The organism is Streptococcus sp. CCUG 71758, assembly GCF_011714815.1.
GTDB lineage: Bacteria > Bacillota > Bacilli > Lactobacillales > Streptococcaceae > Streptococcus > Streptococcus halitosis.
This window is the reverse complement of record NZ_RXXO01000002.1, coordinates 346029-403699: the sequence shown is the minus strand read 5'-3', so window position 1 is coordinate 403699 and position 57671 is coordinate 346029. Positions and strand designations below refer to the sequence as shown.

General features: G+C 41.4%; 44 protein-coding genes, 1 other RNA gene and 1 pseudogene (2 of these 46 cut by a window edge). 3 read left to right on the top strand and 43 right to left on the bottom strand.

Annotated features, from left to right (window positions below; translation table 11 throughout):
* From EKB01_RS05415 to EKB01_RS05225, 39 genes are all read right to left on the bottom strand, one after another.
* Window positions 1–122, bottom strand: partial view of a ParA family protein gene (locus tag EKB01_RS05415; RefSeq protein ID WP_167265973.1) — the 5' portion only. Its footprint begins 676 nt before the window's first position; 122 of the gene's 798 nt are visible here — the first part of the coding sequence; it begins with the start codon at window positions 120–122; the stop codon falls past the left edge of the window.
* Window positions 123–242: 120 nt separating this feature from the next.
* Entirely contained in the window at window positions 243–827 is a 585-nt protein-coding gene (locus tag EKB01_RS05410) for a recombinase family protein (protein WP_120719218.1), read from the bottom strand.
* A 478-nt stretch (window positions 828–1305) separates the two neighbouring features.
* The gene (locus EKB01_RS05405; protein WP_167265970.1) at window positions 1306–2943 is read right to left on the bottom strand and encodes a relaxase/mobilization nuclease domain-containing protein; all 1638 of its coding nucleotides are present in this window, start codon (window positions 2941–2943) and stop codon (window positions 1306–1308) included.
* 6 nt (window positions 2944–2949) lie between these two features.
* A complete protein-coding gene (gene mobC, locus EKB01_RS05400) occupies window positions 2950–3321 on the bottom strand; it encodes a plasmid mobilization relaxosome protein MobC (RefSeq protein ID WP_167265967.1) in 372 nt (123 codons plus the stop codon).
* Window positions 3322–3527: 206 nt separating this feature from the next.
* Window positions 3528–3788, bottom strand: coding sequence for a transcriptional regulator (locus EKB01_RS05395; RefSeq protein ID WP_167265964.1), 261 nt, complete (start codon window positions 3786–3788; stop codon window positions 3528–3530).
* Window positions 3789–3853: 65 nt separating this feature from the next.
* A complete protein-coding gene (locus EKB01_RS05390; protein ID WP_167265962.1) occupies window positions 3854–7078 on the bottom strand; it encodes a PBECR4 domain-containing protein in 3225 nt (1074 codons plus the stop codon).
* A complete protein-coding gene (locus EKB01_RS05385; protein WP_020902572.1) occupies window positions 7065–7424 on the bottom strand; it encodes a hypothetical protein in 360 nt (119 codons plus the stop codon). The genes EKB01_RS05390 and EKB01_RS05385 overlap by 14 nt, the downstream gene beginning before the upstream one ends.
* 66 nt (window positions 7425–7490) lie before the next feature.
* The gene (locus EKB01_RS05380; RefSeq protein ID WP_167265959.1) at window positions 7491–9332 is read right to left on the bottom strand and encodes a VirD4-like conjugal transfer protein, CD1115 family; all 1842 of its coding nucleotides are present in this window, start codon (window positions 9330–9332) and stop codon (window positions 7491–7493) included.
* The gene (locus tag EKB01_RS05375; RefSeq protein WP_000371899.1) at window positions 9333–9872 is read right to left on the bottom strand and encodes a hypothetical protein; all 540 of its coding nucleotides are present in this window, start codon (window positions 9870–9872) and stop codon (window positions 9333–9335) included.
* 54 nt (window positions 9873–9926) lie between these two features.
* Entirely contained in the window at window positions 9927–10943 is a 1017-nt protein-coding gene (locus EKB01_RS05370) for an LPXTG cell wall anchor domain-containing protein (protein WP_167265956.1), read from the bottom strand.
* A 59-nt stretch (window positions 10944–11002) separates the two neighbouring features.
* On the bottom strand, window positions 11003–11881 hold the full coding sequence (locus EKB01_RS05365) for a hypothetical protein (RefSeq protein ID WP_167265954.1): 879 nt from the start codon (window positions 11879–11881) through the stop codon (window positions 11003–11005).
* Window positions 11865–12137, bottom strand: coding sequence for a hypothetical protein (locus EKB01_RS05360; protein WP_084886553.1), 273 nt, complete (start codon window positions 12135–12137; stop codon window positions 11865–11867). The genes EKB01_RS05365 and EKB01_RS05360 overlap by 17 nt, the downstream gene beginning before the upstream one ends.
* Window positions 12138–12148: 11 nt before the next feature.
* A complete protein-coding gene (locus tag EKB01_RS05355; RefSeq protein WP_167265951.1) occupies window positions 12149–12793 on the bottom strand; it encodes a hypothetical protein in 645 nt (214 codons plus the stop codon).
* A gap of 18 nt (window positions 12794–12811) precedes the next feature.
* Window positions 12812–15397 carry a phage tail tip lysozyme gene (locus EKB01_RS05350; protein ID WP_167265948.1) on the bottom strand — a complete coding sequence of 862 codons (2586 nt, stop codon included), beginning with the start codon at window positions 15395–15397 and terminating at the stop codon, window positions 12812–12814.
* Between the two features lie 11 nt (window positions 15398–15408).
* Window positions 15409–17775, bottom strand: coding sequence for a VirB4-like conjugal transfer ATPase, CD1110 family (locus EKB01_RS05345; protein ID WP_000602695.1), 2367 nt, complete (start codon window positions 17773–17775; stop codon window positions 15409–15411).
* Entirely contained in the window at window positions 17729–18085 is a 357-nt protein-coding gene (locus tag EKB01_RS09290) for a hypothetical protein (protein WP_020902562.1), read from the bottom strand. Before EKB01_RS09290 ends, EKB01_RS05345 begins: the two co-directional genes overlap by 47 nt.
* A 70-nt stretch (window positions 18086–18155) precedes the next feature.
* Complete coding sequence (locus EKB01_RS05335; RefSeq protein WP_167265945.1) at window positions 18156–18575, bottom strand: lactose transporter; 420 nt, start codon at window positions 18573–18575, stop codon at window positions 18156–18158.
* Between the two features lie 45 nt (window positions 18576–18620).
* Window positions 18621–19352 (bottom strand): type IV secretion system protein, encoded by a 732-nt coding sequence (locus tag EKB01_RS05330; RefSeq protein ID WP_049477740.1) that lies wholly within the window; start codon window positions 19350–19352, stop codon window positions 18621–18623.
* Window positions 19353–19373: 21 nt separating this feature from the next.
* Entirely contained in the window at window positions 19374–19598 is a 225-nt protein-coding gene (locus tag EKB01_RS05325; protein WP_000379145.1) for a hypothetical protein, read from the bottom strand.
* Between the two features lie 5 nt (window positions 19599–19603).
* Window positions 19604–19834 carry a PC4/YdbC family ssDNA-binding protein gene (locus EKB01_RS05320; protein ID WP_324031325.1) on the bottom strand — a complete coding sequence of 77 codons (231 nt, stop codon included), beginning with the start codon at window positions 19832–19834 and terminating at the stop codon, window positions 19604–19606.
* A 98-nt stretch (window positions 19835–19932) separates the two neighbouring features.
* On the bottom strand, window positions 19933–20271 hold the full coding sequence (locus EKB01_RS05315) for a hypothetical protein (RefSeq protein ID WP_049477739.1): 339 nt from the start codon (window positions 20269–20271) through the stop codon (window positions 19933–19935).
* A gap of 286 nt (window positions 20272–20557) precedes the next feature.
* Entirely contained in the window at window positions 20558–21385 is an 828-nt protein-coding gene (locus EKB01_RS05310) for a replication initiator protein A (protein ID WP_167265942.1), read from the bottom strand.
* Window positions 21386–21387: 2 nt separating this feature from the next.
* Window positions 21388–21549, bottom strand: a complete 162-nt coding sequence (locus tag EKB01_RS05305; protein ID WP_020902600.1) for a hypothetical protein — start codon at window positions 21547–21549, stop codon at window positions 21388–21390.
* Between the two features lie 116 nt (window positions 21550–21665).
* Complete coding sequence (locus EKB01_RS05300; RefSeq protein WP_109289664.1) at window positions 21666–22322, bottom strand: DNA alkylation repair protein; 657 nt, start codon at window positions 22320–22322, stop codon at window positions 21666–21668.
* Complete coding sequence (locus EKB01_RS05295; protein ID WP_070800113.1) at window positions 22323–22955, bottom strand: response regulator transcription factor; 633 nt, start codon at window positions 22953–22955, stop codon at window positions 22323–22325.
* Window positions 22956–22968: 13 nt separating this feature from the next.
* Window positions 22969–23964 (bottom strand): sensor histidine kinase, encoded by a 996-nt coding sequence (locus EKB01_RS05290; protein ID WP_109289663.1) that lies wholly within the window; start codon window positions 23962–23964, stop codon window positions 22969–22971.
* Window positions 23961–24659 (bottom strand): cell wall-active antibiotics response protein LiaF, encoded by a 699-nt coding sequence (gene liaF / locus EKB01_RS05285; protein WP_167265939.1) that lies wholly within the window; start codon window positions 24657–24659, stop codon window positions 23961–23963. Before liaF ends, EKB01_RS05290 begins: the two co-directional genes overlap by 4 nt.
* Before the next feature lie 117 nt (window positions 24660–24776).
* Entirely contained in the window at window positions 24777–25778 is a 1002-nt protein-coding gene (fni, locus tag EKB01_RS05280; protein ID WP_167265936.1) for a type 2 isopentenyl-diphosphate Delta-isomerase, read from the bottom strand.
* A complete protein-coding gene (locus EKB01_RS05275) occupies window positions 25762–26769 on the bottom strand; it encodes a phosphomevalonate kinase (RefSeq protein ID WP_096421694.1) in 1008 nt (335 codons plus the stop codon). The genes fni and EKB01_RS05275 overlap by 17 nt, the downstream gene beginning before the upstream one ends.
* Window positions 26756–27709, bottom strand: coding sequence for a diphosphomevalonate decarboxylase (gene mvaD / locus EKB01_RS05270; RefSeq protein WP_096421692.1), 954 nt, complete (start codon window positions 27707–27709; stop codon window positions 26756–26758). The genes EKB01_RS05275 and mvaD overlap by 14 nt, the downstream gene beginning before the upstream one ends.
* Window positions 27691–28569 carry a mevalonate kinase gene (gene mvk, locus EKB01_RS05265; protein ID WP_000163309.1) on the bottom strand — a complete coding sequence of 293 codons (879 nt, stop codon included), beginning with the start codon at window positions 28567–28569 and terminating at the stop codon, window positions 27691–27693. The genes mvaD and mvk overlap by 19 nt, the downstream gene beginning before the upstream one ends.
* 116 nt (window positions 28570–28685) lie before the next feature.
* A complete protein-coding gene (gene cbpF / locus EKB01_RS05260; RefSeq protein WP_061588437.1) occupies window positions 28686–29681 on the bottom strand; it encodes a choline-binding protein CbpF in 996 nt (331 codons plus the stop codon).
* A 99-nt stretch (window positions 29682–29780) separates the two neighbouring features.
* On the bottom strand, window positions 29781–30470 hold the full coding sequence (locus EKB01_RS05255) for a response regulator transcription factor (protein ID WP_000518035.1): 690 nt from the start codon (window positions 30468–30470) through the stop codon (window positions 29781–29783).
* Window positions 30471–30481: 11 nt separating this feature from the next.
* The gene (gene gndA, locus EKB01_RS05250) at window positions 30482–31906 is read right to left on the bottom strand and encodes an NADP-dependent phosphogluconate dehydrogenase (RefSeq protein WP_007518502.1); all 1425 of its coding nucleotides are present in this window, start codon (window positions 31904–31906) and stop codon (window positions 30482–30484) included.
* A 75-nt stretch (window positions 31907–31981) separates the two neighbouring features.
* On the bottom strand, window positions 31982–33424 hold the full coding sequence (locus EKB01_RS05245; protein WP_167265933.1) for a cell division site-positioning protein MapZ family protein: 1443 nt from the start codon (window positions 33422–33424) through the stop codon (window positions 31982–31984).
* Window positions 33421–34593, bottom strand: a complete 1173-nt coding sequence (locus tag EKB01_RS05240; RefSeq protein ID WP_167265930.1) for a class I SAM-dependent RNA methyltransferase — start codon at window positions 34591–34593, stop codon at window positions 33421–33423. Before EKB01_RS05240 ends, EKB01_RS05245 begins: the two co-directional genes overlap by 4 nt.
* Window positions 34594–34677: 84 nt before the next feature.
* An RNA gene (rnpB, locus tag EKB01_RS05235) (RNase P RNA component class B) lies at window positions 34678–35059 on the bottom strand.
* A 22-nt stretch (window positions 35060–35081) separates the two neighbouring features.
* Window positions 35082–35408, bottom strand: coding sequence for a cell division regulator GpsB (gpsB, locus tag EKB01_RS05230; RefSeq protein ID WP_007520632.1), 327 nt, complete (start codon window positions 35406–35408; stop codon window positions 35082–35084).
* A 69-nt stretch (window positions 35409–35477) separates the two neighbouring features.
* Complete coding sequence (locus tag EKB01_RS05225) at window positions 35478–36005, bottom strand: SLOG family protein (RefSeq protein ID WP_007520633.1); 528 nt, start codon at window positions 36003–36005, stop codon at window positions 35478–35480.
* A gap of 66 nt (window positions 36006–36071) precedes the next feature.
* Here EKB01_RS05225 and recU point away from each other — a divergent pair, with 66 nt between their 5' ends.
* Both recU and pbp1a read left to right on the top strand, forming a co-directional pair.
* On the top strand, window positions 36072–36668 hold the full coding sequence (gene recU / locus EKB01_RS05220) for a Holliday junction resolvase RecU (RefSeq protein ID WP_000248761.1): 597 nt from the start codon (window positions 36072–36074) through the stop codon (window positions 36666–36668).
* Window positions 36665–38839, top strand: coding sequence for a penicillin-binding protein PBP1A (pbp1a, locus tag EKB01_RS05215; RefSeq protein WP_167265927.1), 2175 nt, complete (start codon window positions 36665–36667; stop codon window positions 38837–38839). Before recU ends, pbp1a begins: the two co-directional genes overlap by 4 nt.
* Before the next feature lie 167 nt (window positions 38840–39006).
* Here pbp1a and EKB01_RS05210 read toward each other — a convergent pair whose 3' ends face one another.
* The 3 genes and pseudogenes from EKB01_RS05210 to EKB01_RS05200 form a co-directional block, all read right to left on the bottom strand.
* A complete protein-coding gene (locus EKB01_RS05210) occupies window positions 39007–47256 on the bottom strand; it encodes an SIALI-17 repeat-containing surface protein (RefSeq protein WP_167265924.1) in 8250 nt (2749 codons plus the stop codon).
* A 141-nt stretch (window positions 47257–47397) separates the two neighbouring features.
* A pseudogene (locus tag EKB01_RS05205) lies at window positions 47398–53755 on the bottom strand (SpGH101 family endo-alpha-N-acetylgalactosaminidase).
* Window positions 53756–54032: 277 nt separating this feature from the next.
* Window positions 54033–56015, bottom strand: a complete 1983-nt coding sequence (locus EKB01_RS05200) for a peptide ABC transporter substrate-binding protein (protein ID WP_057488720.1) — start codon at window positions 56013–56015, stop codon at window positions 54033–54035.
* A 249-nt stretch (window positions 56016–56264) separates the two neighbouring features.
* Between EKB01_RS05200 and rfbD the strand changes: the two genes are divergently transcribed.
* The gene (gene rfbD, locus EKB01_RS05195) at window positions 56265–57119 is read left to right on the top strand and encodes a dTDP-4-dehydrorhamnose reductase (protein WP_084852694.1); all 855 of its coding nucleotides are present in this window, start codon (window positions 56265–56267) and stop codon (window positions 57117–57119) included.
* Between the two features lie 60 nt (window positions 57120–57179).
* Here the strand turns inward: rfbD and rfbB are convergent, their stop codons facing one another.
* A protein-coding gene (gene rfbB / locus EKB01_RS05190) for a dTDP-glucose 4,6-dehydratase (RefSeq protein WP_084852695.1) crosses the window boundary here: on the bottom strand, window positions 57180–57671 show its final stretch. It continues 555 nt past the right edge of the window; only the last 492 of its 1047 coding nucleotides appear in the window; its start codon lies beyond the right edge, outside the window; its stop codon occupies window positions 57180–57182.

Here is a 57671-nt window from a genome sequence, read left to right as displayed (position 1 = left end):
TGATGGTCTAGGTCAATAAATAAAACTCTATGATCTTTACTAGCTAAATACTGACCAGTTAGAAGAGCTAAAGTGGTTTTACCAACTCCACCCTTGATGGCAACAAAACTAAGTAATTTCATTTGTTTTTTCTCCCTCCATTTTCTATACTTCTATTATAATATAAATCATGATAAAAATCAATATAAAAATCATGATTTTAATCAATATTTTTATCACTATTAAAATCATGATATAAATCACTATCTTTTTATCTGATATTTTTCACGGTAGCGCCTAAATGTTCGCTCGTTTATGCCTGTTAAGCCTGCCACGTCTTTATCAGACTTTCCTGAAAGGTAAAGCTCGAAGGCGTGTTTTAGTCTGCTATCGTCTTCAGTAAAGAGTGCCTTTCTGCCCTGGTATTTGCCCTGAGTTTTTGCAATAGCTATCCCTTGGGCTTGACGTTCCTTGATACGTTCCCTTTCAGCTTGTGCCTGGTACTTGTAAAGCTCTAAAATTAAGTTGTTTAGAAGCCGTCTCAAGTTATCATCTTCAATCCCTCGAAGGGTTGGAAGGTTTAACACTTCCAAGGTAGCCCCTTTAGTTTGTATCTGATTCATGATTTCAGTTAGCTCCTGGTTATTTCTTCCAAGTCGTTCTAGCTCTGTCACAACGACTATATCCCCTTCACGGATATAGTCAAGCATGGCTTTTAACTGTGGGCGGTCTTTGCTGACACCGCTGATAGACTCTTGAAAGAGTTTGTCAATATGCTTCAGTTGATCCAGTTGTCTATCCATATTTTGGTCAGTCGTGCTGACCCTTGCATATCCAATTTTTACCATTTTTCTCCTTTCTATTTTGCCTAACCCTATTGTCCGCCCCCTCATCCCTTTAAAATCAAGAAAACGGTAAGCGGTCAATAGGCTATAGCCTATTGTCCACTAAAAAAAAACGCAAGCCGAAGCCTGCGATAGATACCACTTTAAAAAAGTGGTTTTTATGGAGTGTGAGGGATTCGAACCCTCTAGGCGCTATTTGGTACTTTCTGTAATTAGGATAAACAATTCAACGGTCACTCCAACAGCACCATTAACCACCAAGTTTGAAATAGACAACTTCATAGATATACCTCTTTTCAAGCTAGAAATAGCAATATAGGTTTGAATTAAATCACAAAGAAGCGATATGTCCAAGTTTATCCCTAAAACACTACATACTAATACACACTTTAGCACAAGATCAATCATCCGCTAAGGTCTATATTAGCAGAATCATTATACTATTTTTCGTTTCAAATTTCAATAAAAATTAGTCGCAAAATTAAATTTCATCCTTACTTGTTTCATAGTGACTCTTAACATCTTGACGCCTTGCTTGAGCATTTTTCTCAAGTTTTTCATACTGAGTAAAGTCCTTAACGATGCTGTCAAATTTTTCCTTAAGTGCTTTCCGCTCTATGGAAACCTCGACCACCTGCTTTTCAATTTCTTTAGGATTGACTGAAGGTGAAATGTTCAATTCTTCTAAAATTTGATAAGCTACTTTGGCATCAATCGGATTGTCTGCGTGAATATCTTCAAGCGCTGAAGCAATTTTATTGAGTCGCTCGACCTTCTCATCCAATCGATCAAGTGACTCTTGTGTTTCTTCAATCTGTCCCAGGAAGCGGTCATGTAACTCATGGAATTGATCTGAATCGGATACCCCGTGACTAACCAAATAATTATATTCTTTGACCAACAAATCCAACTTAGAAATGTTAGGGTTCTTGGTTAAGATATATTCTCCGCTTTCGTAGGCAAGTTGATTGATAAGCGTTGACCCTTTCATGAATTTATTGCTTGCTGAATTGTCAGGATTGATGAAATAGAAAAAATCTGACTTCTTGATAAAAATATCAAAACTTCCATCCTCTTGTCTATCAACAAGGCGACTAGGAATTTTGACTGTACCTTTGTTGGCAATACCGTATTGCATTTGAAGATAGATACCTGTGTCCGTCTCATGCTCGACCTGCCACGGTTCAATCTTGACCCGTATTTCAAAATCTTCTTCCTTTTCAGCTTGTAACTTGTCATACTCACTCTTGATACTTTCCAACGGATAGACGATTTCATTTTTAGCCAGGCGTTCCTCAATCTGTTCTAAAGAGTACCGTCCCTTTTTAGATAAAGTGCTGTCACGAGTATTTCGTTTTTGGTCTTTATCCAATAATCTATATTTGGCATATTTCCCCGTAAAATCAACTGCAAGATTTAACGCCTTTGCCTTTTCTTGAAAATCTGAAAGGTTGGTTGAATGCTTCAGGAGAAACTCAAGCCGTGATTTAATTTCTAACTTGAAAACATTCTCTTTTTGATAAGCTGAATATTCTTTGTGTCCGAATTGATTTTGACGGTCAATAATTTTTGCACCTGCCAGGTCTGCATACTTGTCAGAAATTTGTTCAAGGGCTTTCTTTGTTCCTTTTTGCCATCTGAATTTATTGAGTGTGACCGAGTTAGTGGAATTGATATAAATGTGATTGTGAAGATGCCCCTTATCCATGTGAGTTGCAATGACAAATTGATGACTGCCACCTGTCAACTCAAGAGCTGTCTTCCGTCCTATCTCATGTACTTGCTCAGGTGTCAAATTGTCTTCAGGGGAAAAGGACTGAATAAGATGGTGTGCCAAAACATCGTTTTCGACCAACTCTTCATTATTGATTGGTCTTCCTTTTTCTAAATTGGCAAGTTGCTTCAACATCATAAATTCTGAATAAGCAGACTCAACATCGATCACCAAATTTCCTGAAACTAGCTGAGAGACTATCTGACCATCTACAACCTTTACAGGAAAGTTCAAATCAGAATCAATCAATTCTGTTCCAATAGTCTTAGCACCATCTTCAATATACTTGATACCATCAGCTAACTTGTTGACCGATTTTATCTGCTTAACTTTTGTAACAACCAAGTCAATTTACTCCCTTCTGTCTCTCATCATTTTTTCAATCATAGCCACTTCTTTATCAAAACTATCCTCCATCAACCGCTTAACTTCTGCAAGTGAAGCCTGCAAATTTTGAAAGTTTTCAAGTGTAATTTCTTCATTTGTATTGATGTACTTTGCAAGCTGATTGATATTTGTACCAATACGATTTATCTCTGTTCTTAATTTTATCAGCTCCGAATAATCAACGGTTACGACCTCGCCTGTCAAAAGCATATAACGGGCATAGGTGTTAAAATTTTTAAATCCGTGAAGTTCCATCCGTTCTTTAATCAATTCATTTTCTCTTGGCGTAACTCTCATTTTTCGCTGAATTTCACGATACCGTATTTCTTCTGTCATTGATTTTTACCTCATTCATTTTTCTTGACAACCATACTATATCCATCTATACTTTTCAAACTGGCAAGCATAGCATTTGGGTACCCAATTGCGAAATTTAAAAGATTTTCCCAACCCCAAATACTGGCAATTCTGCCAATTTGGGGTCGGTTAATCTTTCAAAGTTTTGGGGAAAATCCCCAAGCCCCTTAGTCGCCTTTCAGATATTAGTTGACTTCAACTTTTTGAAGCAACTCCTCTTTTAAGGACTGGTAGTCCTCATCTGAAAGAGAGTCAAGATAGGAAATTGTTTCTTGATATTCTTCAGCTAAGTCAGAGTCAATGCTTTTGAGTTCGTCCGCATCTTCATCTAAAAGGGCGATGGCTTTTCTGCGCTTGGCTTCAATAAAGCTTTCATTTCTTGTGTACGCTCCATTCTCTAAATAGAACAAGTTGAGAAGTAATGTTGTTTCAATAGTGTCATTCATGTTTTAGTCCTCCGTTTGTTTTCTGCGACTCATAAAGCCTGCGGATAATTGAGCGACAAGGTCTTTTATAGGCTCATCTCGTTGTCGCTCTTCTGCTCTTTTTTTGGAGCATCTTTCGCCTGCTCTTTCTCTTTAGGATCAACCGCTTTTTCTTTAGATTGGTTTTTCAAGCGGTCAAGTTTTTCTTGGAAGGCATCCTTGGTCAGTTCTTTAGTTTGATACTTTTCAAGGGTTTTATCAATTCTTGAAATCAAGCTATCTGCTTCTTTTTGTACAATTTTAATTTGACCTTCTAGGTCAGATAGTCCATTAGGGTCATCTGTCCATGTTGCCAAATAGCCAAAACTGTACTCACTTGTATCTAGCCCATAATGACTAGCTACCACAAAAGCAACTGACTCAGCTTGTAATTCTGCGGTACTTCTTTTAAGAGGAGTTTCTTGTAATTTCTCCATATTGTGTAGATCAGAATGTGCCATTTCATGAAAGATTGTTTTTAGTGTTTGTTGCTCAGACATCCCTTGCTTAATCACAATTTCATTGTTGTTTACGGAATAAAAACCGTTAGAGCCTTTGGTGTCTTTGCTAAATGAAAGGGGAACACCATTAGCTTCAGATACCTCTTTAGCTGACTTGTAAAGATTGCCATAATCTTCATAAGTCCCCTCAAGTTCATAGACTGGTTTGGGTAATTCTTTTCCATTTGTCTGTGAGACATCAAAGACTGGGACAAGTTTGAAAGACATGAATGTTTGTTCATTCCCATTCTCATCTAAGAGTGGTTCATTAGTTTTAGGGTCTCGTCTTTTTAGAGTTATAGGGGCAAAAATCCGTAATGACTTTTCTCCCTTATTGACACTTCTCTCAAATTCATCCTTCCACTTTTTGAAGGATGCCACGTGAGAAGCTTCAGGGTTTTGCATTAAAATCAACTGAATATTTCTCGGTGAGTAATTGTGAAATTTACTCATTGTGGTCAAGTATTGTTTGTAAGTGTCAGACTGAAAATAGTCTTTAACGCCATCCTTCAAAAGTTGAGAAAGCCCCTTACTGTCTTTTGCCTGAATCAGTTCAGCAACGCTTTTTTGTGGTTCAAGTGAAGGTTGATTTTGATTATTTGGATGATTGCTGTCAATCGGATTTGACCCATAACTGACCTCTTCCTGGTCTGACTTTCCGTCACCGTCTGTGTCAGCATTAAAAGGACTTGTCCCTTGAGCTTTTTCAACTTCATCAGGAATTCCATCACCATCTGAATCACGTTCAAGCTCTTCTTTTCGTGCTTCAGCTTGTTTTTTCTCTTCATCTTCTCTGAGAATTTGCTCAAAGCGATTTCTCAAATTTGGTTCATTATTGTCTGCCATAGCTAGACCTCCATTTTGTAAATTTGGTTCATCTTTAAAGGGTTCAAAATCTCTATTTTGTCGCAATATATCAAGCATTGCTTGTCCATTATCTTTAACAAATTCAGGATTGATTGACATTGTTTTGATGCTGTCGTCGTTCTCAACAAAGACCCCTAATATCGTTTTTTCTTGATTTAAAGTATCCAGTTCAATGTTGAGCGTTCGGCTAGGCTTCAGCAATGTTGCAGGGAAGGTTGAGTTATCATCCGTCCGAAAAGCTAAAAGAATATCTTTATCGTCTGAACGAATAGCACTTGAAACATCTAACCGCCCCATCTTCTCAACGGAAGATAAATCATCAAAGACAAAAGAATCTGACTCAAAGATTTCAGGGAGCATAGGGAGTAATTTTGCCTTATCTCTAAAGCCAACCCCAACTGTTAAATTTGCAAAATTGCCTTTTCCTGAAGCTACGTCTTCAATGAATTGCTCTGATAAATTTTCAGCCCACTCATGATAAACAGGAGCAATCCCTGTCAAGTGCATCCAATGCCTTTTTTCAAAATCCACCTGAAGCATCTGAACGTCTTCTTTATCCTGGTAAAAATACGTGACCTTACTATCAGCCAACTCATTAAGATACCAGTCAGCCGATTTTTGAAATTCTTCAGCGTAACGATTGAGATACCTCAAATCTTTATCAGTCGCATAATGATAGCCATTTCTAAGCCCAACACTTGACTCTTTTGACCTATCAATGTTAAAATATAATTGAACATTGGCAGGAAAATCAGGTTGAGTCTTTGACTCTTCAGGCTGTGGTGCTGTCCTTGAAGGTTCGCCTTCTAAATAACCGGAATTGCGATTGATTAGTTCGCCCCCAATGTTATTAAGTGGCTCTTGACTTCGGTCAAGGGCTTTTTCTTTGCTCTCCTTCAGATAATCATTCCAGTCCATCTTGTCCTGACTTTCCAATCTCGGGGGGAGATCTGGAGTCAATCCAATTTCTTTATTGGCCAACCGCTCAATAAAGGTGTGACCTGCTTCATCATTATCAACTGCAAGGGTAATTAAGTCCTGGTGCTTTCCATCCTTAAAAAAAGTGCTAAATCTAGCTGTTTCAGAAAGGAAGGAAGATTTTTTATCCTGGTCAACCTCGCCATTAAGTTCACCAACTTCGGATAAGAGTTCTGCCACGTGACGACTCACCGTTGATTCTTTTAAGCCATCCATCGCAACCAGGCGGACATCTTCAAGACTATCCTTGTGAAGCTCATAATAGCTCATCAAATCAATAGGAGCTTCCGCAAAGACTAATCGTTTAGGTGTTCCAATATCAACGTGCATTCCCGTCATACCATCAGAAGCCCTCATAATCTGTTTTAAGCGCCCTCTCTCGTAAAGGTCATGATTTTCCTTAATACCTTGAAGAGAAGCGCCTATAACCTCTCCTTGGTTGTCTAAACTCTTGAAAACAATGACAGGTTCATAGTAGTCCCCTGTCTTTTTAGTTGCTTGTGATAAGACGTTTTTTTCTACGAAAAAATCGATCGTCTCATCAGACAAGCCCCTGACATCCTTCAGGTATTCCCTGGCTTCTATGAACTTAGTTTCATAAGGCTCAAGGTAATAGCTGAAGGGTTCTTTTTCAGGAACGTTGGTCACATCGACCACGTCAAAACTACCTTCTTCCAAGAAGTGTTTTGCTTGCTTAAAAGAAAGCTTCTCCCCTGTCAATTCTTCCTGAACGACTTGAACCATTTTAATCACATCACCGCCATTGCTACGGGCAAACCAATTGAAATAGTTTTCCCTAACATTGATAGTGAAAGAGTCATGTTCTTCCCAAGTGTAAGTATAGCTTCCTGTTCGCTGTAAACTCATGCCCAGGCTTTCTGCCACTTTTAGAATTGACAGGGCTTTGAGTTCTTCAATACTCGCCATCTATCCTGCTCCTTACCTCTATTTCTTCCTGAAGCAAGCTATCAATATTAGCTTTTAAGTAAATCAGCTTTTCCTTAGAAGGTTCAATCTCCTCAACTTCAAGCACTCCTCTATACCGTTTAGGGTAGCTAAAAAGCTGTGTAGAGACTGCTTGAAAATCTTCAACGTCTAACGTCTTAATCAAGATGCTGACAAAGTCATTTAAGACCTCCCCCTGGTTGCTCTTTCCAGTCACTTGATGCTCAAGTGCAAACTGTTTGAGTGCTTCCGCCATCGTTGGCATCTCAACGACTGAAAAGAGGGTATCAAAGTAACCTATCCCCCTCATATTAGTTGTTTGTGTCATGTTTTCCTCCTTTTCCTCAAAATACAAAAGAAACCTGGTAGGCAATCCTAGCAGGTTTTCTTTTGGTTAAGCCACTTCCTCAAATGGTAATTTTACTTCTAGCACCTTTGCGCTAGTTGTTTCTATCACCCTATCATGGTTGACGTTGGCATCCCAGTCATCCATATCAGACATGGAACGGGTATAACGATACCAGTTCGTATCACTTGGACTATTCGCCAGTTCTTTAGCACGTGGATGCTGAAGAACGTTAGTTTTCTTATCTCTGAAGACATTTTGTTTAGAGATAAAGATTAAGGCTTCATCAACCCCAATACGAGCCACCTCATCAGGTGTGAGAAGGTCACGCTGAATGGTTTGAATAGACTGACTGCTTGACCCTTGCGTTCCTCTTGTTTGCGACTGATTCTTAACATTGATAGTCTGCTTACCGCTTCGCATTGAGAAATAGTTCATTGTTTCCTTATCATTCGTCCCCAAGTAAATTAGGGTAGCACAGTTATTGAATATGGTCTCCCATTGGTCTTTATAGAGTGCCTTCAATTGACTGATGGCTTGAATGATAATATCAATTGAAATCTCACGGGAGCGAACTGAAGAAAGTGTTTCCGTGAAGTTTGGGAAACGTCCAAAGTTGGCAAACTCATCTAAGATAAGTCTGATATGGAACAAGTCTTCAGGTTTGCACGTTGGATGGTCTCCCTGAAGGATTTCATCCGCTGTCTTTGGTAGCTGCCTAAACATCATGGTAAACATAGTCGTTGCAATAAAGTTGAAAGACTTATCTGTTTCAGGAATAGCGATAAAGACGGCTGTTTTTTCAGTCTGCCATTTTTCCATTTCCATTGAGTCACGGGCGGTCAGGTTTCTAACCGCATCATGGTCAAAGACGGCAAAACGTGAAGAAACAATAGATAATAAAGACGTCATTGTTTTGCCTTCAAAGTTGCTATTAAACAATTCCCACTGCCTATTAGCATAGTTCCCAGGCATTTCTTCTTCTAATTCTTCAAACAGTCTTTCAACCACGCTTGGAGTATCTTCATCCTCACGCTTGATATTTCTTAAAAGGTCTGCAACCTGAGCGATATTTGGCTCATACTTCTTCAGGACTTTTCCGTCAAAGTAGAGATACCCAATCAACGCCCTCATCAAAAGCATTTCAGCCTGATTCCAAAAATCCTCACCTGTGTTATCTGACCGTCTTGTCCCTGCGATAATCGCTTCAGCAACTCTATCAATATCTAGCTCATCGTGCATATAGTGAAAGACGTTGAACTGATTAGAGTTGGTCAGATTGACCAGGTCAAAGACTTTGATTTTGTAGCCGTGGTCTTCAAACATTTTTCCTGTCTCACGTACAAGAAGACCTTTCGGGTCAGTGATAACAAATGAACTATTCATTTGCATCAGGTTAGGTTTCACAAAGGTGAAAGTTTTCCCGTCCCCTGGTAAACCGACTGTCAGCGTGTTCTTGTTTAATTGACGGTTGAAAGGAAGGCGTTTATTGAAAAGTCCCATTCGTCCATTTTGACTGAAAATCATATCATTTTCAGGCTCTTTATCCCGAAAAGAAGCTATTTCCTTGTTCGTGGCGTACCGTGCCGACCCGTATTCCTCCCCGTAGCGGTAGCGCCCTTTGTCGCCAACTCGAAAGTAAAACATCAAGACAACAAAGAGAGCTAAACCGCCACCATATAGACTAGCTTGAGTGAAGTTAAAGTCAATAAAAGACTTACTTGTCCAATTCTCCATCATCCAATCCAAACGGGCATTATCTATAAAGGTAACTCCTTCAGTTGCAGGTGCTATGTCATAAAGCTTTACCAACCAATGCACCGCATAGCAAAGGATAAGACCCACAATCAAATAAGGGAGAAAGCGACGTTTTTTCTGTTCTGTAACCATCTATAACCCCTTTTCATCTTTCGCAATAGCCTTCTTAGGCGTTGGTGTTTTAACCTTATCTTTAGTTTTGATTTCTGCGGTAACCTTTTTCTTGTAGTAAGTCAATTTTTCCTTTAAAGTCATGGTCTTTGGTGTTTTGATAAGATTTTTAGTAAGTTTTTCTGCCTTTTCAGGTTCGGTTAAATCATTGATGACCCCTTTGAAACTTGCTTCTAAGGCTTGCACGTTCTTTGCATCAATTGCTATTGTACTTGTACCGTTACCATTATCTTTTATAGAGAAGCCAACTTCATACCCCTTTAAATATTCTTCAAGACGTTCAGAGTTCAGTTCAGAGTTCAGAAACGTTTCAAAATGTTTTGTTTCCTTTGTTGCCATAAACTGATTCCAGTTGGTTTTATCCGTATATGTCTTGTTTTCAAGATAGTGATTAAATTTGTGATACGATTCTTCAAGTGCATAATACATTGATTTTAGAAGCATTTCGCCTGTTAATTTATATATATCGGCTACTTTCATTCCTATTCTCTCCTGATCCATTTTTATCCTCCTTTCTAAAAAAAAGCACTCAAAAGAGTGCTTTTATCTTATTCCTTAATTTGAACGTTTCTTTAGGAAAAAACTAATGACGATAGCCAATAATCCAAAACCTGCTAATGTTAGTAATATACTTTCTTTAAGACCAGTATTTGGAAGGGTTTTGAGCTTCCCATCTTTGTCAGTAACAGAGATAGTCTTATCTTCATTAACTGTTCCCCCAACTACCTCAGGCGCTACTACAGAGCCATCTGAGAGGACAACGTTGCCGTTCTGAGTGCTTACAATTGAAGCACCTGTTTCTGTCTGTACTGGTGCGCTAGGAGACACTTCTTGAACAACTTGACCTGTTACTTGCGAAGTTGTTCCTACCTGAGAAGCACCTGCTTCTACAGCTGTTTGAGCAGATACACCAGGGTTATTTGTTGGAACTTTAACATCAGGAATTAAGGTAGTTGTTCCCCCATCAATAGTTGAAACACTAACCTTATTATCTGACGTAGCATTGTCTTTTTTGTTCTTATCTTCAGAAGTCGGTGTAGTTGCTGAAGAGCTGCTACTTGATGAAGAGCTGCTACTTGATGAAGTTTCTGAGCTTGAACCAGTTGCTACAGTTGTTCCAGGATCAGTTGGAGCTACAACAGAAGGTTGTTCTGAAGGTGAAGTTGGTACAGAAGGTACAGTTGTATCACTTGATGGAGCTGTTGTAGTTCCAGTATTTGGTGATACAGCAGGAACAGTTGTATCACTTGATGGAATTGTTGTAGTTCCAGTGTTTGGCGCTACAGCAGGAACAGTTGTATCACTTGATGGAATTGTTGTAGTTCCAGCGTTTGGCGCTACAGCAGGAACAGTTGTATCACTTGATGGAATTGTTGTAGTTCCAGCATTTGGCGCTACAGCAGGAACAGTTGTATCACTTGATGGAATTGTTGTAGCTCCCGTATTTGGCACTACAACAGGAATAGCTGTTTCATTTTTTGAAGTGTTTGTATCTGCATAAGCTATTTGAGCGCTTGCTGAAGCAAGTACGACAATAGATGATAGTGTGATGATTTTAGCCCATTTTTTCATGTTTTCTTCCTCTTTTGTATTTATTTTAATGTTGATTTTAATATTGATTTTAATGTTTGTTATTCTGCAAAACCTGTAATAATAGGTTTACCTACGATTACATAGCCATACATTGATTTTTCCTCTTCACGTACAGGAAGAGTCATTCTAATCGTTTTAATATTATTCGAGTCTTCTGTTGTAGTGATCACAAATGTAACTTGAATAATATCTTGTGATTCGGTTAGTGATTCGTAAATTGTTGATTGTGCTTGAACTCCTTTTTTGAGTTCAAGACCTTCAGTCTTCATTTCACTGCTTAAAAAATCTACAATATTTTCACTTTTTCCAGTATAGAAATTTGCGATAAAAAATCTACCAAAAACTTCAATTTTCCCTTGTTTCTCTTCAAGCTGTATCCGATTTTCAAGCTCATTAATTTTCTTAGATTGAACTTGAACAAGAGATAGTGAAGCAATAGATGCTATTGTAATTAAACAGATAACTATTGTAAGAACAAGCGAACCAAACCTTAATTTTCTAGTTTTTACTGGCTTATCTGAGACTGATTTATTAATCAATTTTTCTGTCTCTTTTTTATCTTCAACCAGGTTATTTTGAGATTGTTCTACGCTCTTAAGAGATTCTAACTTTTTATCTTTTTTAACAGAGGTACGCTTTTCTTTTTTCTGCTTATTTGATTTTAAAAATCCAAATGATTTTTTTTCTCTTTTAAAACCAAATCCTGAGAGCGCTTCTTCCACAATTGATTCAAGAGGGAGAGATAAAGATAGACTGTCTAAAATGATCCCCTCTTCTCCCAATTGATCTATTTGAATAGTTATAGTTTCTCCTCTATCTTCTGCCCAAACCGACCTATCATTAATAAGAGATAGTAATTCATCCCTATTTTGACAGGTTTCTTGCTGATTTGTTTGTAGATTAATAATTCTGAACATGACCCTCACCGACCTCTTCAGAAGAATTTACCTGGTTAGAATTATTAAATGCAAAATTTTCAAATTCATCAAAAGACTTACCTGACTCAGCCATTAACGCAATGATATATTCTGCTTGAAGTGCATTAATTTTCGCTTCATACTCTTTTTCCTTTTGATTCAAGGCTCTTTTCTGTTCTTGAATTTTTTCTAACTCAGCATTAAATTTTTCAAGTTTTCCCTTTAATGATTGTGTTTGTGACTTTTTCGGTGCCATATTTTTCTCCTTTAATTTGAATTTGAGGTGCTAGGTGTTGTCGTTGGTTTTGTTGATGAATCTGTTGTAGAACCTTCAGATGGTTTTGTACTATCCAAAATTCCATAGTCACCTGTTTGGTCTGTTAAAATAATGGATTCCATCTTATTTACTTTCATTTTGCCATTTTCATTAGTATAACTTATTCTCAGCGTCTTTTTGTTCAAAACATTTTTTTGAGCAGTGTTATAGTTTTTCTTTTCATCTAGTAAAGTATTTACATAATTTACTTGCGCTATAACTTGTAACTTCTCTTGATTGATATAAATTTCTGCTGATTTAAACTGAAAATCTACAACAAATCCTTTATAGGTTTGGCTCACAGGTTCTTCTTCTTTAGCTACTGTTTGTTTATATAGACCATCAGTCATATACTCTTTATAGCGATTCCTATTCTCTCCAAGATCTTTTTTGGTATAATAGTTCACTAAAAATTCTTTTACCTCTTCCTGATTAAGCCCCTCCTTTGTCGCTGTCTGTTTACTTTCAGCACTCTCCTTTTTTTGATTGTGATCTGCTACTGTTTGTCCTATACCTACTCCAATAAATACGGCAAGGATAATCAATAATACATAACCAATAAATTTTATTACTTTTAATTTAGATGAATCTATCATAATTCTCCATTCTTTCTTCTATTTTGGCGGAATTGCAAATGAAAGGTAACTTTGATTTGTCCAAAGAGTCCAATGTATTCTATCTTGAACACCTTGAATGTTACATTCAGAAACTAGGAAGCTACCATCTTCATTTACATGTTCAACATAAGATACATGCCCATACTCTTCTGGAGTATTCCAAAAACCTCCTTGGATTGACATAACCGCTCCTGCAACAGGAGTTGAACTATATTTCCATCCTCTAGCAGTCAATCCTCTAACCCAGTTCTGTCCATCTCCTAACCAATTATAATGAGGAGCTCCTGCTTCTACTAACCGATTATACACGTACCAGGTGCATTGACCAATAGGGTAAGTATTACCATCAAGACTAGCTGATACAGTCGCTGATGAAGGATAGCTAGATATTTTAGATGAATACTCTGAAGGAAAACCCCATGAACTTTCTAAAACGGAACTTCCTCCTCTAGTGTGACCTCTAGGATTTTTGAGATACGATAAAACTTGTTGAGCATTATGTTGCCGTTCTTTTACTTTATCTCCTTCGTTCCCTTCCCAATTAACCAGGAATTTATTAGTTAAATAATCTACATCATCGTTTGAATGAAGGATATTCTTTAAATGTTCAATGTAGTAAGGAGAATCACCATTTAGCATGAAGTCAAGTTGAAGTTCAAGATCATACCATTTTTTTCCTTTTTCCTTAGCATAGTTCAATAACATTGTATGTCTAATCGAACCATCACGGGTATCAGTCCATTGTCCAAGTCCAATCCCTCTATGGATAATATTTGGATATTTCCCTTGATACACTTCAGCATTACCCATGTTTAACCAGTTAGGATCATCCCAAGAGCTAGCTGAAGCTCCAACGGGAGGATTCAGATAATCTCCTTCAGCACGTTTTGCTGTTATTGATGATTCTGTCCAAAAGTTTCCTAAAATTGCTGAGATACCATTTAAAGTTACGCTACTATCTTGTTTTTTGAAGAAGTTGTATATATCATTTATTTTTTTACCAATATCACCGTCTAGGTTCATATCTGAAATTACTGAAGTAGTCTGATTGTATTCAACTTTTGGAAGATAGAAACCAACATTTACCCAAACCCATTCTTTCTTTTTCTTGTTTTTGAGTTTTCTATAGTAAACTTCTTGCCCTCCTACATCACTTACCTCACCAATTTCATTCCCGACTTTAATCTTATCACCATCATTAACACGAACACGAGTCACATTCTTATAAGTAAACTCTGCCGTTTCTGATGATATAATCACATCTTGCTCTTTTATAGAAATTGTACCATCCATTACAGCATAAAGTTTTGACCCTTGATTCGCTTGCAAAACAGAACCATTATATATCTCTGTTTTTGAAACATAGCCAAACCTTTTATCAATCCGTATTGGATCTAATTTTTCATCATTTGCTTCAGCATTAAAGGGGTTTGACAAATCGTTGTAGGTTACATAATAGCCTACTTGTTTTGCCTGTTCTAAGACTTCGTTATACTCTTTCAACTCGGATTCACTCAATCTTAGATATTTATTTTCAGACGAAGTATAGATATCAGACATTGTTTTTAAATTGTCTTTATCTTTATTTAATTCTTCCCAAGTATCGGAAAGAAGCTCCCTGTAAGAATGATTTAATTCCCACCACTTCTTATCCGTATTATAGGGTGAATCTAGCTTGTAATCTTCATATTTGTAACCCATGAACATCATTATTTCATCAATATTTGTCCAATAATCAACTTTATCTGTTGATTTTTCTCTATCAATTTTTGAAATATGAGTCCAAGCTTCTGTAAGATCAAACTCGTTTTGTGCTACAGTTGAAGTTCCTCCACCTGTCACGACTCCTAACAGGGCAATAATCAGAACTCCTAAAAACATAATCAAGTAGGCTTTAGCTGATAAGGGATTTTTAAGAACTGTCAAGATAGGCTTCCCAACTTTTACAGCTACTTTTTTAGTAGCACTAGCGGTCTTACCTGCCTTTGAAGTTCTTAATTTCGCCCGTAAACGTTGGTATTTATTAGTAACTTTCGTTTCCCATCGATTGGCAACAGGAGTCCTGGTAAAACTACGACCACGGACAAGGTTATAGGTGCGATTTCCTGCACCATATACGACCCTAGTTGCCCCTTTACCAATCTTGACGGTATAATTGCCTAGCTTCTTAGCTTGTCTTACTTCAGCGTGTGTTCTACGGATAGTCTGACGTGCTGAAGCAATATCTTCAAGCACATCATTATCCTGAAAAGCTGAATCCACAAAATGAGAAGCCTGGTGATGAGTAACTCGCCCCAGCTTTTGAGCCTTTGTCCCACCGTTACGCTGAATGGCTTGGCGTTTCTTTGCTTTAGCGGTCTTCTTACGCCCTTTGAGCGTTTCAATCTCTTTACTAGCGACCGTCCGTCTTGCCTTTTGTTTCTGCCCCAGGTAACGCTTTTCAGCATCTGTCTTGGGGTTTAAGAGCCGAGCTTCTCTCTTTTCAGCTTGTTTATAGCTGTTTTTCGTTGTCTTGAGGTCAGACTTGGCTTCCTTGTACTCACGTTTGGCATCACGGAGATCACGTCTTGTTTTTCTCGACAACGTAACACCTCCTAAGCATCTGTAGTGACAAGCTCATAGAGTCTTGTGTGTCTTGGGATAGGATTTTCAAAAGGTACAACCACTTGACCTGCGACAATCAAGCCCGTTCCTTTTGCTTTTGGTTTTTCAATGTATCTTACTAAAGTTGGAGTTAAAGAAATGGCTTTAGAAAGAGCCAATAAGTCTGATTTCTTGTGTTTCAAGAGAATCATGAACTCACTATTAGATACCAACTTGCGCCCTTCTTCTTTGTTCATCAGAGTTTCAATATTTTGTGTGATGGCTGTGGCAATCGCCCCATATTTACGAACCCGTGAATACAACTCTGTAAAGAAGATAGCCTGGGCTTCTTCTTTGAAGAAGAGCTGTACCTCGTCAAAATAAATGCGAGTAGTGAGTTTCCCTTGAGAAGCGACAACTTGATTCCAAATGTAGTCCTGAATAACCATCATCGCAAACGGCTTGAGTTTTCCTGACAAGCGTTTCAAGTTGAAGACCACAAAGCGGTTTGTAATATCAACGTTGGTCTCGTGTGCAAAGATACTTTGTGACCCTTTGGCATAGATTTCAGACTTGAGCGCCAATTCCTGGGCTTCAGGTTCTTCTTGTTCAAGCAAAACATCGTGCCAATCTGCAAGCGTTGGCGTTCTATCTACATTAGCGAATCTTGCATATGTTTCACGTGTCACACGGTCAATAATGGTATATTGCACGTCACCGACTTCATCAAGAATAGACTCAAAGAGCCCCATGAGAAGGTTTGACTTATCCCCGATAGGGTCATCATCTTCATCCTTCAGTTGACTCGAATCAGGCAAGTCCATCAAGTTTAGGTGTGACTTAGAACCGATATAAATATCAACCAACTGCGCCCCGAACTCACGTCCAATATCGGAATATTCATCTTCAGGGTCAACAATGATGATACGGTCTTCAGGGTTCTTCAGATAAGTTGGTATGATTTCCATGGTTTTTACAGTAACAGACTTTCCTGAACCTGAAGAGCCAAGAACTACGCCCGAACCAGTGTTCAGGTCTGCTTTACGGTCAACCGTAATCACATTGTTAGATAGTTGATTTTGACCGTAATAGAGCGCCCTCTCACTATCTGACTTCAGGTCAACGTTCATAAAAGGAACTTGTGTAGCCAAGTTAGCTGTTGTCATATCACGGATAAAGCGACGTTTCACATTTAAGAAGGTGTGACCAATAGGAAGGATGGTATTGAGTCCTTCTTCCTGGTAATAGTAACACTCTTGAAAATCAACGCCAACCTTACGTGAAGCGGTCAAGACTTTATCTGTGATACTTGCCAGCTCCTCCTCATCCTCAGCCTTGAAGTAAAGAGCAATCAAACCTGAAAAGGCTTTTTGGTCATTGTCATCAATCTCTTCTTTCCATCGTTTCGTTGACTCAGAAATTTCACGTGCTCGACCTGAGACAGCCAGATCCTGGTCAACCCCTTCTTGAGCGCCTGACCGTTGAGCCTTGACCATTTCAGCTTTGATAGTTGTATCCGCATTGTTAATCTTACGCATAAAGCTAGATGGCTCATAAGGCTCAGCATGAATCGTGATAGCCAACTCAACGCCTATATCCGTTAAACTCTTAATCAGTCGGTCTGTTAAGAAAGTTGGAAAGTTTCTAGCATACATGACTTTTGCGACCCCTTCATTGATACGGAAACGATTTTCCAAGAAATGAAGCCTGTTAGGGGCGATAAAATCTTTTGTATGTAATTCTGATAGGGCAATATCCCTGAAGTTATAAGGGAGTTTGTGTTTGCCCAGGAGCAACTCCGCAAACACGTCAAGACGTTCTTTCCCGTCCATTTCTTCAAAGGTAATATCCATTTGAGAGTATTGATTTTCAAGTGAGTTGCCTAGCTCGCTTAAGTTGGCATCCGCTTGCCCTCGATTATAGGCTTCTGTCTTCAAGGTCACATATTTTTCAACCTTGAAATTCTTTGAGTCACTTGAAAAACGACTTTCAATCATTTCATTGTATTCCTTACGGAAATTATCAAAGCCGTCACCAATCTCATCATACTTAATTTGCTCAACAGCGTTGTCTTCGACTCTCCGATTGATAACCAGGAGCTGATAAGTAGAGCCTGCATCAAGTGAATTGAGCGCTTCAGCGTGTGTATCAATCACGTCAATCTTTTCTTCCTGATTAGCGGATAGATAGGCGACATCACCCAAGCGATAGGTTCTTGACCATTCGTTTTTGGCAATGTGCATCAGCCCATTTTCAAATAGGCTATTGTATTTAATGGTATTTTGTGTTGAAGCCTTCAAGGAGCGTTTTAAGCGTGCCTTACGTTCCTTTTCAGCCTTCGTCAACTTCTTTGACTTTCTTCCAAGATTTAAAATCATCTTTTGTGAACTCCTCTCCTTCCTCAAATTCTGTAATAAAAGCTCGCTTCTGAACTTTTAGATTAAACATGACCTTGTCTTTGACTGCTTCATCAAAGCCTAGCCCGTAAATGATAAAGGGAGGGGCAATGAGGAGCGCCACAAGGTACATAAAAATATCTGATAGTCCCATTATGGAAATGGTGATAGTGAGTGACACCACTATCCCAATCCCAAGCATCATGACTAAAAGACGTTTGGTCATCCCAAAGGCGACGGGTCTTTCATAGTTGTCAAACTGCTTGAGGAACTCACTTCCTAATTTGTTCATACAACCTCTTTCTAGCTACAATAAAAACACCTTGCTCTGGCAAAGTGTTTGTTCAACAGTTTCAATTTTGTTAGTCTCTCATGCGTCCAATCGTTGACATGATAGCACCAATTAAAGCCACAATCAAAAGAATTGGTATCGAAGTATTATTAAATATAAGGTTGGTATTAACTTCGTAATCTAAAATCGTCCCATAGTAAATAACTCCTGCAATACTCCAAAAAATAGATAGACCAATAAACATGATTATCCAATTCCAAAGGACACTTAAAAGGAAAAATGGAGTTGCAATCAGAAATCCAATAATTATAATCAGACCTGATAAAATCAGACTAAAGAAGTTGCCAATCATTGACCAAATGGAGCGTTTCACTCGTTTAGGGGCGTTTGATTGAACTGGTGTAGGGGTTTCTACTAGTTCTTCTTGCGATTGAGGAGACAATTTGAAATGGTTTCCTTCTCGCTTGATATAGTATCGTTTTTCTGACATGAACTCACCTCCTTATAGAACTATTTTACCAAATTTATTGCTTTTTTACATGGCATTTAAAAGTGTTTTTGCCAAGCGCTGACTACCGAACAAGGCGACAATATAGACAATACTTTTTGCGATAGATGCAAAAGCAGTCGCCCAATCTCCTGATGATGCTTTAAATAAGTCATCCGTTACCAAAGCTGGGTAAAGTCTGACAATAATGACAAGCAATAACCCTTGTAAGGCGTAAGCTGAAAAGTGTTTTAAGAAGTTGATGGCTACTGGCTTTGTCTGTTCAGACATGAAGAAAGCCACAATTAGCGGAGCGACTGCCTTCAAGAGATACATTTGGAAAAATCTCATAAAGACAAGTAATTTCGCACATACATCAGCTATTAGCTCAGTAAAGTTGCCTACGATATTGACAATCTGTTTGGCTATCCATCCACTTATACCTGAAGTATCCATATCAGACTTAAATGTTTTATTCGGTAACACGCCATCGACAAGAGCAATCCCCCTGTTAAAGACAAATACGATAAAATCAAAGATTTCTGAAATGTTATAAACCAATAGAAATGCAATAGCATATCCAAGGGCTACTTCCATCCAAAGCTGAACCGTTAAGCCACCGCCCTCTTGTCCTAACCGTCTATTCCATGAAAAAACATCAAAGAGAAAGAAGGTTAGAATCAAGATTGAAGCGACTGGCAATAAAGCCCCGTTAATCTTATCAGCGTATTGATTGACTGTTGAACTATACTCAGCTAGAGAATTTGTGATATTATCCATTCACTCTAGCTCCTTTCAGGTTTAGCTGATGGCTTGAAGCGCTGCAATAATGGCTTGGCAGACTGCCGCCCCGATAACACCGATAGCGCCACCATTTATCATGGCATTTGCCCCTTTTTCCTGGCGCATAGAGTCATTGTTGTTACGACCCCCAAAGAAGTCAATAATTCCTGCAAGAACCCATACAAGTCCTGTAATACCAACGACTGCTTGAACAATTTGAAAAACTTTAACTGCTGTATCCATAAGATTTAATCCTCTTTCTTTTTTGTAATTTGTAAATGTTTAATTGCATCTGCAAGGACGACCATTTCGTCCTCAAAAAGTGTGACACCCTTGCCAACTCGTGAATGGTCATCTTTCCATGACCGTATATCATATTTTGGCTCGGCATCATTCCATGAAATAATGTTTAGTTCCTTTTGCCACCCTCTGTCATTCTTTGATAGGACGGCAATCGTCTCAATGATTTTAAAGCGTATAGGCTCATTATTATCTTTTGTTGGTTGACGGTTGGACTGGATTTTCTTTTGTTGGTCTTCAAAACTTTCTTTCCAACCTTTGTCATTTTCCCAATCCGTCATAAATTTCCTCCTGTGCTTCGTTTTCTAGTGCGGTGATAGCCCGTCCCTGTAAGTCTAAGCACGTTGGTCATTCCAAATCGACATCTTCTCGCAACCAAAATTCCATTTCGTTCTATTGTGCGAATTGCGGAAAAAACGTCTTTGTATTCAATCTTTAGATCAACGTACATATGCTTTCCTGCAACATAGGCTTTTCTTGATACTGTGCCATACTTTGGTTTTAACTTCAGTATTTCACCACTATCAAGATAAGCAGAAGCACCACCTTCACGTCCTAATTGTTTTAAGTCTCTGATGCAAACGTCATTGTTTGCAAGGTCTTCAAATTTATTCATTCTTTCTCTCCATTTCGAATAAATTTAGGTTGATTTACACCCATGCTGTATAACTTCCTTTTGGTTATATCTGTATTTCTTGCGCACCGTTTATGGTCAAAACGACAAACCCGCGAAAATGCGAATTGTGACTGAGGCTAGAGTCTAGCTTTACACTCCGCCCCCAATTTTGTATCTCATAGTCACGCTGTATCAGGGCAGAGGGGGTATTCAGTTGTCAAAGAACTTTAAGTAGTTTCATGACTTGCTTAGGTCAAGATTTTCTATTGCTTAAGAAAAGATACTTTTAAATTACTCCTTTTTGGTTCTGTTTTCTTATGTTCTGATTCCATTCTGCGACAATACCATTAAAGACATATTCAGCAACCATTTCAGATGAACGTGCATAGAGCATATTCTCTAAAGCGTATTGGTAGCGGTCATCAAAATGTACCATCGCATAATCAGCGGCTGACTGTGAAAAGTTTTCTTTCAGCAACTGGGCATGAACCAAATTCCAAATATAGTCTCGGTCGTACTTAGTCGCCTTATCAACTTTTCGGGAAAGATTGACTCTATTTTTTCCTTCAGAATTTTGAGGGGCTTTCTCTTCTTCCTCCTCTAAACTAAAATCAGTATCACTAAACTCAGGCTCACTAGAATCAGTATCATTAGGTTCTGAAATTCCGAAGTCTTGAATTCTGTTTTCCAGAGTTCCAGAATTCGGAATTTCAGAATTCTGGAAGTCGGAATTTCCGAATTCCGCTGGTATCAAGGGTTTAGCCACATTTTCAACCTTTAAAGAACCAAGATAAATCAAATTTGGTTTGTTTAAACCTTGGCGAACTTCTTCGAGTAGGTCATATTTTTTCAGCTCTTTTTTCAGCTTAATAACCTTATCTTTTCCGTAACCTAACATCTCTCCAATTTCTTCAACGGTAAAGATGAAATAGATATTTCCATCAGCATCAATCCAGTTGTTTTTTACTGATAGCTCAAATCTATCCTTTAGAATGGCATAAAGCAATTTAGACTCAGCAGACATCTTTTTATAGAGTTCAGACTCAAAAAGCAACTTTGGTACACGGAAGAATCTTTCTCCGTTATTAACCTGTGCAAGTGAGATTCTTTCCATACCTAAACCTCCCTAAATCTAAGGTCACCTTTTGAGTTAAAAGCAATCAATCCAAAAGATTCTAGTTCTTTAATGTTGTCTATTAATTCTTGACGGGTTATCCCTGTCTGTTTCATCAAGAATGAAACAATCAATTCACGTGTTTCTTTTTCTTTTGATGTCATTTGTGACCTCCTGAGAATAAATTGAGAAAAACAAAAGAGAACGCTATTCACGTTCTCTCAATATTATTTATTCAATTCTCCCAATTCAGGACACATACATGCGCTTTTCAATAGTGCTAGAGGTACTTGCTCGCTTCCCTGATACTAAGTTCAGCCATTCTCTTCTTATTTTTTTCAATAAAACGTGCTACCCATTCGGGATTGGTTTTAGAGTAGTCTCTTAGAGCCCAGCCGATGGCTTTGTTGATAAAAAATTCTGTCTGGTCCAGATTGTTGACCAGGATCTTTTCCATCAGTTGAACGTTTGTTTTTTCTTTTCTTAACAACTGGTGGTCAATAGCGACTCGCCTCAACCAGATATTATCTGATAGGCTCCATTTTAAAAGCACTTCTTCAAGCTCCTGATGGTCGGCTACCAAACTTCCTACTACTCGATCTAGGATATCTACCGTGTCCCACCAAGACTTGGTCACGACCAGACGCTCAAGCTTAGGCAAATCATCCTTCGTTAGATAAGACTGCATGGCTTTCAAATAGTTGGCAGCTACATATTGGTATTCTCTAGGCTCCTTTTCCCAGCAGATATCTACAAAATCCCAGTCAATAACTCTTGTTTTTTTCGCTTCTGGAAAATACTTTTTATAGAGGGCATTTCTTTCAGGACCTGCAATACCTAGAAAGGGAAATTGATGGCGCATATAGGCTTCCATAGGCCCTGCTTTTTCAGGGTCTTTTGCTGCTTCTAGCTCCTCAAGTAAATCTGCAAGACTCATCTAAAAGTCCTCCTGCCCGACCAAGTGGTGCTGAAAGGCATAGACCGCCGCCTGAGTGCGATCGCTGACCTCAAGCTTGGCAAGGATGTTGGACACATGGGTCTTGACCGTCTTGAGAGAGATAAAGAGTTCATCTGCAATGCGTTGATTTTCGTAGCCCTTGGCGATGAGTTGAAGTACGTCTCGCTCACGCGCAGTCAGCTCCTCATGAAGCTCCATATGATTACGGTGGTATTCAACCTTCTTGCTGACCTCTTGTTCAATGGCCAGCTCGCCAGCAGCCACCTTACGGACAGCATGGAGCAATTCATCTGCACTTGAAGTCTTAAGCATATAGCCTTTGGCACCAGCATTCAAGACCGGCATGATTTTTTCATTGTCCAAGTAAGAGGTCACAATCAATATCTTGGCTTCAGGCCATTCTTTGAGGATGGCCAAGGTAGCATCAATCCCGTTCATCTCAGGCATGACAATATCCATGACAATGACATCTGGGCGCAGTTCCAAGGCCAAGTCAATACCTTGAGACCCATTGGCAGCCTCGCCCACAACCTCCACATCGTCTTGGAGATCAAAATAGCTCTTCAAGCCCAATCGGACCATTTCATGGTCATCTACCAGTAAAATTTTCATCTCTACTCCTTTATCATTCCTTGTCTAGCAGGGGAATACGGATATCAACCGCCAGTCCTTGCTTAGGTGCTGTCAAAAGTTGAACCGTTCCTGCCATATCTTCAACCCGCTCCTTGATGTTTCGCAGTCCATAACTCAAGTCATCTAAACTTCCTAACTGGAAGCCAATCCCATTGTCCACCACTTTCAGCTGCAATTCAACATCTGTCTGATAGAGATAGACATCCAAACAAGATGCCTGGGCATGGCGGAGGGTATTGCTGATCAATTCCTGTAAAATACGGAAGATATGTTCTTCAATCTTCTTAGGCAATTTAGACACATTTTGCTTGAGGCTTACCTTGAGATCACTCTTGTCCTCAAGCTCTTTTAAGAGGATTTGAATCCCCTCAACCAAACTCTTTTCTTCCAACTCAACAGGTCGCAAATGTAGGAGCAAGACCCGCAAATCTTTCTGGGCTGTTTCAAGGATAGCTGCGACACTTTGCAACTGGGTCTGCATCTTTTCTCTATCCAGCTTCAAAGCCTGTTGACTGACACCTGATAAAATCATATGGGCCGCAAACAACTCCTGACTAACTGTATCGTGCAGGTCACGTGCTATCCGCTTCCGTTCTTTCTCGATGATTGCTTCTTCCTTGACCAGGCTTTGATTTTCAGCCTTTTGAACAGCTTCTGTCAAGAGGTTGAGCTTGCCAGACAAGGACTTAAAACTGGCATCCAAGTCTGGATCTGCAAAGGCAACCACCTCTTTTCCTGCTAGCAGTCGCTTGAGATTAACCTGCATTTTTCTGCGAGAAATTTCTTCCATCACGCGCCAAAAAAGGACAAAAAAGAAGGTCATGGAAAGGCTAAAGACCAAGATCAAGAAGATGAGTTTCTCTGTTTTCTCGATATCCTGTAGCAAATAGGACCAATCCAGTTCAAAAATATCAAGTAGACTATTAGTCAAAAAGAGGATAAAGAGGAAAGAAGTCAGACCGATTAACAGATACGATTGCTTTTTCATCCTCTGACCACCTCCACATCGCCAACCATAGTAGTTAGGAAAATCTTGACGCTCTTGTTACTCTTGAGATAGTCTCTGGTTTCCTGATGATAGTGTTCATTGCGAAGGGCTCGCTTGGGTTGATTGAGGAAAGTTAGATCTCCATAGAGGCAGTTGACACTGAGGCTGATTTCCACATCTACAGGTACGATAATCCTAGTCGTTCCGACCATCTTTCTAAGGATAATGACATTGTCATGATTGGTTAGGATAACTCTTTCTAAATGAATGGTATCCTTGCCCATGAGGCGAAAGAGATTGATATCGCCAAATTGGCAGGTCTGGTGGCTAGAGAAATGATGGAGATTGCCAAACCAAGGATTGCGTTCATTTTTAACCGTTACCACCTCTTCAAAGACCAAGTCGGTCTCCTCTCTTTCTTGATTCATCATCGGATAGAGAAGAAAGAGACTGTATATGACCGCTACAAAGATAGCTAATATCACGAAGGGGTTGAGCATGACGATGAAAAAGAAAAGAATAGTCGCCACAAGGAGGAAAATATTATTGCCTTCTTTCCCTGTATAATAGCGGAGCAAGAGCAAGAAGAGGAATAGAATCAGCAGAAAACGCGAAAAATGCTCTGATACCATCAAAATCAGAGCTCCCGTCAATAGACAGGATTCGATAAATAAAAAGATTTGAAATTTTTTCATAGATGCATCCTCTCCCTACTATTTTATCACAATTCAAAAAAGTCACCTCGGTCTGAGGATGGAAAAAGCGGTTGACAAAGAGATACAAAAAAGGGCGGGATTCTTGTCCCGACCTCTTTAGATCTGATCATTTGCTTCTTTAAGTTTGCCATAAAGAATGTAGTCTACTTTTTGCAGATCCGCTATAGTGGCACAGTTAAGGGCACACATAATCAAGCGTAAATCTGCTTTCCAGCCTTGGACAATGCCAATCACTTCTTCGACTGTGTAGGTTTCAATCAACTCTAGAACGGTACGTGACAGTCCTACAGCCTTGGCACCAAATACCAAGCACTTAATCATATCAAGAGGATTTCGAACCCCTCCGCTAACCAAAAGTTCGACCTTGTCTTTCCATTCTTGAGCATTGAGGAGGGCTTGCATAGTAGACTGGCCCCATTGATTAAGGTAATCACGCTGGCCACTACGACGGTTTTCAATGTAAGCAAAGCTGGTACCACCACGACCTGACAGGTCAACCGTTCGAACACCCAGTTCATAAGCTCTCTCGATGGTCTTCACATCCATTCCAAAGCCCACTTCCTTTAGGACAATAGGAACGGGGATTTGCTTGCTGTAGTCTGCCAGATGCGCTTGCCAGCTTCTGAACTTCCTTTCTCCCTCAGGCATGAGTAATTCCTGCATAACATTGACATGCACTTGCAAAAGAAGAGGATTCATCGCTTGCACAGTCTGAAGTCCTAACTCGACAGGCTTGTCCAATCCAATATTGGTTCCAAGGAGGAGATTTGGATGGCTAGTCTTGACAGAAAAAGAGTCATCTGTAGGATTTTTTAGGGCTGCGCTATAAGATCCCGTCACAAACAAAATCCCACAGGCTTCTGCCACCTGAGCCAGTTTTTGATTGATTTCTTTACCTTTGTCGCTCCCACCTGTCATGGCATTGATATAAAAAGGAAAGTCCCACTTTCGACCTGCAAACTCTGTAGACAAATCAATCTCATCCAGGTCATAAAGAGGCAGGGAAGAATGAATCAACTCCACCTCATCAAAGCTATTATAGGAACTTTTCTGCTCAAGGGCATAGCGGATATGCTCGTCCTTACGATTTGTCGTCATGTCCTATCCTTTCTTGGTATAAGAGCTCAATCCCCAGATTGGCCCAACGGTTTTTTAAGGTTTCAGTTGATTGATCATCAAAACTCAAGGCAATCCCACAGTCACCACCACCAGCGCCACTACTCTTGGCAACAGCCTGCAAATCTTGACTGGCTTCTTTCAACTGTCTCAACGAAGGTGTGTAAATATCTGGGCTCAAACCTTCTAAAAGCTGACTGGCTGTTTCCAGCTGCTCAATAATTTTTTCTGCATTCCCATGCTCCAGGGCTTCTACCAAAGCAGATACCGTTGCTTTTGAGGAACTTAAAAAATTCTGGTCTATGTTTTGCTTGATTTGCTGAACCATTTGGCTCGATACGGCTACTTCCTTGGTCCATCCCACTAGGAAATCACATTCTAGGGCTGGTTTCACTTGTGAGATGGAAAAGCCCCAGTCACGCTCCAAAACTGTCTCCAAACTTTCTTCTTCCAACCAAGCAGCTATCTTCTTTCGATCAAAAGACTGGTAGAGAACTAAATCCTCTGCCACAATACAGGCAAGGTCTCCCATAGAACCATTGTCACCTCGCTTGAGCAAGACCGCGCTAGCCAGCTTGAACAAGAAATCCTGATCAACCGTAATATCATACAGAGCCAGCAGGGCCTTGATCACCAAGACAACGACGCTACCACTAGAACCCAGACCAAACTTTTTGCCTTCGCGTTCCATTTTTCCACGGATTTCCAAGAAAAAAGGTCGCAAGGCTTGCCCACGATAAACGAGGAAATCTTCCACTAGAGCAATCGTTTCTTGAATCAAGCTGTAGTCAGGATTTGGCGTCAAGTCCACTGCAAAATCAAACAGATCTGAATAGATACGGTAGCTATCAGAAAAGGCAATCTCTCCCCTCATATAGATAGGTATCGCCTTTATCAAGGCCAACTGTCCTGGCTCTAAAATAGCATATTCACCTGCCCAGTATAGTTTTCCGCAAGTTTTAACAGCAATCATCTTGGCTCAAATCCTTTGTTTTTGACACAATCAAGCGGTAACGTTGACCGAAAATTTCTGATAAATGCTCCAAGTCTTTCTCCTGACAGAGGACTTTGACATTGGGACCGGCGTCCATGGTAAAGTAGCAGGCTTCCCCTTGCTCACGAAGTTGGCGGACAAAGTCCATGGCTTCATAGGACGCATCCGTCAGATATGAAAAGGTTGGCGATGCTGTTTTCGTCGTAGCGTGCATAGCAAGGGCATTCCTCTCCGTTAATTCCCCAACCTTGGCAAAATCATTCTCTTTGAGATAGACCAGCATATCCTGATAATCCTTCTCAGACTGACGAACCCAATCATCAAAGGTCGTCGAGGTTTCCACACAAAGTTTCATTCCATCACGGCTAGAAATTGGTTTTTTCTTATCCTCTAACACCAACATAATCATAGCTAGTTTCAGGTCTGTATCAACAGAGTAAATTTCCCCACTATCCTTATCCCAGGCACCTAGTGGTCCATAAAAGCTCCGAGAGGAAGAACCTGAGGCAAACTTAGCTTCCTGCGCCAACTGACTCTGATTCAAACCAAGCTGGAAATAAGCATTACAGGCCTTGACCAAGGCGGACAAACCACTGGAACTTGAGGACAAGCCCGCTGCGGTAGGCATGTTGTTTTGGGTATCAATACGGACAAAGCCCTCACCTTCTGGGCGGTAACGGTCAATGATTTTGCTCATTTTGGCATGCTCATCCTCACTCTGAAGTTGACCATTGATATAAAAGGCATCAGCAGTCGCATCCGTCGGTAAAGGCGACAAAGTCGTCTCTGTGTACATATTTTCCAAAGTCAAAGAGATACTGCTAGTAGCAGGAACCATCTCTTTTTCTTTTTTCTTTCCCCAATATTTGACAATGGCAATATTTGCGTAGGAACGTACTGTTACAGGCTTTCGATCCATGTCTGAACAGCTCCTTTCTCTTCTAATCTTTCTGCTAGTTCTTGAGCTTGAGTCAAATTGGTTGCCAAGGCTATGATACAGCCTCCTAGCCCACCACCACTCATCTTGGCACCTAGAGCACCCTGGCTCAGAGCCGTTTCAACGAGGGAGTCTGCCTCAGGGCTACTAACACCAATTTCTTTTAAATGTAAATGCGCTTGACTGAAGATTTGTCCCAGTCCCTCAGCATCTTTTCGTCTAATTGCCTCTTCTGCCTGCTGGGTCAATTCTCCCAGGGCATGCAAAAACGGCAGAGCATCCTTCCCCTTGCTTTGAACCACTTGGATGGCTTCACGAGTGTGACCATACACACCTGTATCTGCAATCACCAAATAGGCAGATAGGTTCATCTCAAGTTCTGTAAAACCAACATTCTTGATAAAGCGAATGGGCTGGTCACTGAGACAGGTCTTAGCATCCAAACCGCTTGGATTCATATGGGCAATCATCTCAGCCCGATTGACCAAGATTTCTAGTACATCATGAGGCAGGTCGGCTTGATAGTAGTCAAAAACAGCTCGAATGGCTGCTATGCTGATAGCCGCTGACGAACCCATTCCCCGTTTTTCAGGGATAGCCGAGTCAATCACACATCGAATGCAGGCTTCTTTGATATCCAAATACTCCAGCGAAGCATAAACCGCCATGGACAAGGTATCCTCCTCATAGAGACGCCACGGACTTTCAGCAGGGACCACCTTACATGTCACCTCCACCTCTAAGAGAGGCAGGGAAATGGCAGGATAGCCGTATACGACCGCATGCTCCCCTATTAAAATAATCTTACTATGTGCCTGACCGACACCAACTTTTTTTGTCATGTTTTCCTTTAACCAGACGAAAAGACCGTCTCATTTCATACAGTAGTATTTCTCCTATCTATTTTATTATATTTTCACAAAAAAAGCGATTGTTTCCTTCACAATCGCCTCTTTCATTATTGAACCCACTCGCCATTATAGTTGACCGAATAGCCTTCTACGGTCGTATTCACTGCTAAAGCACCTGAGCTGTAAGCGTAGTACCATTTGCCATTGACCTGGAACCAGCCTGTCTTCATATCTCCATTACTTGCATGTAAGTAGTACCAAATCGAGCCTTCCTGATACCAGCCAGTTGCCATAGATCCTGATGAACGGAGATAGTACCACTTGTTCCCAAGGTATTGCCAGCCCGTTTTCATATCGCCATTTGGCTCGTCTAAATAATACCAAGTGGAGCCTTCCTGGTACCAACCAGTTGCCATAGATCCTGATGAACGGAGATAGTACCACTTATTGCCAAGTTGTTGCCACCCAGTTTGCATTGCAGCAGTTGTTGGATCGAGATAGTACCAAGTTGAGTTATCATTGATCCAACCACGTACTGGCTCCCCAACCATTAAACTGTCGATACGAGCATCGAAGCTACCATCCTCCTGTAAATAATACCAATGCCCTCCGTCAGAAATCCAACCAGTTTTTAAAGTGTGATAGCTACGCTGATCTTCAAAATAATAGACTCGTTTCTCTGCTGGACTATCATATTGTTCCCCATGATGTTTGTTGGTATTTGTAGCAGTTTTTGCTTCTAAAACTTGCTTACCAACAAATTCTTGTAATACCCCATCTTGACCAAAGTAAAACCAATCTGGTCTAAAAGCAATATCTTGCCTTAGAGAAGAACCAATCGTAACCCCTTTGTGTGGAGCAGGTATATATTGCCAGCCGACAACCATTTCTCCAGATAAAGGATCAAAATAATAGTACTTCCCATCAATCACTCGCCAGTAGGTTTCTTTGAGTTCTCCCTTCTTGTAGTAGGTTCTACCATTTTCTTGGACAAATTGCCAGCCTTCTGAATCAGTATCATCCGCAAAGACGGTGCTTGTCGCTAACAAAGCAAATAAAGAAACTGTCAGTCCAACTTGCATCATTATTTTAAATTTTTTCATTCGATCTTTCCTCCATAACTGATTGTAGCAAAGACCCGACTGTATGTCAATATATAGAAATTCCTCAAAAAAAGCAGTTACACAACTGCAACTGCTTTTCTATTCTTGCATGGTGTACCCAACACCACGCACGGTTTTAATGTAGCTTTTTTGTCCTTTTACATCAAGCTTGCTACGTAGATAACGGATATAAACATCCACAATATTGGTTTCTGTCGCACTTTCGTACTTCCAAACACTTTCCAATAACTGCTCACGAGTCAAGACCTTCTTGCTTCCCATGAGAGTGGCCAAAAGGTCATACTCACGGCGCGTCAGAGCAATCATCTCCTCGCCACGATAAACGGTATGATGTTCTACATCCATACGCAAATTGCGGTAAGACGTTGGGACCTTCATCTGGCTACAGTGTTGGTCGATAAAGTCCCGACCTCGGAAAATCGCTGAAATACGAGCCACCAGCTGATCAATAATCACTGGCTTGTAGATGTAAGAAACGGCGAAGCGCTGGATTGTCTCAATCTGGTCTTGCAATTCTTCGCGATGGTCCAAGACCATGATCACTGAGGCTGGTTTTGTTCGACTCAGCCTCTCTGCAAAATCCTGGGCCGTCATATCCCCCAGACGAGCATTCAGTAAAATCAAGTCATAATCTGTCTGGAGAGCCATGGAGAGGGCTTTTTGCCCCTCCTCGACCCGATCAACACGGTATTGCTCTTTTTGGAGTTCCAGACTGAGAAAATGAGCGAGATTTCGTTCTTTCTCAAGTAATAAAATCCGTTTCCCCATGGCAGACCTACTTATTTTTCGTCATACCAAGAGTAGTGGAAGATTCCTTCTTTGTCTTTACGTTGGTAAGTGTGGGCACCAAAGTAGTCACGTTGTGCTTGGATTAAGTTAGCAGGAAGGTCTGCTGAACGATAGCTATCAAAGTAAGTAATAGCTGCTGAGAAGGTTGGCACTGGTACACCAGCTTGAACAGCAAGAGCTACGATATCACGCACTGCTTGTTGGTACTTAGCAGTAACATCCAAGAAGTACTCATCCAAAAGAAGGTTTGCAAGGTCTGCATCACGGTTATAGGCATCTGTAATCTTTTGCAAGAAACGAGAACGGATGATACAGCCATCACGCCAGATAGATGCAATGTCCGCAAATGGCAAGTTCCAGTTATTTTCTTTAGAAGCCACACGTAATTGGGCAAAACCTTGTGCGTATGAGATGATTTTTGAGAAGTAAAGGGCTTGACGGATCTTTTCGATCAACTCAGCCTTGTCACCTTCAAATTTGAAGGCAGCTGGTTTTGGAAGGACCTTGCTAGCATGCACACGCTCTTCTTTGTATGTAGAGATGTAGCGAGCAAATACTGACTCAGTGATGAGTGACAATGGCACACCAAGGTCAAGAGCTGATTGGCTAGTCCATTTACCAGTTCCCTTGTTTCCTGCAGCATCCAGGATGTAGTCTACGATTGGTCCATCTTGACCTTCATCGTCTTTACGGCTCAAGATATCAGCTGTGATTTCGATCAAGTAGCTGTCCAATTCACCCTTGTTCCACTCAGTAAAGATTTCAGCCATGTCTTCTGCAGAAAGGCCAAGCAAGTGTTGCATGAGGTCATAGCTTTCTGCGATCAATTGCATGTCACCATACTCGATACCGTTGTGGACCATTTTCACATAGTGACCAGCTCCATCAGGACCGATGTAAGTCACACATGGTTTGCCATCTTCTGGTGCTTTAGCTGAAATTTCTTCGAGAACATCAGCAACCAATTCGTAGGCTTCTTTTTGTCCACCAGGCATGATAGAAGGACCTTCAAGGGCACCTTTTTCACCACCAGAGACACCTGTACCGATGAAGTTGATACCTGAGTTTGCCAACTCTTCATTACGACGGATGGTATCTTTGTAGAAAGTGTTTCCTCCGTCAATCAAGATATCACCCTTGTCAAGGTGGGGAAGAAGGGCTTGGATAGTTGCGTCTGTACCAGGTCCTGCTTGAACCATGAGCATGATACGACGAGGTTTTTCGATTGAGTTTACAAAGCTTTCCACGTCATAGCTTGGCACAAAGTTCTTTTCAGGATGGCAAGCAATTACATCTTCTGTTTTTTCTTTACTACGGTTGTAAATGGCAACTGTATAACCACGAGATTCGATATTTAGGGCAAGGTTACGACCCATTACGGCCATACCTACGACACCAAAGTTAGCTTTTGTCATGTGACACTCCTCTTATTTAATTTGTTTTATTTTATCATTTTTACCTATGAAAGGAAAGAATTTTGTAACGGACTCCTAATAGTCCAAGTCATCTGCATGGCCAGAACCATTCCCTACAAAGTAACCAGTCTTACAGTTGAGGGTGAAGAGGTAGGTTCCATCTGGTTTGTAGAGGTTGTAATAGCCGTTTCCGTTTACAATATTGACACGTTCGAGAATGTATTTGTTGCCAGTGATATAGCCACGAGCACGTGAGGTTGCTAGGATTTGTTCCAATACACCATCTGCAAACGTCCAAGCAGGGTTATTGCTATCGTCTACAGCTGATTGGTTGTAGGGTACACGACTAGCACTTCTTTGAAGATTAACCCCATCGCCAGATAAACCACCATTTGTATCTCTAGCCGGTGCCGTGGTACTTGTTGAAGGCGTCGTACTGCTTGCACTGCTTTCTGTAGCTGAACTTGAGCTTGCTTGACTCGTGCTAGAACTTGAGCTGGAAGCACTGGTTTGTTGACTCTTACCAAGACTAATCGCCTGATCTAACAGTTTATCAAGCTCTGTATTTCCCGTTTTAACTTCCGTGAACTTAGCATCCGCCTTGGCTTTAGCATTGGTATTCAAGACACCATCAGTAATAGCTGGACTTTCAAAGAGGGCGTTGACATCTTGAATGGCCTTGATTTGAGTTGCTAGGCTATCGTATTTTGACTTAGCTAGTGTATAATCACGGCTACCTTCTAACTTATCCAGTAAGGTTTTTAACTGGCTCAACTTATCGAACTGGCTATTTTTTAAAGCAGTCTTATTGGCATCTGTATAGAAGGAATCATAAAGCGTATTGAACTCTTGCAAGTCGGTTTGCGATTCTTGATTTCCTGAAGATGATTGAGAAGACTGAATTTCTTGGTTCGAACGAGATACCTGACGGTAGACATAATACGTCCCAGCAAGAACAAGAATCGCAGCTACCACAGAAACGATGGTAATCACACGTTTCTTTTTAGAGCCTGTTTCAGGTTCCGTCTGTACTGATCGTGATAGGGAAGTATAGGTTTCTTCTTGTTCCTCATTTTCCTCATTCATTTCCTTGGATGCTGTTTCTGTTAAAACGAGAGGCTCTATTTCAGTACTTTCCTCATCTTGAAGTGGTGGAACAAACTGAGTAGTTTCTTCATTGTCTATCTCTTCACTAGATTCCTCGGAAACCAGGTCTGAATCGTCTACCTCTCCAGAAAGTTCACTTGTTTCACGAACTTCTTGGATCAATTCCTCTAAGTTTTGAGTGGAAGCCAACTCTTCTTTTTCAAACTGACGAGTTTCAAACTTATCTGCCTCGATCTCTTCGCGGTGCTGTTTGATGTATTTGTCCAAGATGTTGTCTTCAGGCAATACTCCAGCCTCAACCTCCTCATTCTTACGAATTGCTTGACCAACAGTCAAATCTTTTGCTTCGTCAAAGTCGAATTGTGGCTCTTGCTGTTCTTTTTTATGACGATCATGTCTTTTCTTGCTCATGAGTTTACCTTTCTATTTACCTCTTGGCGTTTCACACGCTGACCAAAGTATTGATACAAATCCACTTTTAAGGTCCCGTTATAAAGTTTTCGTTTTTTATCTGCTGGACTTCCGTACTTACTTTCAAAAGCTTCGTCACTGGTCAGGATAAACTTACTCCAGGTTTTCAGTGGTGCAAAGACCTGTCCCATCTCAGCATAAAGTTTCGTAACTCCTGCATCATCAGACAAACGCTCACCATATGGCGGATTGGAAATGATGACTCCATTTACCTTGTCCGAGCGCAAGTCTTGTACCCGCATTTGTTTAAAGGTGATATCACCTGCCACACCTGCTGCTTGGGCATTTGCCTTGGCAATTTCAACCATACGAGCGTCTATATCACAGCCCATGATATCCAGCTCTATCTCACGATTGATTTTCTTAGCAGCATCCGTACGCACCTCTTGGATTAACCGATCGCTGACCCAGTTCCATTCCTCAAAAGCAAAAGAACGGCGAAGACCCGGTGCCATCTTTCTGGCAATCATAGCCGCCTCGATACAGAAAGTTCCTGAACCACAGGTTGGATCAATCAAGGGCTTATCTGGATACCAGTTGGAAAGTTGCAAAATGGCCGCTGCCATATTTTCCTTGATAGGCGCTCCACCTTTTTCCGTACGATAACCACGTTTAAAGAGGCTAGAACCTGTCGTATCAATCATAACAGTTGCTACATCCTTAAGGATGGACACCTCAATCTTAAACTCAGGACCAGTTTCCATCAAGGGAACCCCTTCTGGGCGGGCATAGTGTTTCTGTAATTTCTTCACAACAGCTTTCTTAGAAATAGCCTGAACACTGGGCTCGTTATGAAGTTTAGACTTAACACATTTGGCTTTGGAAATCGGGAAACGCGCCCCAAGCGGGAGATAGTTTTCCCAATCTAGGGCAAAAACACCTTGAAAAAGCTCTTCAAAGGTCTTAGCTGGAAAACTTCCGACCACAATCTTGATGCGATCCGCTGCACGAAGCCAAAGATTGGTCTCAATGATTGCCTTCACATCACCGTGGAAACGAACACGGCCGTTTTCAACCTGGCAATCATAACCCAGATCTCGTACCTCTCGTCCAACGACAGCCTCGAGACCCGCTGCAGCAGTTGCGATTAAATTAAATTTTTCTTTCATTTTACAGTCTTGCAAGACCTTTCTTTTGTTCACTTTAAAAAATGAGGTTGAGAAAGATTTCTCAGCCCCAACCTATATGCAATTTTCTATAAGCCATGTTTTGTTCCAGAAGTGACTAGGACCACTTCCTTCGATAATCATCTGTCTACCACTAACAGCATAAATCTGCTAGTAGTCAGAGTACTACGTTCGTTTCCGTGCACTCCATGCCCCGACCAAAATTTGGGTTGCTAGCTTGAGGGGTTTACCGCGTTCCACTCTCTCCGTTTCCAGAAAGACTCCGTCACTGTGGCACTTTCAAGCCTATTCTGACCTATCCGAAGACTTAGCCATTTCGACTGCCGTAACGATCTCTCGTCCCTAGGCTTATGGTTTCGCCTAGCACAAACACTACAGGCATCACAGCCTGTGCTAGCATGGACTTTCCTCATGAAAAGAGATTCTCTTCACGCGATTATCCAAAAATTGCACTCATCCCTTACTCAATATCAATCTTGATTGTCTAAGACTTGCTTACCAAATACTTCTTTTTCGAGACGATTTAAGCGTTTCAAAATATCAAAATTTGTCATCGAGGTAGAAGCGGCAACTTCGATAGAATCAGGCTGAGTTGGAGCCGCCTGTGGTTTACGAGACAACTCCTCCTTCAAATCGGCAATTTCTTGGCGAAGGGATTTAACCAAAGCCGCGTAGGTTTCATAATCCTTAATCACATCATCTAGGAATTCATCCACCTCTGCTCTGCTATATCCACGTACTTCGCGTCCAAACTCTTGTTCAAAAATATCTTTTGCTGAAAATATAATACTTGCCATGTCTCTCTCCATTCTGGGTTACTAGTATTATTATATAAAAAAAGACAAGTAAAAATCAAGGTCAAAGGGTTACTTTTCAGAAAAATTTTCTGCTAGTTCATTCAAATCCTCAAATGTTAATCGTCTTGTAACATAGTCCGCTTGATTTTTCATCATTTGATAAAAATATTGTAACTTAGTTTCCTTTTCTTCATCATAAAAAAGATAGCAAATATCTGTGTTCTCCAGTAAGAATTTCTGATAATCACGTAGTTGTCCCTTGTGTTCATACTGTGAATAGGCATATTTGACAAAATCAACTTGCTTGAATTCGCTCAACTTCACTTGATTGGCTTCATTCCAGTTACTGCCATGGGTTTCAAAATCAAAAATGGTCGCCAGCTGAAATCCATAGTCTATTTTCATGTCTTTTGCCACCTGAAGCACCCAGTACTCAAAGCCCAGAGCCCCAGTAAATACAAGCCAGTTCACCCCTTCCTCCGCTAAACGCTCCAGGTCTCTCCGAATAGCTGTTTTGATAATATCAACGCGAATATCCTTATCATTAAAGAGACCAAGGTCGAAGGCAGAATAGCCTAAAATCAAGGCTGTTGTCATTTTTAACCCTTTCTTTGTAAATTTATGATATAATAGAGTGATGTTATTGTACCAATAAGGAGAATTATGGTCAACTATCCACATAAAATTTCATCACAGAAGAGACAAGCTCCCCCGTCACAAACTAAAAATTTCGCAAATCGGGGAATGTCTTTTGAAAAGATGATCAACGCTACGAACGATTATTACTTGTCGCATGGGATGGCAGTGATTCACAAGAAACCAACTCCCATCCAAATCGTACGTGTTGACTATCCCCAACGAAGTCGAGCCAAGATCGTTGAAGCCTACTTTAGACAAGCCTCAACCACAGACTATTCAGGAGTTTATGATGGATATTACATCGACTTTGAAGCAAAGGAAACTAGGCAAAAACATGCGATTCCGATGAAGAATTTCCATCACCATCAGATTCAACATATGGAACAGGTCCTTGCCCAGCGAGGAATCTGCTTTGTCCTTCTTCACTTTGCTTCTCAGCAAGAAACTTATTTATTGCCGGCTGTTGACCTGATTCGTTTCTATCATCAAGATAAGGGACAAAAGTCAATGCCACTTGGATATATTCGAGAAAATGGATATAGGATTGAGCTGGGTGCCTTTCCCCAAATTCCCTATCTCGATATTATCAAAGAACATTTACTAGGTGGTAAAACAAGATGAACAAACAAACTATCCTGCGAATAGCTAAATATATCAGTATCTGCTTCTTAACTGTATTTATCGCAGCTATTATGCTGGGCGGAGGTCTCTTTCTCTACTATGTTAGCAAGACTCCAGCCCTATCTGAAAGTAAACTAGTCGCTACAACGTCTAGTAAAATTTATGACAATAACGATGAACTCATCGCTGATCTTGGATCAGAACGTCGGGTCAATGCTCAAGCAAACGAAATCCCGACCGATTTGGTCAACGCTATTGTTTCGATTGAAGACCATCGCTTCTTTAATCACCGAGGAATTGATACTATCCGTATCCTAGGTGCCACCCTACGAAATCTTCGTGGTGGCGGAGGCCTTCAAGGAGCTTCAACTTTGACGCAGCAGTTGATCAAGTTAACCTATTTCTCTACGTCAACTTCTGACCAAACCCTTTCTCGTAAGGCTCAGGAAGCATGGCTCGCCGTCCAGCTAGAACAAAAAGCGACTAAACAAGAGATCTTGACCTACTACATCAACAAGGTTTACATGTCAAACGGGAACTACGGAATGCAAACGGCCGCTCAAAGTTACTATGGCAAAGACCTCAAAGATTTGAGTATCCCTCAATTGGCCCTCCTTGCCGGAATGCCTCAGGCTCCAAACCAGTATGATCCATACTCGCATCCGGAAGCCGCCCAAGAACGCCGTAATCTCGTCCTCTCTGAGATGAAGGGGCAAGGTTACATTACAGCCGAACAATACGAAAAAGCGATTAATACTCCGATTACAGATGGACTTCAAAGCCTAAAATCAGCTAACAGTTATCCTCCATACATGGATAATTACCTCAAAGAGGTGATTGACCAAGTTGAACAGGAAACAGGTTACAACCTTTTAACTACGGGTATGGAAGTCTACACAAACGTTGATTCTAAGGTCCAACAACGTCTCTGGGATATTTACAATACGGACGAGTATGTCAACTATCCAGATGATGAGTTACAGGTAGCCTCTACTATCGTTGATGTCACAAACGGGAAAGTCATTGCCCAATTAGGTGCTCGCCACCAATCAAGTAACGTTTCCTTTGGAATAAACCAGGCTGTAGAAACTAACCGTGACTGGGGTTCTACCATGAAGCCTATTACAGACTATGCTCCTGCTTTGGAATACGGCGTTTATGATTCAACTGCTTCGATTGTTCACGATAGTCCTTATAATTATCCTGGAACCTCTACCCCTGTCTATAACTGGGATAAGAGTTACTTTGGAAACATAACACTCCAGTATGCTCTCCAGCAATCACGGAATGTGCCGGCTGTAGAAACGCTAGAGAAAGTAGGACTTGATCGTGCCAAGACGTTTCTAAATGGACTCGGTATTGACTACCCAAGCATACACTATGCTAATGCTATTTCAAGTAATACAACCGAATCTGACAAAAAGTATGGAGCAAGCAGCGAGAAGATGGCTGCGGCTTATGCTGCTTTTGCCAATGGCGGTATCTACCGCAAACCTATGTATATCAATAAGATTGTCTTTAGTGATGGCAGTTCAAAAGAATTCTCTGATTCTGGTACACGTGCTATGAAAGAAACGACAGCCTATATGATGACAGATATGATGAAAACCGTTTTGGCATACGGAACTGGTCGAGGAGCCTACCTCCCTTGGCTACCACAAGCTGGTAAAACTGGTACGTCAAACTATACAGATGATGAGATTGAAAACTACATTAAAAATACGGGTTATGTAGCTCCGGACGAAATGTTCGTTGGCTATACTCGTAAATATTCAATGGCCGTTTGGACTGGTTACTCGAACCGCCTTACTCCTATCGTTGGTGATGGCTTCTATGTTGCTGCTAAGGTTTACCGTTCGATGATGACTTATCTATCTGAAGATGATCATCCTGGTGACTGGACTATGCCAGAAGGACTCTACAGAGGTGGAGAATTTGTCTTTAAAAATGGTGCTCGTTCTACATGGACTACACCTGCTCCACAGCAAGCCCCAACACCTGAAAGTTCTAGCTCAACATCTGAGAGCTCGACTTCTCAGTCAAGCTCAACTACTCCAAGCACAAATACAAGCACAAATAATAGTACGACTACCAATCCTAACAATAATACGCAACAATCAAATACAACCCCTGGCCAACAAAACCAGAATCCGCAACCAGCACAACCATAACATTTATCACCCAGAGTATTCTGGGTGATTTTTTCATAGCAGTATAGTATTTATATGATTAGCAAAAGCCTGAGAAGAAATCTTCTCAGGCTTTCTGCGTACTATAAACCTCATTGGAAAAGATGAGAAACTGATTTTGTAATCTTGTTAAGAGGTTTTGTTGAATACTAGTCTTTCTTTGTTTTTGCTACAAAGAGAGCAGATAGGGCTAGGCTAACACCTGCTAGGAAGAGGGCTGAATCAGATTGACTCTCACCAGTTGCTGGCAAGATTTGTTCAGCTGTTTCTGATCTAGCTATTTCTTGCTTATAATCTGGCGTCTTACCTTGATCGGAAGCTAAAGAGCTAAGTTTAAACTCAGTTTTCTCTACAGTTGGAGCGGCTTGATCGCCTACTGTTGCTACTGGGCCTGTGTACTCTGGAAGCTCATGTACCAAGGATTCAGCTGCATTGACACCACCATTAAACTCAGGCTTCTCAACTGTCGGAGCTGGTTGGTCGCCTACTGTTGCTACTGGGCCTGTGTATTCTGGAAGTTCATGTACCAAGGCTTCAACTGCATTGACACCACCATTAAACTCAGGCTTCTCAACTGTCGGTGCCGCTTGGTCTCCGGCTGTTCCAAGTGGGCCTGTGTATTCTGGTACCTCATGCACTGCCGCTTCAACTGCATTGACACCACCTGTGAATTCAGGAACCTCAAGAACGGGTGCTGGCTCTTCACCCTTACTTGATTGAACCGGTTCTTCTGTCAATTCTTGATAGAAGCTCGCCAATTCATAAAACTCGGCCTTGCCACCTTCCCAGGCTAATTTGACGTCTAGAAGAGAGCCACCATTTCGGATAGCAAAGGTTTGGAGACTAGATGTAATGGCACCAAGGTCTGTCCAGCTGTCTTGACCATCCTTGAGTGTTCTAGCAAGAATGCGTGCTTTCGCTCCTTCAGGAAGACTAGAGACAAGACGAAGATGGTTGGCATTAGTTGGCTCAGACAAGTGATACACCAATTCGCCCTTGTCTTTTTCAGACTTGTAGCTGGTCAAGACTTTGCCGTCTACAAGATTATTATAAAGGTTGCCTTGGCTTTCTCCACTACTTCCTTCTACTGTTGGATCATTGATTGGTTTGACAAATTCACCATCGTTGATGACCAGTTCTGTAAAGCCTACAAAACGGGCATCATAGTCTGCTGTATAGAGGACACGGAGATAGTTGGCTTTGACTGGTGTCGTCAATTCACCTTCGATATAGCGATTTCCTGGCATCTTAGAATCATGTGTCCAACCATCTGTCAATGAATCATCGTGTTGGCTATTGGCCACACCATCTCCTACTGTAACGACATCTGTCCAAGTTTTACCGTCTTGGCTGACTTGAATCTTACCATCACGAAGATAGTTTTGAGTTCCGTCTTGGATATAGGCTCTGATCTTCTTGATGGTACGTTCGCTACCAAGTTTCAAGGTCACATGACCATCTTTATGGGCATAGTCTGAAAACTCAACGAAGTTGTTGTAAACACCGTCAAATAGTTGATCTAGGTTGTTCAGCTTACGAACATCATTGCTTCCGTATGTTGGATGAATGCCCATTGTTGTAGATTCTAGTTTGGTTGGTTGCACTTCTTTGGTCGTCACAAGGAGAGAAGTGGCTGTCACAGCTTGTTCCTGATCTGTTTTATTGACCAGACGCACATAACGTACTAAGTGGCTTGCTGCAGATCTATCAGTCAACTGGCTAGCTGGAATCCATTCTTGCGCATTTGCAGAGTACTCTAGGCTAAGAGCAGGGTTGGCTTGGCCTTGAAGCTGGATGCTCTTGACCTGATGGATACGGTCAAGCTTCATTCCTAGATAGCTATGAGCAGGGAGTTTGGTTCCAGCTGGAATTTGAAGCTCGTAACTGCCCAAGCTATCCACTACTGGTGTTTCCTTCAAGGCGTCGACGTTGGTGTCTGTTAACTCACTGTTTCCAGAGCGTGTCTCAACAGAGAAGTCTTGGATACGCCACCAGAGGTCGAGGGCCTTAGTATTGCGTACTCGGATATAACGAGCATTGATTGCTCTAGTCACTTCCTTGGTTTGCTCCCCTGCCAAGCGATCAAGTTCCTGCCAAGTAGTACCGTCTGTAGAATACTCAAGTACACCTGTGGCAAGCTTATCACCCGTTCCTTGGCGAAGTCGTACTTTAGTGACTGACTTGACTTCACCGAGGTCAAGTTGTGCCCAGGCATCTACTGGAGTGGTATTGCTACCGTCAGCATTTGCCATCATGGCTTCTGTATTGTCCTTGCCATCAGTGATTTGACGAGCTGAGGTATTTAGTTTGTAAACTAGATTTGAGCTTAGACTAACTGTCGTTGCTTGTTGGCTACGAGCTTTTTCAACTGGACGGTTGACTGCAATTTCCTGAACTGCAAACCAAGTATTCTCACGGTCTGCTGTCGCAATCATGCGAACTGCCTTGGCCTTGATATTGAGATTTTCAAACTTAAGAAGGGATTCATTTCCGACATAGCTTGGCTCTTTCAAGGTTACCCAGTTGTCATTTTCATCTTGATACTGCACTTCTGCCTTACTAAAGGTATCACGTGGATTTGCCTGCGTTCCCATTGCAAAGGTCAAGGTTTGAATCGCTACTGGTTTGTTGAACTTCATACCAATATAATCACCTGTCTTGATGCTATTTGGTGATTTAATAATCGCATGAGTTGCCAAATCGCCATCCGTTACTTCTGCCAAACCACCTTCTACCCCTGTTCGATTGGTGATAAAGGTGCTGATGATTTGGTCTGGATGCAAGACTTTTTGAACTTCAGACGCTAGAACTTCTTTCAGGGATAGGATAAATGGACGAATATGTTGAACACCCAATTCAGCTTTTTCCATATGGTCTACATAATGGAAGGTGTGAGTTTGAGACTGTTCGTACAATTTCAAACCTTTATAGTAGCTATCCCAAAGTTTGGCTGCATCGTTTGTAGCCATGGCTTCAGTTCCTGTAAGGAAGGCATCGAGGGCATTCATTTGGTCGATTGCATTATCCAACCAATAGTGGATTTGCGCAACCATTTTTTTATCGCCTGATGCTTTATAGAGTTCGGCTACTTCTTTAATCTTGGCAAATTCTGCACGCAAGGCTGCACGTTCGGCAGTCACATCCTGACCTGCTTTAAGCTTGGTCATGAAGTCTGTTAATTTTGGAGCTAAGTCTACAGATTCTTCTAGTTTGACGACACGATTATCCATGTTTTGGTTGATCATGTGCTTACCAAGTTCGCGGAAGGCTGCTGATACCTTGCTATCTTCAAAATGACCATTTTCTACAAAGTTGAAGGCAATGTTATTGATTTTCTTAGCTTCTTCTTCTGATTTCCACTGTTTCCATGAGTATTGAGCTCCTGAAAAGAGGGCAATCTTAGATGGTTCAGACTGTTGCATTGGATTCAACATGATACCAGATAGCAAGCTTGGATCCACATTTGGATGAAGGAATTTCTCACCACCACCTAGAATCAAGTGTTGTTTAGAATTATCTGTTACAGGCCAGTTAATCCAAAGTGAAACTGGGCGATAAGTCTTGCCACCTGCGGATAGATTGTTCTTGAGAGTTGTAAGGAAGCTTTCAGAGACTTCACCCCAAATCTTACCACCCGTCAAGGTCATGGTTGTTGATCTTGGGAGATTTTCATTGAGAGATTTCAACTCATCCTCACGTCCATTACCCCAATACTGACCTGGAACAAAGATCATTTCTTTACGAAGACCGCTGTAAGTTCCCTGCATTTCAGTCAACCACTTGGTCATATCTTGCATCAAGCGGTTGTAGCTATTGTAGCCTCCGACTGGGCTTGGAGCATCATCTGCAAGGATACCAAATTCGCGGACACCCACTTTCATCAACTGGGTAAATTTGGCCTTGATGGTTGCCAAATCTTCTTGGTAATGCGCCTCATTGCCAAAGCGGATGCGGTTGTTCATGAATGGATGGATAGTCCAGACATAGCGAGTTTTACTTTGATTTCCGACACGAGCAAGTTCACGGATTTCTGCTAGTTTTTCTTCTGGATAGAGTTCTCGCCATTTCTTGTTGTGGTACGGATCATCTTTTGGTGCAAAGAAGTATTGATTCAATTTCAAATCGCCACCAAAACGCATGAGCTCTGCACGATCGGCATTCGACCATGGATTTCCATAGTAACCTTCGATGAAACCACGGTTCTTGAGCTCTGCGTAATCTTCTACTGTCACATTACGAAGGACTGGCACTTGACTTTCCTTGAGCATGTGTTTCAAGGTTGTCAAACCATAGAAAACTGCATCAGTGTCTTTTCCGACGATGGAAATCGAGTTATCCTTGATGCTCAAGACATAGGCGTCAATCTTGTCAAAGAGACCTGCTGAAACATTGGACAAGTTTTGCTCTGCTTGTGAACCTTGTCCATGCACTCCAAGATAGATGTTGGTTGCGCCAGCGATTGCTGACTTACCAGTTGTATAAGATACTTGATTGTCCTGCAAAACACTCTTCAAGCGATTGCGAGTATAGATATCGAGTTGATCACCCATGACCAGATTGACTTGCTTGCGAAGAGCTGTGACACCTTCTCCATAAGTCACTTTTTGTGGAGTTGGGAAGACCTTGTACTCTTTCTTGAGATAGTCTGCGCTCTTGCTGGCAGCTGCAATGCTGTCTTCGCTAGCTGGTTTACTTGCAGTGAATTGATCTGCCAATTCAACTGTTCCATCACCGGTTTGGTCTACTTTTGGTTTTTCAGGAGTAGTTGGTTTTTCTGGTTGACTTGGTGCAGGCGTTTCTTGCTCTTCTTTAACAGGTTTCAATAGATGAATTTCAGCAGCACTTGCAAAACCACCAACGCCTTCCAATACTTTCAACTCAATCTTGTTGGTATGTACCGCCGCAAAGTTGACTGTTTTTTCTTGGGCGTTGTTGTCCCAGCTTCCTTCTGAAACCTTGACCATTTGGCCATCTTTTTGTGCGTAGATTTCGTAGCGCGTCACAACACCATTTCCACCACCTGGACGTGGGAGATAGGTCAAACCATTGATTTTTTCTGCTTCTTTCAAGGTCATAGTAAGAGTGTATGGCGCAGTGTCACCAGTCCATTTAGTATGCCAGAAGGTATTTGGATCATTGTCAAAGGCCTTTTCAACAACGCCTTCAGTCGCGTTTCCTGGAAGTTGCTGACTGCTTGCGGTTGCAGTAATCTTATCATTTGAAATCAAACGAGGGTTTACAAATGCTTTGTCTGACAACTCTGCACTATGCAAGATTCCTTTGAAACCACCGATGCTTTCAAGCGGTAGAACCAAGCTATTGTGGGCAAAACGAGGGTGGGCTGGATTTGCAATACGCTCAATCTTTTCACCATCCACATAGACTTCTGTAGATTGTGGTTTGGTCACGATGGAGATTTGATAACGTTTGTTCTTTTCAAGTTTTTTATTGAATTGGATATGGAACTGTTCAAACTGGTAAGCAAGATAGCCGTCTTTATCAGCTAGATAGATACGATTGTCCCCACTTGTTGAGAAGGTTTGTTCCCCGTCTCCAGTGACAGTTACATCAAACTTCAAGACGTGACTTGGACCAACATCACCAGCCAAGCCTTCGATACTGCTATCTTTCTCAAAAGCCAATCCCTGTTCGCTTGCCTTCACTTTCTTGCTTGCATAGTTCTTGACTGTTTCAGAATTGATGGTAAACAAGTCGCTTTGATCAATCTCTTTATCAGGATTTGACTGTGGCGCATAAGGGCTCGTTGGTAGGGTGCGTTCTGCAAAGGTCGCAGCTGCACGGTCAGATCCCCAAGTGCGTTCTGCAGTGGTTTGCATGCTCTTGAAGAAGCGTTTGAAGATGTCATAAGAGGTCAAACCGGTCTCATGAAGGTCAATGTTATCATTCCAAACTGCGTGCCCACCACCAAGAATACTTGGATGAGAAGCTGGTAGAAGTGGACCTCCACCTGTTCTAAAATCATTCGGTGTCCAGCTATTGTACTGACGTTCGTAGTTAGCATAGTCCCCGTAGGCTGCTTGACTATTGCTTCCACTTGGCACACTATAGGTCGGTACATCCGTGATATTGATAATCTTAGCTCCCTGAGCAATGGCCTCATTTGGTCGTTGCCATCCGATACTCCAGATATCAACCTCTACTCCGTTCCAATCAACAGGAGTGTTCCCACGTTTCGCACTGAGCGATCCCCAGATACGAGGGGTGTAACCTTTAGACTTGATATATTGGGTCAAATCATTGACATAGCGGCGATAGCTTTCTCTGCTGCCATAGTATTCATCCGTTCCGATATGAACAGTGGACACGCCATGAAGCGGTGCATCTGGACCATCGAGAAGTTTGTCATAAACTGATTTGACAAATTTAAGAGTTTCTTCGTACTTGTTATCCAAGTCTAGCATGGCTACGCGCTCAACATTGTGCTTGCCTGCATAATCGCTCAAACTACCTTGATACATGAGGTCTGGACGGACTTTGACAAATGATAGAGCGTGACCTGGTGTGTCAATTTCTGGCACTAGATTGATATGCAAGGCCTTGGCAAGTTTAATCAGATTTTGCATTTCTTCCTTGGTATAATGCTCATCTGATGTTAATTTTTGACCATTCTTACCGACAATATCTGTCTCCAAACGGAAACCAGTCTTAGCGTGTTCAAGTACATACTTGAGTTGTTCTTCTGAACTCAAATTCTTACCTGCCAAGTGTTCCTTGAGGAAGATATAGTTATCATTAAGGTGCAACTGCAAGTCGTTCATCTTGTAGTAGGCCATGTTGAGCATGATGTCTACGAGGGTGTCATAAGGGATAAATTTACGACCTGTATCCAACATAAAGCCACGGTGGCTGAAATTTGGGAAATCTCGAATTTCGCCATTTTGGAGGTTACTTTCTCCCATTTGAAGAAGGGTACGAGTGGCGTAGAAGGCTCCTGTGTTTGTGGCAGCTTCGATGGTAATCACATCATTTTGGATAGTGATGCCATACCCTTCTTTACCATAACCCTTGTTTTCAACCTTTTTAAACTCGATTCGTTTTTGAGCCTGCTTGTCACCTGTCGCCAGTTCCAATCCACGGCTGGCAAGGTCTGACTGGTAGAAAGTTGTAGCCTGATCAAAGCCCGAATCTCCTGTCGCAAGGACTGTATCTGAAGTGATAGAAGATTGGCCTTCTTTCCCATACCATTGTTGAACAGCTGGTGCTACTTTTGGCTTCACACCCACACCTTCGTCCTGATGTAGCCCCTTGATGACTACTTCAAACTCTTTTGTAAAGGTATGACTGTCTCTGATTTGTTGGACCATGACCTTGACACGTTGATCTGTCAGAGGTTTATGGATGTGATTTTGAAGGTCAATTACACCTTGTTTATTGCTTCCGATGAGACTGACTTTTCCTGGTAAAGTTGGTAAGACAAGAGACTGTCCATCTTCTGCTACTGTTAGTTCGGTTACTTGGCGGATATCCGTTACCTTACTATGGTCCGGAACGTTTGAATAAGCTCGAATTTCTTGGATACCAACGTTTCTCCAGCCCATTGTGCCAGCTTGGTAGTCATTGATCTCTAATTTGAGGTACTTAGCTTGAATACTTTCAGCTAGGTCAACTTTCTCATCTAAAACAGGATTTCCAGTCTTGGTATGAGCGAGTTTCCATTGTTTTTCTCCGTTAGCGCCCACGTCTTCTTGACCTGCATAGTAGAGACTCCAAGATTTGATATTAGGGTCATTTTGCCCATTACGAAGACGACGATCCCAGTCAATTTCTACATGTTTGATCAAGGTTGTCTTAGGAAGGGTCAATTCAAAAGTTGGTTTTGGTGCGTCTTTGTCTGTAGCCCAACGAGTATTGTCATCTCCGTCGATAGCTTTATCCGCAGTAAAGTTGGTACCAGTCTCATGGTTGCTTGCCTGAGCAGTAGCACCCTCGAGATGGTTGATATCTTCTCTATCTTCGATTTGCTTTTCAACTGGTTTTACTGCTGGTGTAGGGGTTTCCGCAGGTTGTTTATCTGCCTTTGGTGTTTCAACCGGTTTCGGCGTTTCTGCTGGTTTGGGACTTGCAGGACTTGTCTCTGGTTTTGTCTCTTCACTTGCTGGAGGATTGGTTCTCTCATCAGTCGCTGGAGTTTCTTCATGACTTGCTTCTGTTGCAGCTTCTGCATCTGCTTTTTCAAGCGCAGCGGCTAAATCATCTGGTAGCTTATCCAGGGCTTGAACATGGGTGATACTTCCCTCTGTTTCTGAAGGTGCTGCCGTTTCTGCCGCCTGAACCATATTGGCGCCAAAGATACTAGCACCAATCATAACGGAGGCTGCACCGATTGCAAATTTTCTTATACTATAGTGACAGCGTTTCTCAAAAAAATGTCTATCCATCTTTCTCCTATTCCTTTCATCCGCATACATGAGTAAGCGGTATCATTTCTCCTTTGAAAAAAGGAGAGAACCTAGAGGTCCTCTCCGGCTGTTTAATCCTATTTGATTCTAGTTCTTTTGGACTTCTAAAACCAAATCTGTTTAGTCTTCTTTTCGTTTTGTCGCAAGAGCAGCGGCAGATAAAGCGATACTCACACTTGCTAAGAAGAGGGCTACTTCTGAGTTGTGTTCCCCTGTAGCAGGAAGTTTCTCTTCATCTTTTGCTCCCGGAGTTTTGGTCTCAGCTACTGGACTTGGAGTGAGCGGGTACTCAGGTTTTTCAACCGTTGGAGCTGCTTGATCTCCAGCTGTAGCCAATACACCTGTGTAAGCTGGTTTTTCATTTACCAAGGCCTCAACTGCATTGACGCCACCTCTATACTCTGGAACTTCATTTGCAGCTGCTAGAACTGCATTGGCTCCACCTTTGTATTCTGGCAATTCGTGTACCAAGGCTTCAACCGCATTAACGCCGCCCTTGAACTCAGGAACCTCATGTACAGCTGCTTCTGTTGCATTGACGCCGCCTTTGAACTCAGGTACATCAAGAACTGGTGGTTGCTCTTCCCCCTTGCTACTTGTTGGAGCATCTGGTTTCGTAGCAGAATCTTTTAATTGGTTGAGATAGTCTGCGAAGTAGGCCACCATTCTTTCCGTCAAGAGGTGGTTATCCGTCGCATATTTCATGCTTGCCTGAACGCTAGCTACTTCCTCTTGATTGTCTTTGTCTGTTAATTTCTGCGCCTTAGCTAAAGCTGCTTCATAGCCAGACATGTCAAGAGGTGTTTCTGCTACTTGCGGACGGGTAAAGATGAGTTCAGCTGCAGATTGGTATTTATCGCCACCATCTCCGTAAGTCTTGGTACCAGTAAGGACAATTTTCTTAGCCTTGATTGTCTTGCCAAAGTCAATGTCTTTTGGTTTGTTGTTATTTGGCCAATCTGTCACTGTGAAGGTATGTTCTTTACCAGACTCATCTGTGACAACCAGTTTCACATCTCGCAAGTTTCCATTTGAATCAGAGGCACGTGGAACATAACGAAGTCCTGTGATTTCAGTTGGTTCTTTCAAGACCATGGTTGCAGGCTTGCCTACATCTCCTCCATTCCAAGATGTATGCCATAGGCTAGATACATTGCCATCAAAGACATTCTCTAGGCCTTCTCCCGCTTGAGCTGGCGCATCCAAACTTTCAAAGTCTTCTGCTACCAAGGCTGTCTTCTTCTGAACCAAAGCATTCTTCAGAGCTTCAATCTTGGCAATCTCTGCACGCGCTTCTTCCACGCTAATGTCATCATCTGCCTGACTGAGGTTAAAGACCGCCTCTTTCAAAGCATCCATAGACTCTTTCGTGTAGTTGGTCATGGCAACCGTTGGCAAGTAGTTCTTGAGAGCATTTTCTGTCAACATCTTACCTGTTAGGGTAATTTCCTCGATGTGAAGATTGTCCATCATGAAGTCGTTGTAACCACGGAAGTTGGCATTTCCGCCAGCATCTCCACGAGTATTGCTTGCGTTTCCAGTTGAGTAGATACCTACCCAAGTATCGCCTGTTTCTGCACCTGTCACGAGGAAGGTTGCCTTCTTGGCTTTCTTAGAATCCGTCCAAGTATTTGGCAATTCATGCATTTCCAAGTCGCTAGCTTGAGTACCACGACGACCTGACTGGAATTCTCCCTTACCGACTACAAAGGCATAGGTATTGTCAGAGCCTGCTTCGTATTCAAAGGTTACACGGTAAGTCTTACCAGCTTCAAAACGGAAGTTTTGTGGAATAGTTTGGTAAACCAAGTTACGACGGCTCACTAGTCCATTTGTCTTCAATGACCAATTTCCTTCGATAACATCATCGACTTTCTTACCATTCCAACCACGCTGTGTATATGGATCGTGTTTTTCAGACAAGTGAGTGCGGTTGTCTTCGACACCTTCGACACCGCCCACTACAAATGGGAAGATTCCTTGAGCTACATTTTCAAAGTCTTGTTTGAAGGTTCCTTTACCTGTATCATGTTTGTCTCCGTACATGCTTGAATTGTTTTCAAAGGTACGAATTTCATCAAAGTAAGTTGCTTCATCACCAGCTTCACGACTCAAAGTCAGAGTAACATTTGATACGTCCGATCCAGTTGTAAAGAAGGCGTACATATTTTGGAAGTAACTTGTATCGTCAACTGTAGCATTGTCACGACGATTGTTATGAGCATATGCTTTGATATAGTTGAGAGCGAGTGACTTATTAGTATAAGTAGTTACTTCTTTTTCGCCAGTATTCACTGTGATACTTGCCTTGGCATTACTACGGTTATCGACACCAACATAAACGGCATACTTGGTATTTGGTTTCAAGCCAGTCAGTTTTTGAGTAAGACTGACCTTGCTCTTATTGCCTTGGATACGAAGCATTTCATTTGCACCTTGTGATTTGACAATTTCTGCCTTAGAAGCATCACCAGAAATGGTCCAGTGTTTCAAGGTTCCACTGTTAAATCCTTGGTCATAGATGTGCATGCCTTCGCTCCATGACATTTCAGGATTGGTTTGTTTTGAACGGTAGAGAACGTATGGTTGATTTGCGAGAAGGTCTAGGGTAATCTTACCATCTGTTACAGTTAGTTCTTGCTCTTCTGTCTTACCTTGGTCAGTTAGCTTGTAAAGGTAAACCTTGCTATTTGCCCAATCGCTTGGAAGTGTCCAAGTTGTTGCACCAGCCTGCGTATTGAAGTAGTACATTTTTTCCTTATCAGTAGGAAGTTTCTTACCATTTGCATCCCAGTTCCAAGGAGTCAAGTAAGCTGAGCCATCTTGGATGACACGTCCATTGAGCGTTACTGTACGTTCGCGGTATTGCGGGCTATTGACATCATTTGACTTACGAGTCACAACAACCTTGTTACCTGCTGTATCGACTAGCTCAACCTTCATTTCTGGTGTCCATTTATAGGTGCTACCATTATCGGTCATGGTAACTGGTGTACCATTTTCCCATTTACTTACAGTGAAGTGTTGGAAGTACTTAGTCATGACGTCATGGGCAAAGAGGTTAGTCACGTAGCCATTGTAGTCGCTTCGTCCTTGCCAGCCTTCAAAGTCTTTCATGCTGTAGCCACCTAGAAGTGGGTAGTTGGCTGCACCACCGTAACTTCTGTAGTCCCCAACCCAAGAATCCTTTTGGTGGTTGCGGATAAAGCGTGTGATGGCACTGTTGATACCTTTATTAGTGTAGCCACCATAGGTCAAGTCAGCTGCCCAGTGTTGGAAGGTAGAGTCGTATTCACCACCATGGCTCCACTCGATCGCAAAGCGCCAGCCTTGTTTGTTGATTTCTTTAGCAAGAACGTGGGTAGCCCAGGCACCGTTATCACCTGATTGACCATTGCCCCAAACGTCCACATAGATAAAGTCGAGACCTTCACCAAGTTTTTTCTTCAAGTCTTCCCAGCGAGCCAAACGTCCATGTGCCAAGTCATAAGCAGCATCAATGTTGATTCCTTGGTCTAGCCAGTTCCATCCGTAGCTGTAGCTTCCATCTGGATTCTTACGAAGAATATTTTCGTTAAAGTATTTAGACTCAGGATAGGTCTCAGATGCGTTAACGTGGATACCTAGATGTGCTCCATATTTCTTCGCTTTTTCGATCAAGGTCTTGAAGTCTTCAACACCACCAATACGTTTACCAATATCAGCATAGTTCAAGTGACCAGAGTCATGACCTTCACTACCATATCCTTTAAGGAGAACACCTTGCCCAAGACCATCTGTATGGAGATTGATTTTCTTGATACCATCCAAGGTCATGAGGAACGGGTTTTGTGCTTGTGAACCAAAGTTCATCGCGATACGATAAGCTGTGATATCCTTAACCTTTTCCCAACCTTGAGGGTTGTTCATGATGCTACGATAAGCAATGGCACCATCTTGCCAGTCGACTTTGTTGTCAGCATTGGCATCTTCGGTGATAACAACCTTGGCACTTGGAAGTTCCTTCGTGTATTCTGGGAAGACAATGCCCTTATAAGCTTTTTCCCATTGCCATTCAGAGCTATGAATTCCGACATAGTTGGCATTTCCAACTGTTTCTTTATAGGCTGTCAAACGAGTCCAATCATACGAACCACCACCGTAGCTGTTTTGAGAGTTGCTCCAAACACCTGCAGCAAGCTTATCTGTAGAAACAAATCCATACATGTAACCCTTAGCCAGATCCTTCATTGGATTGGTTACATCGATATGATCATCTCCGCTGACATGCGTATTGTTTGACATGGTTGCCCCATCAAACTTAGCACCAGCTTGATCACTCGAAACAGAGACTAAAGCATTACCAAGGAAACTAATCGTGGAAAGCAATTTTCTTTCGTCATCAATCTTTTGACCTGGAGTAACTTGATTGTGGTTGACAATCTTGGTCACATCAAAGTGTAATTGATTATCCACAACTTGCAAGCGTACTGTCATTTCCGCATTGATAAGATTAGCATCATCGCGAAGCTTCATCACGTACTCTGCTGTTGTCTCATTGATTTTTTTGTAGGTAACTTCAGGTGTGACTTCGTGTTTGTTGATAAATACTTTATTGAATTGTTGGACTTGTCCTGGCAAGGTATGCCCATTCAAACTATATTCTTTAATACGTGGGAAGGCTTGGTCAATCACTGCCTTGAGGACCTTGGACTGGATCGTATCATAAGTCACCTTGCTATCGTCAACAACTGGACCTGTTTCTTTCTGGGCAGGAGTATCATCTGCTTTCACACCTTCTTGATTGTCTGTTTTAACGCTGACAACTGTACGCTCATTGCCATAGGAACCAGCTTTTAGAACGATTTTCTTCTCATTTTTGAGAGTTTCATTAACAGCTGCTGGCAAAGTGACCGTATCAAAGAGTTTCTCATCATTATTCGTTGCATTGAGTTGTCCATCTGACTTGAGGGTAATAGAAAGACGGTTTACAGAACCTGGTTCTGGCGCTGCTACACGGCCCCCCTTATACCAGGTGCTATCGGTTGGAGATTTATACTCCCAGAACCAGCCGTCCTTATCATAACCAACAAAAACATTGTTCTTGGTATCTTTAAATTTCAAGAAGACACCAAAGCGTGATTTGCCCTTTTCAGAATCATCTTTGAAGGTTAAATCAACCGTCGCATTTCCATTAGCGTCAACTGTCAATCCTTGTTTTTCAAACAAGGCTGGTTTATCGCCATTGTCGTTCTGTGCAGTTGAAGACAATTGATTGTAGCGGACACCTTTTTCTTCACGAACCGTAACTGTTCCCTGCTGTTCTTTTTTTGCTACCGTTTGCCATTCAGGGGTTACTGTCTTAGGGGTTTCAGGTTTATCCTCTTTTGGTTTTTCTTCAGCCGGTTTTTCTTTCTCTTCCAAGTCTGCTGGTTTCACACTTGAAATTCCCTGCATGTGGTCCTGGATCCATTTTAGTTGAGCTGGTGAGAAGAGAATGAATGCCTCCACTACGTTTTCCAACTACACCATTTTGATGCACACCGACTAGTTTGCCTTCTGTATCAAAGATACCGCCACCACTAGCGCCCGGTTTGCCTCCTTGGTAACCAATCCCTTGGACGCCTTCTCCGTATGGTTCCGCAAAATCAACTGTAGTATTGACAATCGGATTCAATTTCCCTTCTGGATAACCAAAGACATGGAGCTTATCTCCAATTTTCTTAACTACTGGTTTTTTAGTTACTTCAACAGGCGTATTTTCTAGAACTGTACGCAATCTCACTAGGGCCAAATCATTTTTGAAGCCCTTCAGGTAGCCTTCACGATCCCAATGAATGATATCTTTCTTGCTAAACTTGACATCTGGCAGTCCTGGATAAGAGATACTATAGATATCTCCATCCCCTTGATCATTGTCCACAACCTTACGGATATTGCCGTCTTGGCTATCCTTGATAAAGTTATGAGAAACCGTCAAGACAAGGTCTTTAGCAACGACAATACCGCTACCTTCTCCTGATGGCGTCTTGATCTTAACAGTCGCGCCGTAGTTTAATTCCCCATTGGTAGTCTTAGCCACATCTTCTGGGACGAGCTTCCCTGTATCTTGGGCCAACTGATCCTTGTCAACTTCACGCCCATTGTCTTCAGCTTTCTCCAATTTATCTTCTAATTCTTTTGGCAGATTGCTTGGCTTTTCAGACTTTTCTTTTTCTTGAGCCAACAACTCTTCTTCTGTTTGAGGGCCTTCAGTAGTTTCAGCCGAACCAGGATTCTGAGCGGCGGCTTCCTTGTCAAAATCGTGCCCCTCATCACTAGCCTTCTTATCCAAATCAGCTAATTCACTTGGCAAATTAGTTGTAGAACCAACTGTTGCTTGATCAGCCAATACTGGGCTAGCTGCGAAGAAAGTCGCTCCAATCATCACCGAAGCTACTCCAAGCGTAAACTTACGAATACTGAACTTACAGCGTTTTTCAAAAAATCGTTTATCCATGAACTCCTAAATCCTTTCATTTTCCAGTAAGCGTTTACATTTCTTTTTTAAAAAATACTCCTTTCTCTGAAAGTGCTAAGCTTAACTGTTCTAAATAAAAAATAATTGTACTTTTAATATAACAAATAAAAGATCAGAAAGCAATAGGAAATAGGTAAAATTCACTAAAATTTTCTCTTTTCTGAAAAATCCTATCTCTAATCATTCAGGGACTTATACCAAGATAAAAAAGGACTTAACCATCATGTCGATGGCTAAATCCTTTACTTTTTTAAAGTTATTTCACATGGTTTGCGAGATCTTCTTGGGCCTTTTTATTTGACTCTTCTTTTTCTTTCAACCATTTTTCTTGAGCTTTTTGGTATTCTTCTGTTGTCACTGCCTTATCTTGTACTTCTAGATATTTGTACAAAAGGGCTTCACTCATACCCTTGTTACCAGAGTATGCAAATGGAAGTGTAAATGGTACCATCTTAGACAACATTGGACGACCAGTTTGAGAAGTTGTTGGGATGAGCAAGGCACTGTCTGTCAACCAAGCTTGGGCAGCAGCATATTTCTCATAACGTTTTGAAACATCAGTGGTTTCTTCACTAGCTTCCACAACCATTTTTTCGTAATCTTCTAAACCAACTTGCTTAGCGGCAGCGTTGCTTGTCCCAGAATCAAATCCTAGATATGTTTTCGTATTTTCTCCTACAGAAGGCTTGATAATATCAAGATAAGTAGATGGATCGATATAGTCTGGAGACCAACCCACGTTATCTGAGATATCCCAGTCTTCTCCAGCCGCAGTTTCAGCGAAGTAGGTAATGTTTTGAACATCGTCTTTTTGGAGCTGTTGGATATCGATAACCACATTATCTGATCCTAGATTTTCTTCAACTGACTGTTTAAAAGATTGAACACGTTGAACTTTTGTTGTATTGGTTTGATCTACAGGCATATCCAAGTGGATTGGGAATTTCACACCTTCCGCTTGAAGGGCTGTCTTAGCTTTAGCGAATTCTGCTTTGGCCTTATCTGGGTTGTAGAGTCCATCTTGAGCATCATCCAAGTTCACGTTGCTCCACTCGTCACCATAAGTCACCAATTTTTCTTTGACCATTTCGCCAAAGTTCTTTCCATCTGCCTGTACAAATGTAGGAGGAACAAACAAGTTACGAAGCAGTTTAGTTGCCCCGCTTGCACCATTTACTTGAGAAGCATAGGCCGTTCTATCGAAACCAAAAGCAAGAGCTTGACGGAAGTCCTTGTTTAGAAGAGCTTTCTTGGTTGATGTTTTTTCTTCATCGGTTGTCTTAGAAGTGTACTTATAAGACTGGCGATCGATATTCGTACCTACTAAATAAGTAGTAGAGTCTTGTTGTGTATAAACGATATTGTCTTTAAATGCCTTTTCAGTCTCTGTGTAGCTAGCGCTTGTTGGGAAGAGACGAGCCATTGTAAAGCTACCGTCTTTGAAAGCTTCAGTTGGTTTGTTGGTATCTTGTCCATCCCAGAATGATAATTTAACCTTATCGATATGGACATTGTCCTTATCCCAGTAGTTAGGATTTTTCGCAAATTCGACAGAAGATTTAGCAACAATTGATTTGAGTAAGAACGGACCATTGTAGAGAATACTGCTTGAGTCAGTTCCCTTAGCGAAGTCATCCCCTTTAGAGTTCAAGAACTCTTCATTTACTGGGGCCAAAACTCCCATCGTTGTCTTAGAATTCCAGAAGCTTTCTGGCTTGTTCAATGTGTACTGAACTGTATAATCATCAAGGGCCTTGATTCCTACTTGAGAGAAGTCTGTAATTTCTCCTTTAACATAGGCGTCCAATCCTTTGATTGATTCTTGAACTAAATAAAGACCATCAGATTTTTTATCAGCAGCATATTTAAGTCCTGTTACAAAGTCTTGAGCTTTGACTTCTGCGTATTCCTCACCTTCAGAGGTATACCATTTTGCATCCTTACGAAGCGTATATGTGTAAGTCAAGCCGTCCTTAGATACAGACCAATCCTCAGCCATAGATGGTACAAAGTTACCATAGCGGTCATTTTCGAGCAAGCCATCGATAACGTTACTGGTAATATTTGCAGTAGCTGCCTTACCAGTTGTCAAATAGTTGAGGTTGTCAGGATCCGTTTCATAAATGTATGAGAATGTCTTCTCACCTTTAGCACTTGAACTTGATCCAGAGCACGCAGCCAGAGTACCAGCTGCCAATAATGTCACACCCGCAAGGGCAAGTAATTTTGAACTTTTCATCATTTTCTCCTTTAAAATTTACATCCCATTATAGACCCTTTTCAGAAAGTTGTCAACAGAATTTTCAGAATTTTTGAATGATTTTAGCATTTTCTGAAAAAATTTTTTTGATAGATAGCCATAGTATTAAATTCCAATTTGTATAACTTACGATTTCCAAAATACAAACGGTCAAACCAAAGGTAAAAATCAGATTTTTTATCATTTTTTTGCTATGATTAACATAGAAGAAAAGCTAAGGAGAAGACAATGATATTAATTACAGGTGCGAATGGTCAGCTCGGTACCGAACTACGTTATTTACTAGATGAACGAAATGTGGACTATGTTGCAGTGGATGTGGCCGAAATGGATATCACTAATGCTGAAATGGTTGAGAAAGTCTTTGCTGAGGTCAAGCCAACTCTAGTCTATCATTGTGCAGCCTACACTGCTGTGGATGCGGCTGAAGACGAGGGGAAAGAACTGGATTTTGCCATAAACGTAACTGGAACTGAAAATGTAGCCAAGGCCTCTGAGAAATACGGAGCTACCCTTGTCTATATCTCGACAGACTATGTCTTTGATGGGAAAAAACCCGTTGGACAAGAATGGGAAGTCGGTGATCTACCTGATCCGCAGACAGAGTACGGGCGTACCAAGCGAATGGGTGAAGAACTCGTTGAAAATCTTACGTCACAACATTATATCATCCGTACTGCTTGGGTCTTTGGAAATTATGGCAAAAACTTTGTCTTTACCATGAAAAATCTTGCCAAAACCCATAAAACTCTCACTGTAGTTAACGACCAACACGGTCGCCCAACTTGGACACGTACCTTGGCTGAGTTCATGACCTACTTGACTGAAAATCAAAAAGAATTTGGCTACTACCACTTATCAAATGACTCCACTGAAGATACCACTTGGTATGACTTTGCTGTCGAAATTCTTAAGGACAGTGATGTTGAAGTAGTACCAGTAGACTCCAGCAAGTTCCCTGCTAAGGCTAAACGTCCCCTCAACTCAACCATGAGTTTAGCCAAAGCGAAGGCGACAGGTTTCGTCATTCCAACCTGGCAAGATGCACTTAAAGAGTTTTATAAACAAGAAGTAAGAAAATAAAAGTCTACGACATACATAAAAAGCAAGAGAACTCAAAGTCTCTTGCTTTTTAGTATCTGATTAGTTAATTACTTTTTGCGTCTTGGCATAGTTAGCCTCGACGGCTTCTTTTTCAGATTTCCACCATTCTTGGTTGTCTGTGTACCATTTGATGGTCTCTTTGAGACCTGCTTCAAAATTGGTAAACTCTGGCTTCCATCCTAGTTCATCACGGAGCTTGCTAGCGTCGATGGCATAGCGGAGGTCGTGACCCGCACGGTCTGTCACATGATCATAAGCATCAGCTGGTCGCCCCATCTCCTTGAGGATGAGTTCTAACACTTCTTTGTTGTTCTTCTCGCCATCCGCACCAATCAAGTAAGTTTCACCGATTGTACCTTTTGTCAAAATTGTCCAAACACCTGAAGAATGGTCATTGGTATGGATCCAGTCACGGACATTCTTACCTTCACCATAGAGTTTTGGCTTGATACCGCTCAAGATATTGGTGATTTGGCGCGGAATGAACTTCTCAATATGCTGGTAAGGACCATAGTTGTTTGAACAGTTCGA

Excerpts from the sequence above, each read along its gene's own strand:
- EKB01_RS05410 (WP_120719218.1), bottom strand. The coding sequence starts at position 827 with ATGGTAAAAATTGGATATGCAAGGGTCAGCACGACTGACCAAAATATG.
- mobC (WP_167265967.1), bottom strand. The coding sequence starts at position 3,321 with ATGACAGAAGAAATACGGTATCGTGAAATTCAGCGAAAAATGAGAGTT.
- EKB01_RS05395 (WP_167265964.1), bottom strand. The coding sequence starts at position 3,788 with ATGAATGACACTATTGAAACAACATTACTTCTCAACTTGTTCTATTTA.
- EKB01_RS05390 (WP_167265962.1), bottom strand. The coding sequence starts at position 7,078 with ATGGCGAGTATTGAAGAACTCAAAGCCCTGTCAATTCTAAAAGTGGCA.
- EKB01_RS05385 (WP_020902572.1), bottom strand. The coding sequence starts at position 7,424 with ATGACACAAACAACTAATATGAGGGGGATAGGTTACTTTGATACCCTC.
- EKB01_RS05380 (WP_167265959.1), bottom strand. The coding sequence starts at position 9,332 with ATGGTTACAGAACAGAAAAAACGTCGCTTTCTCCCTTATTTGATTGTG.
- EKB01_RS05375 (WP_000371899.1), bottom strand. The coding sequence starts at position 9,872 with ATGGATCAGGAGAGAATAGGAATGAAAGTAGCCGATATATATAAATTA.
- EKB01_RS05370 (WP_167265956.1), bottom strand. The coding sequence starts at position 10,943 with ATGAAAAAATGGGCTAAAATCATCACACTATCATCTATTGTCGTACTT.
- EKB01_RS05365 (WP_167265954.1), bottom strand. The coding sequence starts at position 11,881 with ATGTTCAGAATTATTAATCTACAAACAAATCAGCAAGAAACCTGTCAA.
- EKB01_RS05360 (WP_084886553.1), bottom strand. The coding sequence starts at position 12,137 with ATGGCACCGAAAAAGTCACAAACACAATCATTAAAGGGAAAACTTGAA.
- EKB01_RS05355 (WP_167265951.1), bottom strand. The coding sequence starts at position 12,793 with ATGATAGATTCATCTAAATTAAAAGTAATAAAATTTATTGGTTATGTA.
- EKB01_RS05345 (WP_000602695.1), bottom strand. The coding sequence starts at position 17,775 with ATGATTTTAAATCTTGGAAGAAAGTCAAAGAAGTTGACGAAGGCTGAA.
- EKB01_RS09290 (WP_020902562.1), bottom strand. The coding sequence starts at position 18,085 with ATGAACAAATTAGGAAGTGAGTTCCTCAAGCAGTTTGACAACTATGAA.
- EKB01_RS05335 (WP_167265945.1), bottom strand. The coding sequence starts at position 18,575 with ATGTCAGAAAAACGATACTATATCAAGCGAGAAGGAAACCATTTCAAA.
- EKB01_RS05330 (WP_049477740.1), bottom strand. The coding sequence starts at position 19,352 with ATGGATAATATCACAAATTCTCTAGCTGAGTATAGTTCAACAGTCAAT.
- EKB01_RS05325 (WP_000379145.1), bottom strand. The coding sequence starts at position 19,598 with ATGGATACAGCAGTTAAAGTTTTTCAAATTGTTCAAGCAGTCGTTGGT.
- EKB01_RS05315 (WP_049477739.1), bottom strand. The coding sequence starts at position 20,271 with ATGAATAAATTTGAAGACCTTGCAAACAATGACGTTTGCATCAGAGAC.
- EKB01_RS05310 (WP_167265942.1), bottom strand. The coding sequence starts at position 21,385 with ATGGAAAGAATCTCACTTGCACAGGTTAATAACGGAGAAAGATTCTTC.
- EKB01_RS05305 (WP_020902600.1), bottom strand. The coding sequence starts at position 21,549 with ATGACATCAAAAGAAAAAGAAACACGTGAATTGATTGTTTCATTCTTG.
- EKB01_RS05300 (WP_109289664.1), bottom strand. The coding sequence starts at position 22,322 with ATGAGTCTTGCAGATTTACTTGAGGAGCTAGAAGCAGCAAAAGACCCT.
- EKB01_RS05295 (WP_070800113.1), bottom strand. The coding sequence starts at position 22,955 with ATGAAAATTTTACTGGTAGATGACCATGAAATGGTCCGATTGGGCTTG.
- EKB01_RS05290 (WP_109289663.1), bottom strand. The coding sequence starts at position 23,964 with ATGAAAAAGCAATCGTATCTGTTAATCGGTCTGACTTCTTTCCTCTTT.
- liaF (WP_167265939.1), bottom strand. The coding sequence starts at position 24,659 with ATGAAAAAATTTCAAATCTTTTTATTTATCGAATCCTGTCTATTGACG.
- fni (WP_167265936.1), bottom strand. The coding sequence starts at position 25,778 with ATGACGACAAATCGTAAGGACGAGCATATCCGCTATGCCCTTGAGCAG.
- EKB01_RS05275 (WP_096421694.1), bottom strand. The coding sequence starts at position 26,769 with ATGATTGCTGTTAAAACTTGCGGAAAACTATACTGGGCAGGTGAATAT.
- mvaD (WP_096421692.1), bottom strand. The coding sequence starts at position 27,709 with ATGGATCGAAAGCCTGTAACAGTACGTTCCTACGCAAATATTGCCATT.
- mvk (WP_000163309.1), bottom strand. The coding sequence starts at position 28,569 with ATGACAAAAAAAGTTGGTGTCGGTCAGGCACATAGTAAGATTATTTTA.
- cbpF (WP_061588437.1), bottom strand. The coding sequence starts at position 29,681 with ATGAAAAAATTTAAAATAATGATGCAAGTTGGACTGACAGTTTCTTTA.
- EKB01_RS05255 (WP_000518035.1), bottom strand. The coding sequence starts at position 30,470 with ATGGGGAAACGGATTTTATTACTTGAGAAAGAACGAAATCTCGCTCAT.
- gndA (WP_007518502.1), bottom strand. The coding sequence starts at position 31,906 with ATGACAAAAGCTAACTTTGGTGTCGTAGGTATGGCCGTAATGGGTCGT.
- EKB01_RS05245 (WP_167265933.1), bottom strand. The coding sequence starts at position 33,424 with ATGAGCAAGAAAAGACATGATCGTCATAAAAAAGAACAGCAAGAGCCA.
- EKB01_RS05240 (WP_167265930.1), bottom strand. The coding sequence starts at position 34,593 with ATGAAAGAAAAATTTAATTTAATCGCAACTGCTGCAGCGGGTCTCGAG.
- gpsB (WP_007520632.1), bottom strand. The coding sequence starts at position 35,408 with ATGGCAAGTATTATATTTTCAGCAAAAGATATTTTTGAACAAGAGTTT.
- EKB01_RS05225 (WP_007520633.1), bottom strand. The coding sequence starts at position 36,005 with ATGACAACAGCCTTGATTTTAGGCTATTCTGCCTTCGACCTTGGTCTC.
- recU (WP_000248761.1), top strand. The coding sequence starts at position 36,072 with ATGGTCAACTATCCACATAAAATTTCATCACAGAAGAGACAAGCTCCC.
- pbp1a (WP_167265927.1), top strand. The coding sequence starts at position 36,665 with ATGAACAAACAAACTATCCTGCGAATAGCTAAATATATCAGTATCTGC.
- EKB01_RS05210 (WP_167265924.1), bottom strand. The coding sequence starts at position 47,256 with ATGGATAGACATTTTTTTGAGAAACGCTGTCACTATAGTATAAGAAAA.
- EKB01_RS05200 (WP_057488720.1), bottom strand. The coding sequence starts at position 56,015 with ATGAAAAGTTCAAAATTACTTGCCCTTGCGGGTGTGACATTATTGGCA.
- rfbD (WP_084852694.1), top strand. The coding sequence starts at position 56,265 with ATGATATTAATTACAGGTGCGAATGGTCAGCTCGGTACCGAACTACGT.